The sequence below is a fragment of the Novosphingobium rosa NBRC 15208 genome, from assembly GCF_001598555.1.
Lineage (GTDB): Bacteria > Pseudomonadota > Alphaproteobacteria > Sphingomonadales > Sphingomonadaceae > Novosphingobium > Novosphingobium rosa.
The window spans coordinates 1-53,901 of sequence record NZ_BCZE01000014.1; the positions used below are offsets into that span (position 1 = coordinate 1).

Below are 53,901 nucleotides of genomic sequence, written 5' to 3' on the forward strand. Positions count from 1 at the left end.
CCCGCCGATGTGGCGGCGCAGGCTTCGGCGCAGGGCCAGCCTATCGAGCGGGTGGTGGCCTCCACCATCAACGGTCAGCGCCGGACCCTGCGCGTTTCCGACCTGCCGCTGGGTGGGGAGGGCGTGGCCGGATACGCCATCGACATCGAGGATATGGAGGAGCTGAGCCGCACCCTGCGCGCCTTCCGCGAGGCGCAGCGCTCGCTGCTCGATCTGCTGTCCTCCGGCGTGGCGCAGTTCGATTCGGTGCGCCAGCTGGTCTTTGCCAACCAGCCCTTCCAGCGCCTGTTCGGCTTGCACAGCGCCGATATGCAGGGCGGTCTGGGCTTCGAGCGCTGGCTCGATGTCGCCCGCGACATGGGCCGCGTGCCCGAAGCGCGTGACTATCCCGCGTGGCGCCGCGACCATGTCGGCTGGTTCGCCCAGAACGCTGCTCAGGATGAGGCGTGGCCGCTTTCGGATGGCACCCATCTGCGCATCGCCGCCCAGCCCATGCCCGATGGCGGCCTGCTGCTGATCGCCGAGGATCGCACCGAAACGCTGCGCATCTCGGCCATGCGCGACACGCTGCTGCGCACCCGCACCGCCACCTTCGACAGCCTGTTCGAGGCCGTGGCCGTCTTTGCCCCAGATGGCCGGATGCAGATCTGGAACCGCCGCTTCGCCGCCGCCTGGGGGCTGGAGGGCGATTTCCTCGATGACCATCCGCATATTTCGGTGTTGCTCGACCATGTCGGCGCGATGCTGACGCAGCCGGGGCAGGCGCGCGCTCTGGGCGATTGCGTGCGCGCCGCCACGCTGGAACGGCGCGAGACCGGCGGGCGGGTGGCGCTGCTCGATGGGCGCACGCTGGAATATGCCGGCATGCCGCTGCCCGATGGCAATGGCCTGCTGATCGCTCTCGACATCACCGATTCGCAAAAGGCCGAGGATGCGCTGCGCGAACGCAACGCCGCGCTGGTCGAGGCCGATCACCTGAAAACCCGCTTCCTCGCCAATATGAGCTATGAATTCCGCACGCCTTTGACGTCCATCGGCGGATTTGCCGAGATGCTGCAGATGGGCCTCGGCGGCGATCTCTCGGACAGCGGGCGCGAGTATGTCGAGGCCATCCTCACCTCGGTCACCCGCCTGTCGGGCCAGATCGAAACCGTGCTGGACCTCTCGCAAAGCGAGGCGGGCATGCTGCCGCTGGCGCGCGAAAGCGTTGATATTCTGCCCTTCCTCACTGCTCTGGTGAAGGAGCGTGAGGCACGCATCGAGGAAGGCCATATTGCGCTGAACCTGCGCGGCAACAGCGGGGCAGGGCGCATTCCTGCCGATCCGCGCCGTCTGGGCCGCGCGCTGGGCCATCTGGTGGACAATGCCATTGCCGCAACGCATGGGAAGCCGGGCGGCGGCCAGATTCTGATCGATCTCGCCCGCCACCGCGTCGGCGGCCATGAGGTGCTGCGCATCGCCATCAGCGACGATGGCGCGGGCATGGACGCCGCTAGCCTCGCCCGCGCGCTGGGCGGCCTGCGCATGGGGCCCGATGGTACAGCCATCGAGCGCCGTCAGGGCCTCGGCCTGCCGTTGGCCCGCCAGCTGATCGAGGCGCATGGTGGCACGCTGGAACTCACCAGCCAGCCGGGCAAGGGCACCATCGCCTTGGTCGACCTGCCGATGGAGGCGCAGGTATGACTGGGGCCATGACCACCATCGACCTGCCCGATACGCAAGCCACCGAAGCGCTCGGCCAACGCATCGCCGCCCTGCTGGAACCCGGCGATGTGGTTGCCCTCACCGGCGGTCTCGGCGCTGGAAAAACCACGCTGGCCCGCGCGATCCTTGCCGCTCTAGGCCATGAGGGCGAGGTGCCGTCACCCACTTTCACCATCGTGGAAACCTATGATCCGCCCGCCACGCGCCTGCCGGTGGTCCATGCCGATTTCTACCGCCTCAACGGTCCCGCCGAGGCCGAGGAGATCGGCCTCGACGATTATCGCTACAATGCCGCGCTGATCGCCGAATGGCCCGATCATGCCGGTGGCTTCGCGCATGAACCCGCCTGCCTCTCGATTGATCTGGAGGTTGGGGATGGCACGCGCAGGGCCCTTGTTCGCCCCGGCACCGATTGGCTAAGGCGCTGGGCATGAGCACGATTCTGCCCGATGGTCTGGAACCCTTTATCGCCGCTGCCGGTTGGGGCGGCGCGCATGTCTCGCCCTTGCCGGGCGATGCCTCGTTCCGCCGCTATTTCCGCCTTAATTTGGCCGGGCAGCGCGCCATGCTGATGCATGCGCCGCCCCCGCATGAGGATCCGGCGCCCTTCCTGGCCGTGGCCCACTGGCTGGAAAACAACGGCCTGCGCGCCCCCCATATCCTCGCCGAGGACGCGCAAAAGGGCTGGGTGCTGCTGGAGGATTTCGGCGATCACCGCATGCGCGACTGGCTGGACATTCATCCCGGCGACGAAACCGCGATCTATCAGGCGGCGATGGCGCCGCTGGTGGCGCTGGGCCGTCTGCCTGCCGGGCCGTTCCCGCCCTATGATATGGCGGTCTATCTGCGCGAAGTGGGCCTGCTGACCGAATGGTATGCGCCCGCCGCTAAGCTGACGGTCGATGTGTCCGGCTATGTTGCCGCATGGGAAGACGTGCTGGCCCCGCTGATCGAACTGCAGGGAGAAGGCATCACCGTGCTGCGCGATTATCATGCCGAGAACATCATGCTGCTCGAAGGCGGGTTGACTGCGCAGGGCCTGCTCGATTTTCAGGACGCGCTGGCGGGCCATCCGGCCTATGATCTGGTCAGCCTGCTGCAGGACGCACGCCGCGACGTCTCGCTGGAGACGGAAGCTGCCACCCTCGACCATTATCTGGCTCTCACCGGCCATGAGCGCGAGCCGTTTCTGGCCGATTACGCCGTGCTGGGAGCGCAGCGCAACGCCAAGATCGTGGGCATTTTCGTGCGCCTGTGGCAGCGCGACGGCAAGCCGCGCTACCTCTCGCTGATCCCGCGCATCTGGGCCTGGCTGGAGCGTGATCTCAAGCACCCCGCGCTGGCCCCCGTGGCCGCATGGTTCGACGCCAACATCCCCGCAGACCTGCGCAACGCAGGCGGCGGGAGCCTCGGCGCATGAACAAGCCTCTTCTCGCCAGTGACACCGCCATGGTGCTGGCCGCCGGCATCGGCAAGCGCATGCGCCCGCTGACCGCCACCCGCCCCAAGCCGATGGTCAAGGTTCTGGGCAAACCGCTGATCGACCATGCGCTTGATCGGTTGGCCGATGCCGGGATCACCAAAGCCGTCGTCAACGCCCATTATCTGGCCGACCAGCTGGAAGCCCATCTCTCGCACCGCAAGATGCCGGTGGTGAGCATGTCGGATGAACGCGGCGGCCTGCTGGAAACCGGCGGCGGCATGGTGAAGGCGATGAAGGCGGGCCTGCTGCCCGATCCCTTCTTCGCCCTCAACAGCGACAACATCTGGCTCGACGGGCCGATCAATGCCTTTGCCGAACTCAGCAATGTCTGGGATGCGGATAAGATGGACGCGCTGGTGCTGGTGGTGCGCCATCCGGTTGCCCATAATTATCAGGGCATTGGCGATTTCCATCTCGATGCGCTGGGCCGCGTCAGCCGCCGCACCCATGGCCGCGTGGCGCCCTATATCTATTCGGGCATCCAACTGGTCTCGCATCGCCTGCTGCGCGACGCGCCCGAGGGCGGTTTTTCCACCAATGTGCTGTGGAACCGCGCCATCGCCGAGGGCCGTCTCTTCGGCCACGTCCATACCGGCGAATGGATCGAGGTGGGCGAACCGGCCCATATCGCCCCGGCCGAGGCCCTGCTGACCCGCATGTGATGGCGGTGGTCGGCAAGCCCAACCTCTGGTCCATTCCTGCCCATCGCGGTTTTGCCGATGCTCTGGTGGCGGGGCTGCTGCCGCGTTACAGCGGCGATCCGCTGGGTCTGGCGCGGCTGACGCTGCTGCTGCCCAGCCAGCGCGCGATCCGCTCTGTCACGGAAGCCTTCGTGCGCGCGCTGGGTGAGCAGGATGCCTTGGGCGGCCTGCTGCTGCCGCGCATGGTGGTGCTGGGCGACCTCGATCTGGATGAGGCCCTGGGCGCCTTGCTCGATCCGCTGGACGGCCCCGATGTGCCGCCCGCCGCCGATCCCACCGCGCGCTGGCTGCGTCTGGCGGCTTTGATCCGCACCATCGAGGGCGATGAGGCTCCCAAGGGCGCCGCCCTGCTGCGCCGCGCCTGGGAGGCCGGGCAGACGATGGATCGTCTAGCGGTGGAGGGCATCGCGCCCGAAACACTGCTTTCGGATGAGATTGTGGGGCTTGTCGGCGAGCAGGCCGCGCATTGGCAGGACAGCACGCGAGGCTTCCTCAAGCTGATGGCCCACTGGCGCGCCGAGCTACAGGCGCAAGGCCGCGTCGATCCGCCCACGCGGCGCAATCTGCTGTTTGCCCATGCGGCGCAGGCGTGGAAGGCTTCTCCGCCCAAAAATCCCATTCTGGCGGCGGGCGTGACCAGCGCCTCGCCCGCTCTGGCCGATCTGCTGCGGGTGGTGAGCGAATTGCCCGAAGGCGGCGTGGTGTTGCCTGACCTCGATCTGACGCTCGACGATGCGGTGTGGGATGAGTTGGGGCAGGCGGGCCATCCGGAGGAACCCGGAGGGCCGCCTTTCGGGCGCTCGGACGCTGCCACCCATCCGCAATATCACCTCAAACTGCTGCTCAACCGCATGGGGGTGGCGCGGGGCGAGGTGCAGTTGTGGCAGCGCTCTGGCCCGGCTTCGGCGCCGCCAGAGCGGGCGCGGGCGATCTCCAACCTGTTTCTGCCACCTCAGGCTTCGGCGCGCTGGGTCGATCTGCCCGAGAAGCAGCGTCGCCTTGCCAATGTCCGCCTGATGGAAAGCGGCCACCCCGGCGAGGAAGCCCAGGCCATCGCCCTCCTGATGCGCGAGGCTTTGGAAATCCCCGAAAAGCGCGTGGCTCTGGTGACGCCGGACCGCGCTCTGGCCGGGCGCGTGGTAGCGCATCTGGCGCGCTGGGGCATTGGCGCGGACGATTCGGGTGGTCAGCCGCTGTCGCAGACGCTGGCGGGCCGCTTCCTGCTGCTGCTGGCCGAAGTGGCGGGCGAGCAGGCGACGCCCGTGCCGCTTATCGCGTTGTTGGGCCATCCGCTGGTGAAAGCCGGCGAAACGCGCCCACGCTGGCTGGAAAGCGTGCGTGCGCTCGATCTGCTGCTGCGTGGGCCGCGCCCCGATGCCGGGCTGGAACCCATTGCGGGCGTGATCGAGAACAAGGCCTCACCCCGCCGCAAGCCGGGCCTGAACGCTTGGTGGGGCGAGGCCGCTGCCATGCTCTGGCCCCTGATGGAGGCTGCGCGGGCCGAGGCCCTGCCGCTCTCCACCCTGCTCGATGCGCTGGTCACCTGCGGCGAGGCCCTGTGCGGCCAAGGCCTGTGGGGCGAGGCGGATGGACGCGCTCTGGCCTCTTTCGTGGAAGGGCTGCGCAACGCCAGCGATGGTACGGATCTGCCAATTCCGCCGCGCGATCTACCCGCCGTGCTGCGCGATGCGATGGACCGCATATCCGTCCGCCCGGCATGGGGCGGCCACCCCCGCGTGGCGATCTACGGCCTGCTGGAAGCCCGCATGGGCCGCGCCGATCTGGTGATCTGCGGCGGCCTGACCGAGGGCGTCTGGCCCGGCTCGCCCAAGCCCGACCCACTGCTGCCGCCCGCCGTTTTGCGCCAGCTTGGCGTGCCGGGCGCCGATTTCCGCATCGGCCTTGCCGCGCATGACCTTGCGGCCTGCCTCGGCGCGCCCGAGGTGGTGCTGAGCTGGGCGCGGCGTGACGAGGGCGCTCCGGTGATCCCCAGCCGCTTTGTGCTGCGCGTGATGGCCATGCTGGGCGAGAAGCTGGCCAAGGATCACCGCGAAACGCGCATTCCTGCCTGGGCCGGGGGGCTGGATGTGGGCCGCAAGGTGCCGCCGCATCCGCGCCCCCAACCCATGCCTTCGCGTGAGCAGCGGCTGGTCGATATTGCGGTGACGGCGCTCGACCGGCTGCGCGCAGATCCTTACCAGTTCTATGCGCAGGCCATTCTGGGGCTGCGCTCGATCGACGCGCTCGATGCCCAGCCCAGCCCGGCGTGGCGCGGCACGGCGGTGCATGACATTCTGGATGCCTGGCACAAGGCTGGAGCTGTGCCGGGTACGCTGGCGGCCACAGCGGGCGTGGTGCTGGATTCGATGCAGGCTCATCCGCTGGAGCGCAGCCTGTGGCGCCCGCGTCTGGTCGCCGCGCTGGAATGGATCGACAGCGAGGTGACCGCGCTGGTGGCGGAAGGCCGCCGCGTGATCGCCACCGAGATCAAGGGCGAGATGAAGGTCGATGGCATCCGCATCCATGGCCGCGCCGACCGCATCGACCGCAACCCCGATGGTTCTCTGGCGGTGGTGGATTACAAGACCGGCGCGCCGCCCAGCGGCAAGCAGGTGCAGGCGGGCTTTGCGCTGCAATTGGGGCTGATCGGCATGATCGCCGGGGATGGCGGTTTTGCGGGTGCGGAGGGCGAGGCCACGCGCTTCGAATATTGGTCGATGACGCGCCGCAGAAAGGGCGAGCCCGGTTTCGGCTGGCGCGATGAGCCTATTCTGGAAAAGCCCAAGCGCAGCGGCATCCCGCGCGAGGAATTTTTGCCCAAAACAGAAGAGTTTTTGCGTGAGGCCATCGCCCGCTGGCTGCTGGGCAGCGAGCCTTTCACCGCGCGGCTCAATCCCGATATCGCCGGCTACAATGATTACGACCAGCTGATGCGTCTGGATGAATGGCTCGGCCTGCTGGGCGATGAGGAGCCGAACGCATGAGCGAACCTGCCATCCACCCGCTGTTCGGCAATCAGGCGCTGGCGGTCAATCCGGCGCAGACGGTGTGGCTTTCGGCCAGCGCGGGCACGGGCAAGACCCAGGTGCTCTCGGCGCGCGTGCTGCGCCTGCTGCTGGAAAGCGATGTGCGGCCAGAGCAGATCCTGTGCCTCACCTTTACCAAGGCGGGCGCCACCGAAATGGCCGCGCGCATCAATGAAACGCTGGCGCGCTGGGTGAGGGCCGAGCCCGCAAGGCTGGCGCTGGAACTGCAGGCCATCGGCGCCGACATTGGCCCGGAAACGCAGGGCCGGGCGCGCACGCTGTTTGCCGCCGTGCTCGATTGCCCCGGCGGGGGCTTGCGCATCGATACGATCCACGCCTTCTCGCAATGGCTGCTGGCGGCTTTCCCGCAAGAGGCGGGCCTCACCCCCGGCACGCGGCCCATGGAGGAGCAGGAGACGGTGCTGCTCAGCCGTCAGGTGCTGGCCGATCTGCTGCTCGATGCGGAGAATGGCGGGGATGAGGCCTTGTCCGTCGCCTTGTCCGATTTGTCGCTGCGGATGGGCGGGGATGCGGCGCTGCGCTGGCTGATGGATTGCGCTCGGGCGCGCGATCTGTGGATCGGGCCGGGGGCATGGATGCCGCCTCTGGATGCGCGCGTGCGGCAACTGCTGGGTCTGCCCGCCGACGCAGATGACGCGCTGGTGGCGGCGTTATGCGCCGACGATGCCTTCGATGTGCGATCTTTGCGCGCCGCGATGATCGCCAACCAGCAATGGAAGGGCAAGACCGGCGAGAAAAACGCCAACACCATCGGCGACTGGTTGACCGCTGATGAAGCAGGCCGCGCCGTGCGGATCGACGATCTGTGGGGTGTGTTTTTCACCCAGAAGGGCGAACCGCGCGCCAGCGCCAGCCTCGACAAGATCGACCCCGATTACCCCGCCCATGTGCTGCGCGTGGGCGAAGGCATCGCCAGGGTGCGAGAGGCCGCCGCGCTGGTCGCCCTGGCCGAATGGCTCACCCCGGCGCTGGCTCTGGGCCGCGCTTATGCCCTGGCCTGGGACGGTGCCAAGGCCCGCGAGGGCCTGATCGATTTCGATGACCAGATCCGCAGCGCGGCGGCTCTGCTGGCCCGCGCCGATATGGCCGACTGGATCCGCTATAAGATGGACCGCCGTTTCGACCATCTGCTGGTCGATGAGGCGCAGGACACCAATGCCGCGCAATGGCGCATCATCGACGCGCTGACCGAAGAATTCTTCGCGGGAGAAGGCGCCAAGCCCGACAAGGCGCGCACGCTGTTCGTGGTGGGCGATTACAAGCAGGCGATCTTCGGCTTTCAGGGCACCAGCCCGGAAAACTTCGAGGAAGCGCGGGGTCGGGTGAAGCGCCGTATGCTGGGCGCGGCGGACAATGCCGAAGCTTTGCGTGATGGCCCCGAACCATCCCGCCTGACCGAACTGGGGCTGGAGCAATCCTTCCGCACCGCCGGCGCCGTGCTGGATTTTGTCGACCGCGCGATCGAGCATGTCGGCCATGCCGCCTTTGGCTTGGGCAGTGCGCCGGAAAAGCACAAGGGACAGGCCCGGCCTGGCCTGGTGACGCTGTGGCGCCCGGTCGGCCAGACCAGCGAAGACGATGTAGAGGGCGAAGAGGATGAGGGCGGCGAAGGCTGGCTCTCCCGTCCCGAGCGCGAGATGGCCGAGCGGATTGCCCGTCAGGTCAAGGACTGGCTGGATTCTCCGGGCGGCTTTCCGCTGGTGAAGGGCAAGGAACCGCGCCGCGCCCATGCCGGAGACGTGATGGTGCTGGTGCGCAAGCGCGGCGCTCTGGCGGCGCTGATCGTGGCGCGGCTGCATGCGGCGGGCGTGCCGGTGGCGGGCGTGGACCGCCTGCGTCTGGGCGCTCCCTTGGCGGTGAAGGATCTGGTGGCGGCGCTGCGCTTTGCCGCCCAGCCGCTCGACGATCTCAATCTGGCCAATCTGCTGGTGTCGCCGCTGGTCGGCTGGTCGCAGGAGCAGCTGCTGGCCCATGGCTACCGCGCCAAGGGCGTCCATCTGTGGGACCATCTGCGCGCCGCCACCGATGCCGAGCCGCGTGCTGTGCTGGCGCACTTGCTGGAACTGCTGGGCAAGGCGGAAATCCGCCCGGTGCAGGCGGTGTTGCACTGGATGCTGGTGGGCCCGTGGCAGGGGCGCAAGCGGCTGGTCGCCCGGCTGGGGCATGAGGCCAATGATCCCATCGATGAACTCATCAATGCCGCCCATGCCTATGCCGCCAGTTCCACGCCTAGCCTTGTGGGCTTCCTTAACTGGTTCGAGGCGGGCGATGGTGAGCTGAAGCGCGAGGCGGGCCGCGCCGATGGCCTTGTCCGCGTGATGACGGTGCATGGCTCGAAGGGGCTGCAGGCGCCCATCGTGATCCTGGCCGACGCCACCGGCAATCCCGAGGCGGGGCGCGGCGGCGCTCTATCCCTGACCGATCCGATGAGCCTGATCGGCAGCGATGAACCGCGCCGCGTGCCCATGCCGCCTTTGTCGCGCGAGGAGCGGCTGGGCCGTCTGGCGCAAGCCGCCGAAGTCGCCGCCAAGGCCGAGGGCGAGGAACATTGGCGTCTGCTCTACGTCGCCATGACCCGCGCCGAGGAAGCGCTGTTTATCGGTGGCGCGCTGGGCAAGCGTGACAAGGTGCCAGCGCCCGCCAGCTGGTATGCGCGCCTTGCCGAACTGTTCCCTGCAGACGCCTGGCAGGACGATACCATCTGGGGCGCCAGCGCCAGCCATGGTGGCATGCCGCCCAGTCCGGTTTGGCAGGCTGAAACCCGCAGTTTCGATATGGGCGAGGCGCTGCCCGGCTGGGCCTCACGCACCGCGCCCGATGAACCGACGCCGCCGCGTCCGCTGGCGCCTTCCGCGCTGGGCGAGGAAGGCGCGGTCGATCCTCCATTCCCGCCGGGCGCCGGGCGGGCTCAGGCGGCAAGGCGGGGTACGCTGATCCATGCGCTACTGGAACGCTTGCCGGATGTGGCGCCTGAGGTCCGCGCGGATGTGGCGGCGCGCTGGCTGCAGCGTCAGGCCGGCGATCTGGATGATTTGACGCGCGACAATCTGGCCAAAGCCGCGCTGGCGGTGGTGAATGATCCGCGCTGGGCTGATCTGTTCGCTCAGGAGGCGCTGGCCGAGGTGCCCATTGCCGCGCTGATCTCCACCGCCGCCGGGCCTCAGGCCGTGGCGGGTGTGATCGACCGGCTGGTGATCGCGCCCGACAGCATCAGGCTGGTGGATTACAAGACCGCGCGGCGACCTCCCATGGGGCTGGAGGATGTGCCCGTTGCCTCGTTGCGCCAGATGGCGGCCTATGTCGCCGCGCTGGAAAGCAGCTTTCCGGGCCGCCGCGTGGAGGCAGCCTTGCTCTACACCGAAGCCGCGCGCCTGATTGCTATCCCCCACGAGGTGATCGTTCAGCACAAAATTGCCTTGGGTCACAGGCAGCAAAGCTTCACCGCCTGAACGCTTGTCAAACCGGGCATGCTTCCTAGATACATGCCAACGCATTTGGAGTTTTGATTATGGCCACGATTACCGTCAGCGATTCGTCCTTCTCCACCGACGTGCTGGGCGCCGACAAGCCCGTGCTCGTGGATTTCTGGGCCGACTGGTGCGGCCCCTGCAAGATGATTGCGCCCGCGCTGGAAGAGATCAGCGAGGAACTCGCCGACCAGATCACCATCGCCAAGGTGGACATCATGGCCAACACCGACACCGCCAGCCAGTTCGGCGTGCAGTCGATCCCCTATCTGGTGCTGTTCAAGGACGGCAAGCCCGTCGCCCAGAAGCTGGGCGCGGCGCCCAAGGGCCAGCTCAAGGGCTGGATCGAGAGCGTTCTTTAAGTTCGGAAGAAAGTGAAGTGCGAGGGGGTTACCCCCTCGCGCTCTCATAACGTCTTCCGACGATAGGGCAGGGGCACCGCATCGTGGCGCTCCCGGCTCTCCACCTGCGCAGTGCAAAGCGCCGCAGGCAACCAATCCCAAATCGATAGAGTGGTGCCGGGCGTTTCCAGCCTGCGGCGAGGTTAGGCCTTTGGCCGAACCCATGGCGCAAGGTAGACATTAAAGGGAGCGCGAGGGCGATGGCCCTCGCATTTTCTCTTTTCTTAAATCCCTGCAATCCTGCCAGCCAGTTCTTCCCACAAGGCGGGAGAGGCAGCCCCGATCAGCCCCTTGCGATCATCATCGACACGATAGGGCGAGCCATCGAAGCGCGCCGCCTTGCCACCGGCCTCGTTGAGGAACAGCACCCCGGCGGCATGATCCCAGGCCAGCGTGCGCTCGAACAGCGAGACATCGTTCACGCCCAGAGCCAAACGCGGGTATTGCTCGGCAGCGCAGCGGGGCACATCGACCACGGTGTAATGCGGCGCGATATGCGTTTGGATCGCGGCGCGGCGGTCCGGGTCGGCGAAGATCAGCGAGAGGGCCGCGACCGGAGGCACCGTGCCGGTGGGCTTGGCCATCAAGCGCTCGCCGTTGAGAAAGGCGCCTTCGCCGCGGCGGGCGTGGCAGAAGCGGCCCGAGAGCACATCGTAGATCCAGCCGCCGATGGTCTCGCCGCCCTGGGCCAGCGCGATCAGGATGCCGAAGGGCGGGCGACCATGGGCGAAATTGTTGGTGCCATCCAGAGGGTCGATGATCCAGCACAGCTCCTCGCCAAGGCGGGCCATGATGGCGGGGTCGGCGTGGGCGGCTTCCTCGCCCACAATGGCGGCTTCGGGCAGGATCTTGGCGAGGCCTTCGGACAGGATCGCCTCGCTTTCCTTGTCGGCGATGGTGACGAGGTCGTCATGGGCCTTTTCCACGATCTCGCTGGCGGCCAGATGCTGGTAGCGCGGGCGGATGGCGCGCTCTGCGGCATCGGCCATCACGGTGTAGACGGCTTCGGTCAGCGGATCGTTGATGGGCTTGGTCATGGCGGCTTTCAGGTAAGCGGAATTGTGACGTATTTAAAGCCGGGGCGCAGCTTCAGCTTTTCGTACCAGGCGCGGACGTGTGGGGTCTCGATGCGGTCGAGCCCCAGCGTGAGCCAGGTGTGGGTGTAGGTGCCCATGGGAATGTCGGCGATGCCGAAGTCCTTGCCGGAAAGCCATTCCTGAGAGGCCAGGGTCTCTTCCAGAATGGCCATCATCGCGCTGGTGGCCTGCGCGCCTTTTTCAACCTTGGCCTTGTCGCGCTCACCTTCGGGCACGCGGACCATCTGGAGGAAGGCCTCGCGCTGGGCATCGGCGAACTGGAACTGCCAGTCCATCCAGCGGTCCGCTTTGGCGCGGGTTTGCGTATCGCCGCTCCACAGGTGGCGGGCGTGCTGGTCGGCGATGTAGCGCAGGATGGCGTTCGATTCCCAAAGGGTGAAATCGCCATCCTGTATGGTGGGGACCAGACGGTTGGGGTTCATCGCCAGATACTCGGGCGTGTAGCCGAACTGGCCACCTATATCGTGGCGTTCCCATTCAAGGCCCGCCTCGACAGTGGCCCAGACCACTTTCTTCACATTATGCGAGTTGAGGCGCCCCCAGATGGTGAACATGGCGCGTCAGCTCCGGTAATCGGCGTTGATCGAGATGTAGCCATGCGTCAGGTCGCAGGTCCACACGGTGGCCGTGCCTTCGCCCAGGCCAAGATCGACGGTGATGTCGATGTCCGTGCCGCGCAGATGCTCGGCGACGGGGGCTTCGTCGTAATCGGCCAGCGGCTGGCCGTCCTTGGCGGCCCAGATGCCGCCGAAGCCGATGGAAAGCTTGTCGCGGTCGGCGGGTTCGCCCGCCTTGCCCACGGCCATGACGATGCGGCCCCAATTGGCGTCCTGCCCGGCGATGGCGGTCTTCACCAGCGGTGAGTTGGCAATGGCGAGGCCCACCTTGCGGGCGCTGACATCGCTAACGGCGCCGCTGACGGTGACGGCGATGAACTTCTGCGCGCCCTCGCCATCCTTCACCACCAGATGGGAAAGCTGGCGGCAGATGTCCTTCAGCGCGGCGGCGAAGGCATCGGCGCCTTGGGTGTTTTCATCCTCGATGAGGTCGTTGCCCGCCTTGCCGGTGGCGAAGGCCATCACCGTGTCGCTGGTCGAGGTGTCGGAATCCACTGTGATGCAGTTGAAGGTTTCGTCGGCGGCCTGGCTCAGCAGCTTTTGCAGGAAGGCCGGGTGAATCGCGGCGTCGGTGAAGATATAGCCCAGCATGGTGGCCATATCGGGCGCGATCATGCCGCTGCCCTTGATGATGGCGCTGAAGTTCACCGTCTTGCCGCCCACGATGGCGCTGGCGGTGGCGCCCTTGGCAAAGGTGTCGGTGGTGCCGATGGTGTTGGCGGCATCTTCCCACGAGCAAGGCGCGGCCGTCAGGGCGGCGGCCACGCCTGCCTGCGCCTTGTCCTTGGGCAGGGGCACGCCGATCACGCCGGTGGAGGAGACGAAAACTTCCTCTTTCGCGCAGCCCAGATGCGCGGCGACCTGATCCATGATCTGCTCGACCGCCTCGCGCCCGCGATAGCCGGTGAAGGCATTGGAATTGCCGGCATTGACGATCAGCGCGCGGGCGGACCCTTGCGCCACGTTCTGCCGACCCAGCTCGACTTCGGAGGAGCAGCAGATGTTGCGGGTGAACACGCCCGCCACGGATGTGCCTTCCGCCAGTTCGACATAGGTGAGGTCGCAGCGGTCCCAGGCCTTGTACTGCGCGCGGGCGACGCGCGGTGTTGCCCCGGCAATCGCGGGCAGGGCAGGGAAGGGCGAGGCGAGCGGAGAGATGGCGTGACTCATGCGCAGCGGGGTAGCGCAGCGGTGTGACAGGTCAAGGGCGGATGGGCTGGTTGCGGGCAGGATCAAGCTCTTGTAATCTGACCACGGGATAGGAGACCGGGCGATGCTTTGGTTGATGATGATGGCGCAGGCGATGCCTTTGGCTGTTCCGGCGGAGCGTGCCATGCGGGCGGACCGTTCGGAGCCGGTGCCTCGCGCGGCATCACCAGTCACGGCGGGCGTGACCCCCGCCTTGGTCACTGTTCCTCTGGTTATGCCGCCCTCAACCCTGCCGCATGGGCCGGTGCCGGTGGTGCGTCAGGCAGGCTGGATCAGGGCCAGCGATTATCCGGCCGTTGCCCTGATGAAGCATGAGCAGGGTTCCACCGGCTTTGTCCTCTCGGTGAACAGCCGGGGTGAGGTGAGTGATTGTGTGGTTGCGGCTTCCAGCGGATCGCCCACGCTGGATCATGTGGCGTGTGGCCTGCTGTGGGAAAGGGCGGCCTTTACGCCCGCGCTCGACGGGCAGGGGAGGCCGGTGGCCGGAATCTATGTCAGCTGGGTCAACTGGATTCTTCTCGGCGTGGCGCGCCCGCCTTTGCCGGTGAGGGTGCCGCCGCGAGGCAGACCTTGCCCTGTGCCGGACGGGCAGGCGCCTGGGCCTGCTTCCTGCCGCAGCATTGCCCCGGCAGCGGCCATGACGAGCCCGCTTCCCACCCCGGCGAGCCCGCCTGTCCCGCTCAACAAGGGCCAGTGGATCACGCCCGAGGACTATCCATCGCAGGCGCTGCGCAAGGGTGAGGGGGGCACGGTCGGCTACCGGCTGGTGATCGCTGCCGATGGCCGGGTGGAGGGTTGCACCGTCACCGCGTCGAGTGGATCGGATGAGCTGGATGCGGCCACCTGCTCCTATCTGTCGCGCCGGGCCATCTTCACCCCGGCACGCGATGCGGCGAGCAGGCCGGTGAGGGCCGCCTATGCATCGCATATGGCATGGACCGTGACGAAGAACTAATCCGGGCAAGCAGGTCTGGACGCGCGCAATCGGCCTGCCTATATCACGGTCCCAACATGATCCGCATGCTGCTCACCTTTCTGGCTTTGATGTCCGGGCTGGCCGCCTCTGGCGCGCCGACGCTTGCCCAGGCGATGGAGCCGCGCGCGGTGGTGGCATCCGGGCGTTACATCACGCCGGGCGCCGCGCGCGTTTCGGACCATGTGGTGGCCCATGGCCGCGCCATGACGCGCCCCGCGCAGCCGGCCCTTGTGGCCGCGCGCCTCTTTACGCCAGCCCCCGCGCCCATGGTGGCCCCGGTGCTGGTTGGGATTGAGCGCGCCCGCGAGTAAGACGCGGCGCCTTTTCCCTTTCTCAAGCATTTATGCCGCAGACGCGCGCGTGAACATCCACGCCGCCGCGGCCATGACCGACCTTTCATTTCAGGAAAAATTGCATGTTTCAGGCCCTTGCCAAGTCTCTCTTCGGCTCGTCCAACGACCGTTATGTGAAGTCGCTCGACAAGACGGTGCAGAAGATCGCGGCCTTCGAAGGCGCCGTGCAGCAGCTGTCGGACGAGGAATTGCGCGGCCAGACCGACCGCTTCCGCGCCATGCTGGCCGAGGGCAAGACGCTTGACGATATCCTGCCCGAAGCCTTCGCCACCGTGCGCGAGGCCTCGACCCGCTGCATGGGCATGCGCCATTTCGATGTGCAGATGATCGGCGGCATGGTGCTGCACCGTGGCGAGATCGCCGAAATGCGCACCGGTGAGGGCAAGACGCTGGTTGCCACGCTGGCTGTTTATCTGAACGCGCTGGAGGGCAAGGGCGTCCACGTTGTGACCGTGAACGACTATCTGGCCAAGCGCGACGCTGAAACCATGGGCGTGCTTTACAACTTCCTGGGCCTGACCGTGGGCACCATCGTCCCCAATCTGGACGAAATGGAGCGCCGCGCCGCCTACAATTGCGACATCACCTACGCCACCAACAACGAACTCGGCTTCGACTATCTGCGCGACAATATGAAGCACTCGCGTGATCAGATGGTCCACCGCGCCTTCAACTACGCCATCGTCGATGAAGTCGATTCGATCCTGATCGACGAGGCGCGCACACCGCTCATCATCTCGGGCCCCACCGACGACAAGAGCGACCTCTATCTGGCCGTCGATGCCATCGTGAAGAACCTCAACCCCGAGGATTACGAGGCCGACGAAAAGACCAAGAACATCACCTTCACCGAGGACGGCATCGAGCGTGCCGAGCGTCTGCTGGAGGAAGCCGGTCTGCTGGAAGGCAGCAATCTCTACGACATCGAGAACACGCAGGTCGTCCATCACCTCGACCAGGCCCTGAAGGGCAATGTGATGTTCAAGCGCGACATCGACTACATCGTGAAGGACGGCAAGGTCATCATCATCGATGAGTTCACCGGCCGCATGATGGATGGGCGCCGCTGGTCCAACGGCCTGCATCAGGCGGTGGAGGCGAAGGAAGGCGTCCGCATCGAGCCGGAGAACCAGACCATGGCCTCGATCACCTTCCAGAACTATTTCCGCATGTATCCCAAGCTGTGCGGCATGACCGGCACGGCGGCCACCGAAGCGCCCGAATTCTTCGACATTTACAAGATGAATGTGGTGACCATCCCCACCAACGTGCCGGTGCAGCGCATCGACGAGGAGGATGAGTTCTACAAGAACACGAACGACAAATTCGCCGCCATCGCCCGCCTGATCCGCGAGAAGAACGAGATCGGCCAGCCGGTGCTGGTGGGCACGGTCTCGATCGAGAAGTCGGAACTGCTCAGCGAATTCCTCAAGGCCGAGGGGGTGAAGCACAATGTGCTCAACGCCCGTTTCCACGAAATGGAAGCCCATATCGTGGCGCAGGCCGGCAGCCTTGGCGCGGTGACCATCGCCACCAACATGGCGGGTCGCGGTACGGACATCAAGCTGGGCGGCAACCTTGAGTTCCGCATTGAGGACGAGCTGCGCGATCTGCCCGAGGGGCCGGAGCGCGAGGCGCGCATCGCCGCCATCAAGGCCGAGATCGATGCCGAGAAGGAGCAGGTGCTGACCGCCGGCGGCCTCTGCGTGATCGGCACCGAGCGCCACGAAAGTCGCCGCATCGACAACCAGCTGCGCGGCCGTTCGGGCCGTCAGGGTGACCCGGGGCTCTCGAAGTTCTACCTCTGCCTGGAGGACGATCTGCTGCGCATCTTTGGGCCGGACACGATGTTCTCGCGCATGATGAACAGCAATCTGGCCGATGGTGAGGCGATCGGCTCCAAGTGGCTGTCCAAGGCCATTGAGCAGGCGCAGAAGAAGGTCGAGGCGCGCAACTACGACATCCGCAAGCAGGTCGTGGAATACGACGATGTGATGAACGACCAGCGCAAGGTCATCTACGAGCAGCGCGCCGACATCATGGATGCCGAGGCGCTGGACGATGTGGTGCTGGATATGCGTCATGAGACGGTGAATGCGCTGGTCGCCACCGCTTGCCCGCATGGCTCTTACCCCGAGCAGTGGAACTTTGAGGGGCTGCGCGAGCAGGCCTTCGCCACGCTGGGCCTTGAGTTGCCGCTGGACGCATGGATGGAAGAGGACGGCATCGAGCCCCAGACCATTGAGGAGCGCGTGCAGACGCTGGTCGATGAGAAGATGGCGGCCAAGGTTGCCGCCAACGATCCGGCCATCTGGCAGCAGGTGGAAAAGAGCGTGCTGTTGGAGCGCCTCGACCATTACTGGAAGGAGCATCTGGCCACGCTGGACGCGCTGCGTCAGGTGGTGTTCCTGCGTGCCTATGCCCAGAAGACGCCGATCAACGAATACAAGCAGGAAGCCTTCGGCCTGTTCGAGCGCATGCTCGATACCATCCGCGAGGATGTGACGCGCATCCTGTGCACCGCCGAAATCCAGTTCGGCCAGCCTGCCGCGCCCGAGCTGCCGCAGCTGCCCGATTTCCTGACCAATCTGGATGATTTGGGTGCCGACGGCTTCGGTGGTGTGAGCCCGGCGCCTGCCGGTTCGCCCTTCTCGGCCGATGCGCTGCTGGCCAGCGGCTTTGGCGCGGGCGTGGCGGCGGGGTCGCTGTCGGCTGGCGAGCCGGGGCAGCCTCAGGGCGATCCCTATGCGCATATGGGTCTGAACCGTAATGCGCTGTGCCCTTGCGGCTCGGGGCAAAAGTACAAGCATTGCCACGGCGCGGTGGTCTGAGGCGAGGGCCGCCTCGCTCCGGGTTTGCCAACGAACCCTTTGGATTTGTTTCCATCGCATCGGCCGTCCGCTTCATCGCGGGCGGCCGAAATGCGTTGCGGATTATTTATCCTATTTAAATATTTCGTCTTTTAGGCTGGCAATCTATTGTTGTGGCCGTTCCGGCTGTTTTCAGGCTTGCCTTGCTGATGTTTCGGCATGAATATGTCGTGAATCTTATCGTGATTTCATAACTGATTTACCATTCTTGTGCGATTGAGAAGGCAAGACATTGACAGGTGGGGCAATCACTCGCGGGTTTCGCGATGGGGCCTTTCGAGATGTGATGGTGATGGCTTGATCGTATTCGTCGGCCATGGGGCTCGCCCTCATGGAGGTATGAACCGGCGGCTGAAGTGAAGGCGCTCCCCCGGGCGTTTGTGTGAGGTGACGAATTGGCGCAGGATCCTAACTCGATGCAGGAAGCGGCGGCGGGCGCTGTAGCTCAGCCTGCGCCGCAGTCGGGGGCGGAATTGCGCCGCGCGCCGCGCTATACGCTGCTGGTGCGGGCGGCCAAGCTGGTGCTGGACGGGCGCGAATATCTCTGCGTGCTGCGCGATGCCTCCAGCACGGGCGTGAAGGTCCGCATTTTCCATTCGCTGCCCAATTATGAGCATATCGCGCTCGAGACCGGCAGTGGTGAGCGCTATCCGATGGAAATGATGTGGTTCAAGGATGACCACGCCGGTTTCCGCTTCTTCGACGAGATCGACGTTCAGGCTTTGATCGAGGACCGGCGGGAGACCTATCCGCGCCGCCAGATCCGCCTGCGGCTGGAACGCCCCGCCACGATCCATTCGGGCAGCAAGAGCTGGCCGATCCTGCTGCGCGACATCTCGCAACAGGGCGCCTGCATCGAAACACCCGAACGTTTGCTGCTGCGCCAGTTGGTGAAGGTGGATATTCCCGGCTTCCCGCAGATCTATGCCAAGGTCTGCTGGCGGCAGGAGCCGCGCCATGGTCTGGCGCTTGAAACCAGCTTCACCATGGATGAGCTGGCGGTCAACATCATGAAGATGCATGAATATCCGCTGGTGGCCGCACCGGGCGGTGTGGTGCCGGGCGCGAACATCCGCGCGGTGATTTAAGGCGCGGGTCGACCGGGACATCGCCGTGGCGATTGCCCCAGGAGGCGGTCGCACTCGAACACTTTCCTTACCCCGTTTCCTGTCATTCCGCCGGAAGACGTCCCGCGAGCGTGAGAGGGTAACCCCCTCGCATTGTCTCTTTTCTTTTGCCCACAACAAAAGCCCGCCACCAGAATGACGGGCTGTGCATGCCTAAATTCTTGAAAAGAAAGGCGGGCAGGGGCGGCGATGGTCGCCTGCGGCCCTGCCCCGCACCTTGCTCATGGCCATATCCGCCTGCCTCTCCCCACCTGCGGATATGATGCCCCTGTGAGCGGTCTGTCAGCGAAGCAGAAGCATCGCCAGCAGCGCGCACCACAGCAAGGCGCTGATCGGCAGAGAATAGACAATTCCTCTGGCGATCTGATTGCGCTCTTCCGGCGCATCGTTCCAAATACCGGTCTTTCTGTTTGCGATGATCTGATCGCTTCCTGAAATCCACCGATCAAATGGTGTAAGCTTCAACTGAGTGTTCATCGCTGCGCCCCTCGAACTCAACGGCCTCTTGCAGAATTGAAGGATCTTAAAACGAGACCTTCAATCTCCCCCTGCCTTGAAGAACTGATACCATCTTGTTGGAGGCGAAACAATATCCTGTAAAAACAAACGTCTATTTGCGCAACTGCGAAAGGAATGAGCGGTTGCAGCACGTTTTTCGGTTTGTGAGGGGGATTTCGCCGTCGCTGGGGCTTGTTTTCATGGCATTTGCGAAAATTTTACGCAGTTGCACAATCGCTGATGCGGCGAGGCATATTGTTATCGGTTGCATTGCAGCAGCCCTCCGACAAATTGATTGTCACGAAATCGACAAAATTGCCCGAATCACCTCATACGGACCCCTTCCACGGATTGCCCTGAAGGCCGTCAGCGGCTAGCGCGTCGTCTTCACTGGCAACACAGGACCCCCGCCATGACCGACAGCCCCGCTCCGGAGCTTTTTCATCTGCCCTATGATGAATTTCTGGCCGATGTGCGCAAGGTAGCAGGGCAGGTCGCCGCCGATCCCTGGCAGCCCGATTTTGTGGTGGGCATCGGGCGCGGTGGCCTGGTGCCGGCGGTTTACATCTCGCATCAGCTGAACACGCCGATGCTGTCGGTCGATCATTCCTCGAAGGTGCCCGGTTTCGCCGAGGAGCTGCTGCGCAAGGTGGCCATGCGCAGCGCCTCGGGTGTGAAGCTGCTCTTTGTGGACGACATCAATGATAGCGGGCGGACCATCGCCACCATCCGCCGCATCCTTACCGACCATGGCGGCAATGCCGACAACTGGCGCTTTGCGGTGGGCATCAACAATGCGAGTTCGCAGGTGCAGGTCGATTTCTGGGCGCGTGATATCGACCGCGCGACCGATAAGCGCTGGTTCGTCTTCCCGTGGGAGGCCGTCGGCCAGACCAGCACCATTGAGGCCGAGGCCCGCAGCGTGCCGGAACGCCTCGCCTGATCCTCAAACATGCGCAGCGCAGGCGCGCATAACGAAGCGGGGCCGACCTGAGGCCGACCCCGCCGGGTTGCAAAAGGTTTCAGAGCTTAGTGGTGGCCGCCAAAGCCACCGCCATGGCCTCCGCCGAAGTTGCCGCCACCATGCGGGGCATAGCCACCACCGCCGAAGCCGCCATGATATCCGCCCGCGAACCCGCCATGCGGGGCGAAGCCGGGGCCGCCGCGACCGATGAAGGGATGGGCAAAGCGCTGGCCGTCATGGTTCCACCAGTAACCGTCGCGCCATGACCAGCCCATCCGGTAGTAATCGGCGGAGGGGTAGCAGTAACCCTCATAGCCGGGATAGGCTTCATAGCAGCTGGCCGGGCCGCCATAGGGCGCATAGCCGACAGGCGTGGCGTCATAGTCGTAATCGCCGCCCTGATCGGCCAGAGCCGCGCCAACGGCCAGACCCACCACACCGGCAGCCACCGCCGCACCGGCGCCACCGCCGCGATATCCATAACCACCGTGCCATGGTTGGGCGGCGGCGGGCGTGGCGGTCAGTCCCGTCAAGGCGGTGAGCGCCAGCGCGGAACCGAGCGAAATCTTTTTCAGGATGCTGTTCACGATCTTTCTCCGAAAGGCCGAGCGCGAGATCCATCGCGTCTTTATCGCCGCTGCGTGCCTTGTGACTTTCTTCTAAGCGAGTCCTTCTGAATAGCGGCGGAAGCGGACATGCAGTCTCAATTCAACATTGTATCCTGCGTGTAAAATCGGATACAATTTGGTGCGGCCTGCAGGGTGGAGTGTTGTTCCCCTCAGGCAAAACCATGAAATTGATGCGTCATCTTCCAGCTTCTGCATGCCGGGGCAGGCTCACGCTTATCGCGAATGCATTTTTTGCATGTTACCACTCTGCCTTTGCATCACGGGAAATTTGCCCCGCCCAGTCGTGGGGTTTATGCGACGGGCTCCCCCGATCCCCCGACTCCCGTACCATCAGGCCCCATCATGTCCCGTTCCTCGTTGCAAATTTTGCTGACCGTCACCTGCACCGCGCTGGCCTATTTCGCTGTAGGCTTGCCGCTGGCGGTGCTGCCCGGATGGGTGCATGGCGATCTGGGTTATAGCGCGGTGATCGCGGGCATCGCCATTTCGATGCAATATGTCGCGACCATCGTCAGCCGCCGGATCGTCGGGCCGATGGCCGATACCTCCGGGCCCAAGGTTTCGATCCTGGTCGGTTTCGCCTGCTGCCTTGCCAGCGGACTGGCCACCATGGGAGCGTCCTTGCTGCTGGGCATGCCAAGCATGGCGCTTTCGGCTGTGCTGCTTGGTCGCATCTTGCTGGGCTTTGGCGAAAGCATGCTGGGCACCGGAGCCATCGCCTGGGCCATCGGCCGCGTCGGTTCCGAGCAGACCGCACGGGTGATCTCCTGGAATGGCATCGCCACTTACGGCGGCATCGCGCTGGGCGCTCCGGCGGGCACCTGGCTCTATGCGTTGGGCAAGATGAATGCCGTGGGCGCGGCGCTGCTGGTCACCGGTCTGGTCGGGCTGCTCTTTGCCTGGCCGCAGGCGGCGAGCCCGGTGATCCGCGCCGAACGCCTCCCTTTCCGCGCCGTGCTGATGCGTGTGATGCCCTATGGGCTGGCGCTGGCGCTGGGGGCGATCGGCTTTGGCGTGATTTCGGCCTTTATTGCGTTGTATTACAGTTCGCATGGCTGGGGAGGGGCATGGGTGGCGCTGAGCTTTTTCGGCATCTGCTTCGTGCTGGCCCGCGTGCTGTTTGTGAACAGCATCGCACGCCATGGCGGGCTGAAGGTTTCGCTGGTGTTCTTCGCCATCGAGACTCTGGGCCAGTTTCTGATCTGGGGCGTACCACATGGCTGGGCCGCCGTGGCGGGCGCTGGCGCGGCGGGCTTCGGCTTCGCGCTGATCTTCCCGGCGCTGGGGTTGATCGTGGTCGATCTGGTGCCTGCGCAGAACCGGGGCTCGGCGATTGGCGCTTATTCGATGTTCACCGATGTGGCGCTCTGCGCGACCGGGCCGGTGGCCGGGCTGCTGGCCTCCAGCGTCAGCTATGCCGCGCCGTTCCTGTTCGGCGCGGTGGCTTCGCTGACAGCGGCGCTGATGATGGTCGTGCTGCTGCGCGGGGAGCATGATGAGGGCCGCCGCACGGTGGCGGGCTGAGATCAGGCGGGCGCAACGCTCCACACCTGACCGCCGAAGAGATCCCGCGCCAGCCAGGCGTTGCCCTGATGGTGGATGGCGGTGTCTTCCCACCAGTCGGGCGGGGGATAGGCGAGGGCTCCGCCAAACAGCGGCTTGCCCAGCCTGATGGCGACGGCGCAACACAGCGCCTCATCGCCATGGCGGCGCAGGAAAGCCACCACATGCTCCGCGCGGCGTCCCGTGACCTCCAGAGGCCGATAATCCCCCAGCGCCAGTGCATGGCCATGGCGGCGCAGGCTGAGCAATTGGGCGATCAGATCGAGTTTCGGGTCACCCTGTGGATCGGCCAGCAGCACGGCACGGCGGGCGAAATCCACCGGACGGCGGTTGTCGGGATCGACCATGCTGAAATCGCCCAACTCGCCGCCCTGATAGATGTCGGGCACGCCGGGCGCCAAATGATGCAGCGCGGTCTGGCCCAGGCTGGCCGCCAGCGCCGGAGCGGCCAGAGCGTCCAGAAACTGCCGGGCATCCGCAAGGAATGCTTCGCTGGCGAAGAGGGCGGAGGCCAGATCGCGGCAGCGGGCCTCACAGGCTTCATCGGGCGCTTCCCATGACGAGCGCAGCCGGGCCTCGCGCAGGGCCTTGCCTTGCCAGGCGTGCAATCGGTGGAGCAGCGCCTCGTCCAGCGCGCCTTCCCATGCGCCGACCATGGCCTGAAACAACAGGTAGAGATCGCCCTGATCGACCTTTTGCGCCAAGGGCGCAGCCAGCGCGATCCAGCGTTGAGCCGTCTCCTCCCACAGGCCGGGAATGGTGCTGAGCACCGAGAGCCGCGCCCGTGCATCGGCGCCGCGCTTGTGGTCATGGGTGGCGAGGGCCAGCATGGCGCCTGGGTGATGGCTGGCGCGTTGCGCCATGGCCTGATGGAACGCCTCGACCGATAGCGCGGGCTCGGCGGGATCGAAGCCGACATCGTTGGTCGAGAGCAGAGCGCCGTAACGGTAGAAGGCGGTGTCCTCCACGCCCTTGGCGGCGATGGGGGCGCTCAGTTGCTGGAAGCGGCGGACGGCGTCGGCTTTCAGGGCGGCATCGCCGGGGCCTTCGCCCGCCAGCCAGCCAAGGATCAGATCAGCCACCCAGCCTTCGCCGGGGGGCGCCGCCATGGCCTTGCGGGCGGCCCGGCGCCATGGGGCGTCTCCGGGCAGGGCGGTTTCGCCGGTGCCATAGGTGCGATAGGCGGGAAACACATGGAGCAGGCCTGCGACAGCCCGGCGCAGCATGCCGCGTGTCGGCGCTTGACCTGATGCCGTGGCCAACCTTTGCAGACTGTCGAGGCAGGCGTTCAACTGGCCCTCGAACTGCCATGAGAGCATATCGCGACGGCCTTGCAGCGCCTCCTGCGTGAAATCGGCTGAGCGCCCGCTAATCCGCGCCCAGAGCGTGGAGAGTTGAGCCATGCCCGCAGCATCATGCAGCAAGCCGCTGACCTCGCGCATGAAATCATAGCCAGTGGTGCCTTGCACCGGCCATTCGGGGGGAAGGTCTTCCCCGCAGGCAAGAATTTTCTCCACCACGATATAGGGTTCGCGGCCATTCCCCGCCGTGTGCAATGCGTCACGCAACTGGCGGCAATAGGCAGTGGGATCCGCCAGCCCGTCCACATGATCGACACGCACGCCATCGATCAGCCCGCGCGCGAAAAGATCGAGAAACAGCTGATGGGTGAAGGCGAAGACAGCCTGATCCTCCACCCGCACCCCGGCCAGATCGTTGATCGCGAAAAAGCGCCGCCAGTTGAGCGTGTCATTGGCCGTGCGCCAGTCGATCAGGCGGTAGTGCTGGCGTTGGATTAGGGCGAGGATTTCGGCGTGATTGTCCGCAGAGATGCTGTGAAGATCCGGATCGTCATCGCGCAGGGGGTAGATCGTGCCGCCTCCCACCTGCAGGCTGCGGGTTTCGCCTTGCTTCACCAGCCTGACCGCACCGGAGGCGATGCTGTCTTCCAACGAGCTGTCCAGCACCGGCAAGGCGATGGGCTGCTCCCAGTCGATATCGAATAGCTTCGCATGCGGGCTGGCGCGTCCTCTGGCCAGCACATCGATCCAGCAGGCGTTGTTGTCGCCCGACACGCCCATATGATTGGGCACGATATCCACGATCAGCCCCATCTGATGCGCGCGCAGCGCCTCCACCAGACGGATCAGTCCTGCCTCGTCGCCCAGTTCGGGATTGATCCGGCGCGGATCGATCACATCATAGCCATGAAGCGATCCCCGCGCGGCCATGGTGATCGGCGAGGCATAGAGGTGGCTCACCCCCAGCGCGGCCAGATAGGGCACGATTGTCTCGGCATCGGTAAAGGTAAAGCCGCCATGCAGTTGCAGGCGGTAGGTGGCGCGGGGGAGGGCGGACAAGGTCATGCGCGGCGGCTCCGGTTGATCAGGTCGAGGCGGGCGGCGATGGTGGGGCTGGCGGCCAGGTCATCGAAAGGCGCGGGCAGGCGGCGGCGCCAGTTGGGATGCTCTGTGCTGGTGCCCGGCAGATTGGGTTGTTCCTGCAATCCAAGCACATCCTCCAGTGGAATGATGGCAAGTCCGGAGCCGGCCTTGCCGATATGCTCCAGCGCGGCATCGACCACAGGCGTGGTGACCTCTGGTGCGGGGGGAGGCGGGATCTGCTCCATGGCGGACCAGAGGGCGGCGCGGTCGACCACCCTTTCGGTTTCGGCCATGGCCAGAGCGGGCGGGGTGCGGCGGCGCAGCGCCCGGTCCCAGGCCAGATCGCGCCCGTGCCACCAGCCCGCCACGGTGGGTGTATCATGCGTGCCGGTCATGGCCACGCTGAGGGGCGTGAAGCTGGCAGGCGGGCGGAAGTCGCCGTTTTTGTCACGCTCGAACCACAGCACGCGCATGCCGGCCATGCCTCTCTCCGTGATGGCCTGAGCGAAGCCGGAGGGATGCGTGCCAAGGTCTTCGGCGATGATGACGGCTCCGGCGCGATGAGCTTCCAGTGTGATGATCCGCAGCAAATCGGTGCGTGGATAGGAGAGATAGGCGCCCTGAGCCGCCGAAAAGCCCTCCGGCACCACCCAGAGTCTTTCCAGCCCGAAGGCATGATCGATCCGCAGGCCTCCGGCATGGGCCAGAGCCGCGCGCAGCATGGCGATGAAAGGGGCGAAGGCGGTGGCGCGCAGGCCCTGCGGCGAAAAACTGGTGAGGCCCCAGTTCTGCCCCAGCGGCCCCAATGGATCAGGCGGAGCGCCGATGGTCAGGCCGCGCAGCATGGCGCTGCCCATGGACCACGCGTCGCTGCCGCCCGGATCGACGCCGACAGCCAGATCGGCGATCAGCCCGATGCCCATGCCCTGCGAGCGGGCGGCGTGTTGGGCTTGGGTCAGGGCCTGCTGCGCTTGTCGCTGAATAAAGAGATGGAGGCCGATCTCTTCGCTATGGTTGGCGGCTGCCTTGCGGGCGGCCTCGCCATCGGGATCGTGGAAGGCTGCGGGCCATTGCTGCCATGGCAGGGCGGCGAACTGGCGCCGGAGGACGTTGAACAGTGCGTGACGATGCAGCGCGGGGCCTTGCTGCTGAGCCCATCCGGCCAGAGCGCTGCGCTCAGCTTCCGACAGTTGCGCATGCTCTGTCTGCATCCGGGCGAATTGGCGGGGGACGGCGGTGGCCCAGTCGATCAGCCCGTCCGATGCTGTATCCGCAACCGGCGCGGCCAGCGCTCCATTAAGAAACAGGCGGCTCGAGGGGCTGTAAGGGCTGACGTGCAGGCCATCGCCGGGGAACAGCGCATGGACCGGGCTGATCGCCACCGCATCGGCGCCGTGCCGGGTCAGAGCCGCGATCAGCCCAGGGAGATCGTCCAGCGTGCCATAGGCGCTGCCTGCCGATGCCCGCAAAGACGGCACCTGCACCGCCACGCCCCAGCGCTTGTGGTCTGTCGCGGTCAGCGGGGGGCAGCGGGGCGGGGTTATGGCCAGCGTCAGCTGATGCCCGGCGATTGTAAGCTGGTGATAGCCGGGCTGGTGGAGGGCGGGCAGACAGCCTTCTTTCACCGTCAGGCGGGAAAATTCGCCCTGTTCGGCCAGCAGATCAGCCTGGCGGGCTTCAGCGAGGGCCTGCGGCAGAGCAATCGGCTGGCCGATATCGCCGGTGATCAGACTCGGTGGCGCCAGATTCTGAGCGGCGATCTGCTGCAGGCTGTCGCGCTGCTGGGGCCCGGTGTGCGCTGGGTAACCCAGAGCGGCCAGCACGGCTATGAGCGTTTCGTCGCTCACGGTCTGGCCTTGCTGGCGGGCATCGCGCCAGTGCCGGGCCACGCCTGCGGCCTGCGCCAGATCGTCGAGCATGGTCATGCCGGGGCCAGCCATGCGGCGAAGCGCAGGCCTTCGCGCCAGAGCAAATGGTCTTGCGCGACGGGCAGGGCGGGGTTGTCGCCCAGATCGAGGGCCAGTGTCAGCGCCGTGCCATCGCCCAGACGCCATGCGGCGCGCACGGCTCTTTCGCCTGTGGCTTGCGCGCCCAGGGCGGCGGCGCCTTTCAGCCGGGGGGCGATCTGCGCGGCGCGCAGGGCTAGCAGATCGCGGTAGAGGGCTTGCCATGCTTTGCCATCGGGGCCGGGGACGGGCATGGAGGCTTCGAAGGTGCTGAGCGCATTGGGATCGGGGATGCGGGCGCGGCTGGCCTCAGCGGAGAAGGCCGGGAAATGGGCGAATTCGCGGCGGCGGCCTTCTCGGACGATGTCTGCGAGGTCATCGTGGAAGTCGGTGAAGAACAGGAAGGGGGAGCGCGATCCCCGCTCGTCGCCCATGAAGAACAGCGGGATCTGCGGGCAGAGCAGCAGCAGCGCGGTGGCGGCGCGCAGGCGCTCGTGATCGGTGAGCAGCGTCAGCCTTTCGCCCAGAGCGCGATTGCCGATCTGATCGTGGTTTTGCAGGAAGCTGACAAAGGCGCTGGGCGGCAAATCTCCGCTGGGCGTGCCACGCGTCTTGCCGTTCTGATGGGGGGAGGGCTCGCCCTGATAGATGAAGCCCTGCGAGAGGCAGCGGGCCAGTTTTTCTGCCGGTTTTTCCGCAAAATCTTGATAATAGCCTGCATGTTCTCCGGTCAGCAGGACATGCAGGACATTGTGAAAATCATCGTTCCACTGCGCCTCGTAAAGGCCCGGCGCCAGCAGCGCGGCATCATTATGCTCGTTTTCGAGGATCAGGTGGATGTGTCGGCCCGGCTGAACAGCGCTGCGGATTTCGCCAGCCAGCCTCTCCAGAAAAGCCCTGTTGCCGATGGCATGCACCGCATCGAAGCGCAGCCCGTCGAAGCGATAGGCCTCCAGCCATTGCAGCGCGTTTTCGAGGAAGAAAGCCGCCACCTCCGGCCTGTCCACCGCCACCGCGCCGCCCCATGGGGTCATGGTCTCGGCATGGAGGAATTCGGGCGCGTAGAGCGGGATATAATGCCCATCGGGCCCGAAGTGATTGTAGACCACATCGAGCAGCACCATCAGCCCCAGCCCATGCGCGGCATCGACCAACGCCTGAAGCTCTTGCGGGCTGCCCAGAGCCTCGGCGGGGGCGAAGGGCAGCACGCCATCATATCCCCAGTTGCGCGCACCCGAAACCGCCGCCACCGGCATCAGCTCGATGGCGGTCACGCCCAGCGCGGCGAGGCGAGGCAGATCGCGCATGACGCCGGCAAAGCCCCCACACAGCCCGGGATGAATCTCCTGAATGACCGCCTCTTCCCATGGGCGGCCTTGCCATTGGGCCACTCGCCATGCGTGGTTGGCAAGATCGGTCACCACGCTCCAGCCATGAACGCCATCGCTTTGCGCGCGGGAGGCGGGATCAGGCACCAGCGTGCCGTCTGCCAGCTGAAAGCGATAGCGGGCGCCGGGCGTGGCTGGGGTGTCCAGCGTGAACCAGCCGTCGGCTTGTTTCTGCATCGGCGCGGGCTCACTGCCCTCGATCACAAGGTGCAGCTGCGTCTGGTTGGGCGCCCAGAGCTGGAAGCGCACTGTGGTGTCGTTCAGGGCGAGTGGCCCCCAGCGCCGCATCAGGCGCATCCCTTCAGGCCGAGCGGGCGTGGAGCAAAAAGTCTCAAAGGCGTTTCCTTCACGCTGGGATTATGGCCTGCGTGAAGGAAATGCCGTGACGGCGGTTTGGATGCATCATGCTTGCCGCCAAGGATAAATTTCCTAGGCGGTGGGTTTGAGATAGCGGCTGTAGAGCCAGCCCACGCCGATCAGGCTGAAGCCTAGCGCCAGGAACGACCCGATCCGCGCCAGCCCCTCCAGCCCCGAGGCATCGAGCAGAAATACCTTGCCCACCGCCGCCAGCATCAGCACCAGCGAGGCGATGCGCCAGTCGCGCGAGGCGCTGTCGGCGCGGCGGCGGATGCCCCAGACCAGATAGGCCACCGCCAGAGACAGCGCCGTCAGCGACCAGAGAATGCTTTCGCCGGCGCCGATGGGCTGGGCGGCGGGCATGCTTCCGGCGAAAAGCTGGCGCAGCAGCGAGGCGGCGAGGAGCGGGATCAGCGCGATGCGCGCCCATTCCACGGGCCTTGCGGTCAGGCGCTCCCATGCGGGCATGATCCGGCCCGGCAGCGCCAGAGCGAGGAAGATCAGGCCATAGGCGGGCAGCAGCAGATTGGCGACGGGCAGCGGGCCCACCGCTTGCTCGGCCCAGAGCGGATTATGCAGCGCCACGGTATAGAGCAGGGCATGGGCCAGCCCCGCGCCGATCAGCGCCAGAGCCGCGACGGGGCGGCGGACAAAGCGCCACAGGGCGATGCCTCCGCCGATCAGCAGGGCTTGCCACAGGGTTCTTTCGGCCATGCCCAGCGCGATGAAGCCTTGAACATCCTTCAGCGCGAAGATTTGCTTGAACAGCACGTGCAGCGCCACCACCGCCAGCGCGCCGAGGGTTCCAGCCAGCGGCAGCCAGAGGTTTGCCGGCAGGCGCTGGCCGCGCTGACGCCAGAGGGCGAAGCCTGCCAGCAAGGCGGGCAGCAACAGCTGGCGCAGGGCCTCAAGCGGGGTGGGCAGGGTGCTGGCCAGCACGGGCTGGGCAGCCACCGAGAGCAGACCTGCCGTCAACCACAGGCCCAAAGGCTGTAGCGCCCAGAGTCCGCCGATGGCGCTGGTCATCAGCAGGGCGGGCAACAGATCGAAGGCTGAACGGCGGCGCATGATCTCGCTCAGGCCCAGCAGGGCCAACGCGCAAGCCGGGGCCAGCCATGGCGCGGGCAGCAACTGCGCCAGCGCGCCATAGGTCAGCAGCGCGGCGAGGCCTTGCAGCGCCATGCGCTCACGCGGAGCCATCAGCAGGCGAGCAAAGCCGACGGCCGATGCCGCGACCAGCCCCCAGCGGATCAGCGACGCGCCGGGCAGGGCGAAGCCGCTGTCCTGCACCAGACGGCGGAACTCGGCACCGGGCGAGCCGGTGATGCTCAGCGCGATCAGGCTGCTGCCAAGCCCCAGCAGGGCGATATGCGACAGGCGGCGGTTGCGCGCCCGGCTGGCCAGCGCCAGCGTGGCGAAGGCCACCACCGCCAGCGGCGCGGGAGCGGCCCATGCGGGCAGCGCGATCATGGCGGCGAAGGCGATCAGCACGGCTGAGGCGCCGGCCTGCATGGCGAAGGGATCGCCTTCGGGCGCGCGGGCGCTCGCCCATGTCAGGGTGGCGCCCAGAGCTGGCAAGACGGCGAAGCACAGCGCCAGCAGCGCCGTATGGCCGGTTGAGGGATCGAAATGCCAGCAGGTGATCACGAAACCGGCCAAGGCGATGGCGGCCAGCGAGGCTGCCTCGGGCAAACCGGCGGCGCGGCGCAGATGGTGGAGCGCCGGGCCGCCATGGATCAGCGTGATCCCGGCCAGCACCACGATGAAGATATCCTTGTGAGGATCGGGCCAGATGGCCAGCAGGCTCAGCGCGGTAAGCAGCGGCAGGATCAGCAGCGGGCGCAGTGCGGGGACGCGGGTGGTCAGCCAGACGAAACCGGCGGAAAGCAGGCCATAGAGGCCCCAGGTCAGCGGCGCGAAATCGCCTGTCGCTACCAGCGCCGCCAGTTGCAGCGCGGCGACGGTGGCGGAAGCACCGCGCAGCAGGGTGGTGTGGCGCTCGGTGGTCGCGAGCACGGGCAGGCCGAGGCCCAGCAGCAGGATCAGCGCGCCGATGCAGAGGGCTGACAGCGTGTCCAACCCGCCCATGGCGATCATCAGCAGGCTCCAGCCCGCGCCGCCCACGAGCGCGCTGACGCCCAGCCAGACCCAGCGCTGGCGGCGCGAAAGCATTGTCAGCGCGGTGACGACCAGCGCGATATAGGCGGCCAGCATTGGCGGATTGTATGAATGGGATTGCACTAGCGCCGGGGCGGCAAGGCCTCCGACCAGCCCAAGCAGGGCGCTGGGCGCGCCGAAGCGCAAGGCCAGCGCCATCGCTCCGCCGGTGACGCAGGCCAAAGCGGCAAAGGCGGCGATGGGGCCGATCAGACCGTAGAGATTGGCGGCTGCCAGCGTGGCGGCATAGAGGCTGCCGATGCCCGCGCCCGACAGTGCTTGTGGGATGCGCGGGTCGGCCGCGAGCGCGGGTTTGCGGTGGGTGATCTCCGCGCCTGCGATCAGGGTGAAGCCGAAGATGGCGCCCATCACCACGCGCACCACGGGCGAGAGCAGCCCGGCGTCGATGGAATAACGCACCAGCAGAGCCGCGGCGATCAGCAGGGTGATGCCGCCGGCCCAGATCGGCAGCTTGCGGCCAAAGAGATCCTCGAAACCGGCGCTCTGGCGGCGGGGTTTGGCGGCGGCGGGCACAGCCTGCTGTGGAAGGGGCACCGGTTCGGCGGGCGGAGGCGTGGTGGCTTCCGGCGCCTCGACGATCTCGGCGGGGTGTTCGAGCGGTGTGGCTACAGGCTCCTCGACGACGGGGGCGAGGTGCGGTTCCTCAACTGCCTTTTCGGGCAGCGGGTCCGGCTTGGCCAGCCATGGAGTGATGGTGGGCTTGGCGACAGTTTTCGGCGTGGCGACGAGCTTCGGCGCAGCGGGCGTGAGGGCACCTTCCGCTTTCAGCGCTTTTTCAACCGCCGCAAGGCGTTTGCGCGTATCATGCAGCAGGCCGCCAAGAACGATCACGCCGATCAGCAGAAGGAAGGTCATGCCGGTCTCCACCAGAGTCGAGGCAGCAGGCTAACGTGAAATTGAGCGCCGTGCAATTTAAATTGCACGATGTATAATTCAAGTGACGTTCACGCATCAACCTTGAGGATCGGGCCGGGAGGCTGCCATGAAAAGGCGCTCACCCGGCCCGGATTTCAGGTTTTATGCAGGCTCGTCCTCGTTTTCCGGTTCATCCGAAGATGTGCTGGCGGCGCTGAGCGCCAACTCGCCCAGCGTGACGTAATCCACCTTGCCGGTGCCCAGCACGGGCAGCTCGCTCATCACGCGGATGTCGCGCGGGATCATCAGCTCGGTGGCGCCATGCAGGCGGCCCCATTGCTGGAGATCCCGCGCCTGCGCGTCCGGGCAGGTGGTGAACAGCACCAGCACCTCGCCCTTCTTGGGATCGGGGCGGGTCACCACGGCATGGGCAAAGCCGGGCCAGCACTGGGCGGCATAGCCTTCCACCGCAGGCAGGCTGACCATCTCGCCACCGATCTTGGCGAAGCGCTTGGCGCGGCCCCGGATGGTGACGAAGCCGTCATCGTCCAGCGTGACGATGTCGCCCGTGTCGTGCCAGCCCTCGACCGGCGGTTGCAGCACGCCCGGCGCGCTGGCGAGCATATAGCCCGCCATCACATTGGGCCCGCGAACGTAGAGCCGCGCGCCCTCGGCAATGCCGGGGACGGGCTCCAGCCGGGCCTCAATGCCGGGCAGCAGGCGGCCCACGGTGCCCGCCTGGAAATGCATCGGCGTGTTGACCGCAATCACCGGCGCGCATTCGGTGGCGCCATAGCCCTCCATGATGCGCAGGCCGAATTTCTCGGCATAGGTCTTGCGGGTTTCGTCGCGCACTTTCTCGGCGCCTGCAAAGATGTAGCGCAGCGAATAGAAATCATAGCCATGCGCCATGCGGGCATAGCCCGAAAGGAAGGTGTCTGTGCCGAACATGATGGTGGCATTGGCATCATAGGCCAGCGCCGGCACGATGCGGTAATGCAGCGGGCTGGGATACATCACCGTGCGGATGCCATTGAGCAGCGGCAGCAGCGTGCCCCCCGTCAGGCCGAAGGAATGGAAAACCGGCAGGGCGTTCAGCACCACATCGTTGGCGTTGAAATCCACCCGTGCGGCCAGCTGCGCCAGATTGGAGAGCAGGTTGCGGTGGCTGAGCACTACGCCCTTGGGCACACCCTCCGAGCCGGAGGTGAAGAGGATCACCGCCGAGGCGTCCGGGCTGATCGCCAGTCTTTCGTGGCGTTTCGCGCTACCTTTTACCGTCAGCAGAGCCCAGAGTTTTTCGAAGCTGCCGATGGTGGCGGCCAGATCCTCCAGATAGGTGATGCGCAGGCCGTCGGCTTCCAGAGAGGCCACGATGTCTGTCAGTTTGGCCTGATCGACAAAGGCGCGCGCCGTCACGATGCTGCGGATGCCCGCCGTGCTGCAGGCCGATCGCATATTGGCCAGACCCACGGTAAAGTTCAGCATGGCAGGCACGCGACCGATGGCCTGCAAGGCAAAGAATCCTACCACCGCGCCATTCACATTGGGCAGCAGCACGCCGACAACCTCGCCCTGCGTGGTGGTGGTGGCAAGGCGCTTGCCCAGCAGGCGGGTGCCCACCAGCATGCGATCATAGGAGAGCGGCTCGCGCTTCACATCCTCCAGCACTTTCGCCGTGCCGCCGTGGATGGCGCGCGCCTCGCACAGGGCCGAGAACAGCGTGCGGTCGGTCTGCGAGGTGACGAAGATCATGCCGCTCATCTCGTCATAGAGGCGGCGTCCGGCGATGGCGCGGCGGGCGCGGGCGCTCATCTCGCCTTCGATGTGAAAGCGACGCGGGGGCAGCACGGTGATCGTCACCTTGGGGAACCAGCGCAGCCGCAGCTTGCCGCGCAGACGGCTGAAGGGCGTGTATTGCGGGCCATCAAGGCGGATCGGGATGATCGGGGCGTCGGCGCGGTCGGCCACCATGCCGGGGCCGTCGAACACCTTCATCAGCGCGCCGGTCACGGTGATGCGGCCTTCGGGGAAGATCACCAGCGTGTTGCCCTCGCGCACTGTCTTGACCATCGCCTTGGCGGCCATGGGGTTGGTGGGATCGACCGGGAAGGCCTTGAAGAGCGCGAGGAAGGGCTTGATCCACCATGCCCTGGCGATGGCGGTGTGGACGGCGAATGTGGGCTTGCCGGGCAGGAAAGCGCCAAGCAGCACGCCATCGAGGAAGGAGAGGTGGTTGACCACCACCACGGCGCGCTGACCCTCGCGCGGCATATGGTCGAGGCCCTTGACCTCGACGCGGTAGAGGGCGCGCAGGATCAGGCGGATCACATCCTTGAACAGGGTTTCGGGCAGCAGCCAGATGCTCACCACCGCGACGATCAGCGTGGCAAAGCCCAGCACGCCCACCAGATCGGGCACATCCACCCCGGCGGCGAGCAGCGCCGTTACCACCAGCACGGCAGCCACGGTGATGGCGGCATTGACGATGTTGTTGGCCGCGATCACCCGCGAACATTCACCCTCGGGGCTGTAGACCTGAATGATGGCATAGAGCGGCACGACAAACATGCCGCCGCAAAAGGCGATGACGGCCAGTGCGATGACAATCGCCGTCGAGCCGGGCGTGGCCATGAACTGGCTCAGCGAAGCATTGGTGACCTGAGGGGTGAAGCCGCGCGTCACCAGCCACAGGCCGATCATGCCCAGCGCCAGACCCAGCGCCGAGGCGGGCACATAACGCGCGGAAACCTCACCCTTTTGCAGCATGTTGACCGCCAGAGCGCCCGCCGCGACGGCCAGCGAGAAGACGATCAGGAAGGCCGTCGCCACCTCCTGCGTGGCGCCCAGCGTGTCCGAGACCAGCGGCGCGAATTCGGACACCAGCACCGCTCCCACCGCGAAGAACCAACTGGTGCCCAGAATGGCCAGCCACACGCCGCGGCCTTCATGCGCGATGGTCAGGATGTTCCAGGTGCCGCGGAACACGTTCCAGTCGATCCTGTCGCTGCGGCCCGAAGGCGGGGCGGAAGGGACGCCAAGGCTGACCACAAAACCCAGCGCGGCAAGGCCCATCAGCACCAGACCCGAGGTCCAGGGCGTGATCACCCCCGCCAACAACTGCCCGCCGAGGATGGCGAGGAAGGTGCCGCCCTCGATCAGGCCGGTGCCGCCCATGATCTCATCCGTGCCCAGATGCTGGGGCAGGATGGAGTATTTGACCGGGCCGAAGAGGGTGGAATGCAAGCCCATCGCAAACAGAGCAAGCAGCAGCAGCGCCACCGATTGCTGCCAGAAGCCCAGCAGACCCACCCCCATGATGAGGATCTCCGCCGCCTTGATCCAGCGGATGAGTTTCGCCTTGTCCATATGGTCGGCGATCTGGCCGGAGAGGGCCGAGAACAGGAAATAAGGCAGGATGAACAGGCCGGTGGCGATGGCGGCCAGCATCTTGGCCTTGGCGGGCTGCGCGGCGTAAAGCCCGAAATTCGCAAGGAAGAGCATCGCGAATTTGAGCAGATTGTCGTTAAACGCGCCCAGGAACTGCACGAGGAAGATCGGTCCGAACCGGCGCCTGGCGAGCAGCGAAAGTTGGGGGGATGACATCGTGACAGTTCCTTCAATCGCAAGAGGATGACGATTTGGGCGTGTTGTTCTTAAGAATTCGGTCGAAATGCAAACTTTATGCACGAATTTAGCGTGAAATCTGTGTGGATAGGGAAGGGCTGTGACTCGACCTCCCTGTCGCGAAACATCCTCTCGCATAAAAATATACATCGTTCAATAAAAATAATGATCGCTGTTCATTTGAGCGCTTGCCTCTCGCCCGCACCGCTGGCAGAGCAAGCCCCATGGGACGCAGATCGGATCACACGCGAAGCGAATTGCGCGAGATGATCGTGCATGAAGGCCATCGCCAGCTCTCGCAGGTGGGCTTTGCGCGTTTCTCCGCGCGCGAGGTGGCCAAGCGGATCGGCTATTCGATCGGCACGCTCTACAATGTTTTCGGCAGCTATGACGGGCTGATGCTGGCGATCAACGGGCGTACGCTCGATCTATGGCGCGATTATCTGCGCGCTGGGCTCGATGCGGCGCATGGCGACAGGTTGAAGGCTGCGATCACTGCCTATTTCGATTTCGCCACCCATCATCGCCACAGCTGGGCAGCGCTCTATGATTTCCGTCTGGCCGAGGGCGAGCCGACACCGGAAGATTACGCCAAAAAGGTGAAGGCAATCACCCAGATCGTGGTGGAAGTGGTGGCCGAAGCCTTGCCGCTCGAACGCCGCGATGAGGCTGACGGTCTGGCGCGTTCACTGCTGGCCACGGTGCATGGCCATTGCTTCTTCACCCTCAATGGCACCTTCCGCCTGCTGGGAGAGGAAGACCCGCTGGGCGCCGCTCTGGCCCGCGTGCATGAGGCCATCGGGCTGGAACAGGGATAGATCCCGGCCGCTCACGCCGAGGGAGGGGAAGTGAGCGACCGGGCGCCCGCCTTTCGGCAGGCTTTATTCGACAAAGGCTTCGGTGGCCTCGCGTTTGCCGCGCAGGAAGGCATCGGCCACCAGACGCAGCGGGGCAATGTCCACATCGCTGCGCCCTTCCGTCACCAGCGTGGCGAAGCGGGCATAGAGGCCGGGATATTCCTCATCCTCATGCACTTCGCCGCTGCCATCGGGCAGGCTTAGCACGGCGCCGCCCTTGGCTAGCTTCAGCGCGCCTTCGTCTGTCTCGACGATGATGTCCCAGCTTTGCGGGCCGGTCTGGCGCCAGTCGAGATCCATATGGATCGGCGCGCCGCTGGTGTCCGTGAAGGAGAGATCGGCGGCGATGGGAGCCTGACGGTTCTCGGGGATGGTCAGCGTGGCGCCTTTCAGGAAGAAGGGGCGCGGCAGGATATGCGTCGCGATGGAGAGCGCATTGATGCCCGGATCGAAGACGCCCAGCCCGTCGCTTTCCCAGATCCAGTCCTGACCGGGATGCCAGACGCGCACATCCTCGCGCCAGATGATCTTCGCCGATTTGATCTCGCGCGCGGCCAGCCATGCCTTCGCGGGAGCAACACCCGCCGCATAGCGCGAATGCCATGAGGCAAACAGCGAAGCACCGGCCTTGTCGGCCTGCTCGCTCAGCACTGCCACCTCGGCCAGCGTGGCGCCGGGGGGCTTTTCAAGGAAGGTGTGAACCCCCTTGCTCAGCGCCAGAGTGGCCAGATCGTAACGCACCTGAGGCGGGGTGCAGAGCGCCACCGCATCGACAGCCGTGTCACTCTCCAGCAGCTCTTCAAGGCTGCGGAAGTTGGGCACACCCTCAAGGGGCGTGCCGCGCGGGCTGACCGTGGCGGCCAGCGTGAAGGCATCGTTGCCCGCGATGGCGGGCAGATGCTGGTCGCGGGCGATCTTGCCGAGGCCCACGATGGCGATACGGATCGGGCTCATTTACAGGGCCTTGACCGCCACGTTCACGGCATCCGCGCGGCTCAGCCCATTGGCCAGCGGCAGGGTGAAGGGCGCGGCGGCAATCTCGAACACATCGCCTTCCTGCGTGGCGATATCGTCGCTGAAAGACAGCGTCGCGGTGCCGAAGAAATGGACGTGAATGTCGCCGGGATTGCGGAACAACTCATATTTGAAGTGATGATGCTCCAGATTGGCGATCGAGTGCGACATGTTCGCCTCGCCCGAGAGGAAGGGCTTTTCCCAGATCACCGCGCCATCGCGGCGGATCAGGCTGGTGCCGCGCACGTCTTCCGGGGTCTCGTCGATCAGCAGTTCGGCGCCCAGAGAGGCCTGACGCAGCTTGGAATGGGCCAGCCACAGGTAGTTGTGACGCTCGGTGATATGGTCCGAGAACTCATTGGCCAGCGCGAAGCCGAGGCGGAAGGGGGTGCCATCCGTGCCGATCAGATAAATACCGGCCAGTTCGGGCTCTTCGCCGCCGTCCTGAGCGAAGGCGGGCATGGTGAAGGCCTCGCCGGGGGCGACCAGACCGAAGCCATTGCCCTTGTAGAACCACTCGGGCTGCTGGCCCACGGCGCCAGCGGCGGGCTTGCCGCCTTCGAGGCCCTCAAGGAACATGCGCATGGAATCGGTCAGCTTTTCGCCCGCAGCGGCGGCGGCATGCATCTTGTTGCGGCCCTCGGCTGAACCCAGATGCGTCAGGCCGGTGCCGGTCATCAGCAGGTGAGCCGGATCGGCATGGTCGATGGGGGCGAGCAGATTACCGGCGGCCAGTTCCGCGGCGATGTCCACAGCGATCCCCTTGGTGGCGGCGCGGGCGGCGGCGGCCAGCGAAATCCCCTGCGCGATGGCGCTTTCAGCCAGTTCGCGGGTGGTGGCAACGCCGGTCAGGAAATGGGCTTCGCCGCCATCGGCAAAGATCACGGAACGCGCGCCGTTTTCGGCGCGATGCTGCAACAAACGAAGGGCCATGAACTATCTCCCGGCCCCGCCACGTGTCCTGGCGGGGCGTGTGTTTCAAATTAGAGGATGAGCGCGCCGTCGATCAGGCGAGGGGCGCCATCGCCCCTGGCCTCGTCGCGCAATTCGGCGGGCAGCAGCGCGCCCGAAAGGTTCTGATAGCTGACCGGGCGCAGGAAGCGGTCGATCGCCAGCGTGCCCACCGAGGTGCTGCGCGCGTCAGACGTTGCGGGGAAGGGGCCGCCATGCACCATGGCATGGGCCACCTCGACGCCGGTGGGCCAGCCATTGGCCAGAATGCGCCCGACCTTGCGTTCAAGGATCGGCAGCAGATCGGCGGCCAGCGCCTCATCGGCATCGTCGAGATGCAGCGTGGCGGTCAGCTGGCCTTCGAGGCCGCGCAGCACCGCGGCAAGTTCCCCGGCATCGGCGCAACGCACCAGAATGGAGGAGGCGCCGAAGACCTCATGCGCCATCGCCGGATTGGCGAGGAAGGCCTTGGCATCGGTCTGGAAAAGGATCGCGCCGCCGGTCAGGGCATTGCCTTCATCGCCCCTGGCCAGCGTCTCGACCTCGCCTTGGCTCGCCAGAGCAGCAACGCCCTTGCGATAGGCCTCGCCAATGCCCGGCGTCAGCATCACCTGAGCGGGGGCGGCGGAGACAGCCTGCGTGGCGGCCGCGACAAAAGCGTCCAGCCCTTCACCCTCAATGGCGAGCAGCAGGCCGGGATTGGTGCAGAACTGGCCCGCGCCCATCGTCAGCGAACCGGCAAAAGCACTGCCCAGCGCCGCGCCACGCGAGGCCAGCGCCGAGGGCAGCAGCAGCACGGGGTTGATGCTCGACATTTCGGCATAGACCGGGATCGGCACCTCGCGGGCCTGAGCCAGACGCGTCAGCGCCAGACCGCCGCCGCGCGAGCCGGTGAAGCCCACGGCGGCAATGCGCGGGTCTTGTACCAAAGCAGCGCCCAGTTCGTTGGAAGGACCGACCAGATGGCCGAACACACCCTCGGGCAGGCCATGGGCTTTCACCGCCGCCGCAATCGCCGAGGCGACCAGCGCGCCGGTTTCGGGGTGAGCGGGATGACCCTTGACCACCACCGGGCACCCGGCGGCCAGTGCCGAGGCGGTGTCGCCCCCCGCCGTCGAGAAGGCCAGCGGGAAGTTGGAGGCGCCGAACACCGCCACCGGGCCCACCGGGATCATGCGCAGGCGCAGATCGGGGCGGGGCAGCGGCTGGCGCTCGGGCAGGGCTGGATCGATGCGCAGACCCTGCCAGCCGCCCTGACGGACCACCTGTGCAAAGAGGCGCAACTGGCCCACGGTGCGGCCACGCTCGCCCTCAAGGCGGGGGCGGGGCAAGCCGCTTTCGGCCATGGCGGCCTCGATCAGCGCGTCTCCAGAATCGAGAATGTTCTGGGCGATGGTTTCGAGGAATGCCGCGCGCTCATCGCGCGAGGTGGCGCGATAGGTGTCGAAGGCCGCCTCAGCCGCAGAACAAGCCGTTGCCACATCCTGTGCGGCGTGAGTCGCGAGGTCGGGCCCCCGTGGCTCGCCCGTGGCGGCGGCAATGGAGCGGAATGCGGTCATGACGGTCTCCGGAAGGGGAAATGTTGGATATTAGTAGGAGTAAATATCAGGGCCGTCTAGCCCGCTTCTGCTTCAACCTGCACATCGGGCAGCGCATGGGTGGGGCGCGAACCCCACAGTGCGTAGAACAGCGTGTACAGTTCGCAGGCGGCGGTCAGCAGGAAGGAGTTCTGCAGGCCGTAGGTATCGGCCAGCCAGCCCTGCACCACCACCAGCGCGCCACCGGCGATCGCCATGATCAGCAGGCCCGAGCCTTCCTCGGTCAGCGGCCCAAGGCCCTTGATGCCCAGCGTGAAGATGGTGGGGAACATGATCGAGTGGAACAGCCCCACCAGAATCAGCGACCACATCGCCACGGGGCCGGTGGTGAAGACGGTGATCATCATCACGATGAAAGCGCCCACCGAGAAGGCCGCCAGCACCAGATCGGCGCGCATCTTCTGCATCACCGCCGAGCCGACGAAACGGCCCACCATCATGCCGCCCCACAGGAAGGAGAGATAGCGCCCGGCTTCCTCATGCGTGAGGTTGGCAATCGTGGGCTGGCTGACGAAATTGACGAAGAGATTGGCTACGCCGATCTCCGCGATCAGATAGATGAAGATCGCCGGCACGCCGAAGACCAGATTGCGGTGCTTCCACAAGGAATGGCCCGCGCGCTCCTCAGCGGCGAGGCGCTGGTTCGACTGGCCCATGGCGGGCAGGGGGAAGCGCAGCAGGATCACCGCGAGAACCACCAGCACCACCGCGACCAGGCCATAGGGCAGGATCACCGAATGGGCATCGGCCAGACGCTCGGCATGGGTGAGGGTGGCTTCGCCGGTGGCAGTGCCGCTCTTGGACCGGCCAAGGATCAGATAGGCGCCGAACATCGGAGCCAGCATGGTGCCCGCCGAATTGAGCGCCTGCACCAGATTGAGGCGCGAGGAGGCCGTCTCCGGCTTGCCCACCACCGCGACGTAGGGATTGGCCGCGACCTGAAGCAGGGTGATGCCGCAGGCGATGATGAACAGCATCGCCAGGGTCACGCCGTAGGAGGGGATGGAGGCGGCCAGCATCATGCCCAGCGCGCCCGCCGCCATGATGCACAGGCCCACCACCAGCGAATGCTTGTAGCCGATCTTCTCGATCAGCTTGGCCGAGGGGATGGAGGCCACGAAATAGGCGATGAACCAGACCGACTCGATCAATGTTGTCTGGGTATAGGTCAATTCGAAAACGCTGCGCAGATGCGGCAGCAGCGTGTTGTTGATGACCGTGATGAAGCCCCACATGAAGAACAGCGTCGCCAGCAGCGACAGGGCCGGGCCATAGCTTGTGCCTGAATCCGCTGGCGCTGCGGCCCGGACAGAGGCTGAGGAGACAGGTGGCGCCATGAAAAACCTCTCGAATGGTCTGGCCGGTCCAGTGGTTTGGCATCCCGGCTTGCGTTTTCTATATTTGTAGGACTATATGCACTTGGTGGTGCCGTCAATGGTCCCGGCCCCTTCGGACGCACCCTTCAAACATGGTCTGGCCGGGCGCATAAGGTGGGAGATAAAGCATGATGGCCTTGAAGGCGATCGGCTCGATTCAGCGGAGTATTCTGGTTTGCGCATTGCTCTCGACAACAGCTGGGGCCGCCATGGCCGCTGAAGCCAAACAGGAAAGCGCCGGCCATCTGGCCGATGGCACCGAGATCTTCGCGATCACGCTGAAGGCCGACAATGGCGTCTCGGCCCGCATCCTCTCCTATGGCGCGACGCTGCAGTCGCTGATCGGGCCGGACCGCAACGGCAAGAAGGCCGATGTGCTGCTGGGCTATGACGATCTGGCGGGCTTCGTCGATCACCCCAACTATTTCGGCGCCACCGTGGGCCGCTATGCCAACCGCATCGCGGGCGGGCGCTTCGTGCTGGACGGCAAGACCTATCAGCTGCCCCAGAACGATCACGGCCAGTCGCTGCATGGCGGCGACAAGGGCTTCGACAAGCTGCCCTGGCAGGTGGTTTCGGTGCAATCCGGCCCGGTGGCCAGGCTGGTGCTCAGCCATGTCAGCCCCGATGGCGATTCGGGTTATCCCGGCACCCTGAAGGCCACGGTGACCTACACGCTCGATGAAAAGGGCGATCTGGGCATCCTCTTCGAAGCCACCACCGACAAGCCGACCGTGGTCAACATGACCAACCATGCCATCTTCAATCTGGCGGGCGAGGGCAGCGCGGGCGGCGCGATGGATCACCGCCTGACGGTGCCCGCGTCCGCTTTCACCCCGGTGGATGCCACGCTGATCCCCACGGGTGAGAAGCGCCCCGTGGCAGGCTCCGTCTTCGATTTCCGCGCGCCGCGTCGCCTTGCCGATGGGTTGCGGGACGGCAAGGATCAGCAGATCGTCTTTGGCCGTGGTTACGATCACAACTTTGCGCTCGACAAGGGGCTGACCGCCACGCCGCAACTGGCCGCCCGCCTGGAAGATCCCGCTTCGGGCCGCGTGCTGGAACTGCTCACCACCGAGCCGGGCGTGCAGGTCTACACCGGCAACTTCCTCGACGGCACGCTGGTCGGCAAGCAGGGCCACCTCTATCGCATGGGCGACGGCATCGCGCTGGAACCCCAGAAGTTTCCGGATTCGCCCAACCATCCCGACTTCATTTCCACGCGCGTCGATCCGGGCAAGCCTTACCGGCACGCCATGATCTACCGCCTCACCGTTTCGCGCTGAACCCACCTTCGCGCCGACCCACCTCGCATATCGAGAAAACCATGACCGACAAGCAACCCACCAAGCTTCGCAGCCGCGCCTGGTTCGACAATCCCGACAACATCGACATGACCTCGCTCTATCTGGAGCGCTACCTCAACTTCGGCCTCAGCCTTGAGGAGCTGCGCAGCGGCAAGCCGATCATCGGCATCGCCCAGACCGGCAGCGACCTCTCGCCCTGCAACCGCCACCACCTCGTGCTGGCCGAGCGCATCCGCGAGGGCATCCGCGAACAGGGCGGCATTGCGCTGGAATTCCCGGTCCACCCCATTCAGGAAACCGGCAAGCGCCCCACCGCCGGGCTCGACCGCAATCTGGCCTATCTGGCGCTGGTCGAGGCGATGTATGGCTATCCGCTCGACGGCGTGGTGCTGACCACCGGCTGCGACAAGACCACCCCGGCCCTGCTGATGGCAGCGGCCACGGTGAACATTCCGGCCATCGCTTTGTCGGTGGGCCCGATGCTCAACGGCTGGCACAAGGGTGAGCGCACCGGCAGCGGCACCATCGTCTGGAAGGGCCGCCAGATGCTGGCCGCCGGCGAGATCGACGATGAGGGCTTCATCAAGCTGGTGGCCTCATCGGCGCCCAGCACCGGCTATTGCAACACCATGGGCACGGCCACCACGATGAACTCGCTGGCCGAGGCCTTGGGCATGATGCTGCCCGGCAGCGCCGCCATCCCCGCCCCCTATCGCGACCGCCAGGAATGCGCATGGCGCACCGGCAAGCGCATCGTCGATATGGTGCATGAGGATCTGAAACCCTCCGACATTCTGACGCTGGACGCTTTCCACAATGCCATCGTCGTCAATTCCGCGATCGGCGGCAGCACCAACGCGCCGATCCATCTGGCCGCCATCGCGCGCCATATCGGTGTCGACCTGCCGCTCACCGACTGGCAGGATCTGGGCCATAAGGTGCCGCTGCTGGTCAACCTGCAGCCCGCCGGCGAATATCTGGGCGAGGACTATTACCGTGCGGGCGGCGTCCCCGCCGTCGTCGCCCAGCTGATGGGGCAGGGCCTGATCCGCGAGGGCGCGATCACCGTCAACGGCCAGACCATGGGCGACAATTGCCGCGATGCCACCATCGAGGACGAGAAGGTGATCTTCCCCTTCGAAAAGCCCTTCAAGGAAGAGGCCGGTTTCCTCGTGCTGAGCGGCAATCTCTTCGATGCCGCGATCATGAAGACCAGCGTGATCTCCGACGAGTTCCGTGACCGCTATCTCTCCAACCCCAACGACCCCGAGGCCTTCGAAGGCCCCGCCGTGGTCTTCGACGGGCCGGAGGATTACCACCACCGCATCGACGATCCCGCCGTCGGCATCACGCCCGAAACGCTGATGTTCATGCGCGGCGCAGGCCCCATCGGCTACCCCGGCGCCGCCGAGGTGGTGAACATGCGGCCCCCCGCCTACCTCATCACCGAGGGCGTCGGCGCTTTGCCCTGCATCGGGGACGGGCGCCAGTCGGGCACCTCGGGCAGCCCCTCGATCCTCAACGCCTCGCCCGAGGCGGCGGCGATGGGCGGTCTGGCGCTGCTGGAAACCGGCGACCGGGTGCGCATCGACCTGCGCAAGGGCACCGTCAATGTGCTGATCTCCGATGAGGAGTTGGCTGCCCGTCGCGCGGCTCTGGCGGCCAAGGGTGGCTATCCCTATCCCGCCAGCCAGACGCCGTGGCAGGAAATCCAGCGCAATCTGGTGGGCCAGATGAACACCGGGGCCATTCTGGAAGGCGCTGAAAAGTACCAGCGCATCGCCCAGACCATGGGCCTGCCGCGCGACAACCACTAAGGCGTTGCGCCATTGAAGCGGCTGGCCTGAGTTTGATCGGGCCAGCCGTTTTGCGCATCAGGAGAGGATCAAGCCCATGAGCAAGGTGCAGACAAGCGTGCGAAACATCGCCCGCGAAACCCGCGATACGCTGGGCGAGGGCGCCCTGTGGGTCGCCCGCGACGGTGCCTTCTACTGGGTCGATATCCTCGCCCCCGCCTTGAACCGCCTGACGCTGGCCACCGGCGCGGTGGAACGCTTCCTCATGCCCGAACCCCTCGGCTGGGTGGTCGAGCATGCCGATGGCGGCTTCGTCGGCGGCTTCCGCAGCGGCATCGCGCGCATCACGCTCGACCCGCTGACCATCGGCCCCCGCTCCGGCCCCGAGCCCCATCTGCCCGGCAACCGCATGAACGATGGCAAGGCCGATGCCACCGGCGCCATCTGGTGCGGCACCATGGATATGGCCGAGGAGCAGGACAGCGGTTCGCTCTACCGCCTCTCGCCCGAAGGCGCGTGGCAGCAGATCGACAGCGATTACGGCGTGCCCAACGGCCCCGGCCTCTCGCCCTGCGGCCAGTGGCTCTATCACGCCGACAGCAGCAAGCGCCTGATCTACCGCTTCGCCCGCCATGAAAGCGACGCATCCTCGCGCGAACCCTTCATCCAGTTCACCGAGGTCGACGGCTATCCCGATGGCATGAACTGCGACGCCGAGGGCTTCCTCTGGGTCGCCCATTGGGACGGCGGCCGCATCAGCCGCTTCGATCCCGATGGCAAGCTGGAGCGCAGCATCGAACTGCCCGCCCGGCGCATCACCAACATGGCCTTTGCGGGCGAGGGGCTGGACCGGCTGTTCGTCACCTCCGCCGCTATCGGCCTGCCGGAGAGCGAGCATGACGGCGCGCTGTTCGAGGTGGAGACCGGGGGTGTTCGCGGCAATCCATCGCATGCCTATGCGGGGCCGGTAGGGTAAGGGATTAGAAGAAAAGAGACATGCGAGGGTGTTACACCCTCGCGCTCCCGGAACGTCTTCCGGCGATAGGGTGGGATATGCCGAACCCATCGCGCGCGATCTCTCCGCCGCGTTATTTTCCTACATACATCGGCAAAAGATCGCGCCTTGCCGTGCCCACCTTCGCAAGATGGCGCCAGCAGCATACGGCACAAAGGGGCCGATGCGGACACGCGCCCATGGCCGGGCGGGTGCTGAGGCACGCCTACGCTGCGAATGGCCGGATGAGGGCGCCCCCAAAAACTCCGGCTCGGCCCTGCAGCCTTCGGCGAGGGCGGGCACGGGCTCGCAGATGAGCCGCCTCTCGTTCATCCCGAAGCGTGGGGGAGGCGTCGCGGAAGTCCTCCGGCTTGTCACCGCCCGGTCCCGCGCCGCATCGGCCCTGTGTCTGGATCATGCCTGGCCTAGGCAGATCCGGGGAAGCTTTTAGAACCATATGGGTTAAAAGTCAAGAAGGGAGGAAGTTATGCCTCCGGCGGGCAAAGGGCCATCGCCCTTTGCAATCCCGTTACTGTCAAACTTGCGCTAAACTCAAAGCGCCGCAGGCTTTAAGACCTCTGGCGCAGCGCCATGGATTTTAAAGCCTGCGGCGCTCAGAGCCCGTGCGAAACCAAGAGGTTGTACGCAAGGTGGACATTAAAGGGAGCGCGAGGGCGATGGCCCTCGCATCTTATCCTTATTCCTTCATCCCCTGACCCATTTCTTCCTTCGTGTCTTCGAGCGCCAGATCGACGAGGAAGCGCATCGCCGCCGCCGCCGCATCACCATCGCCCGCGGCAATAGCGTCATAGACCTTGGCGTGATCGGGGATTGGATTGCGCGGCAAAGCGCGCGAACGCTGCTTGTACTGCGTCGTCCAATGCACTGCCGAGCCGATCGAGGCCGTCAGCACGATCAGCGCATCGTTGCGGGTGGCGCGCAGGATGGCGTCGTGGAAATCGCGGTCGGCGGCGCGCCCGGCTTCGGTGGCCAGCGTGTGGCGGCGCATGGCGGTGAGGGCGTCCTTCATGGCGCGCAGATCCTCGCGGTCGCGGCGCTCGGCGGCGAGGCGGGCGGCGCCCGGTTCCACGATGGCGCGCAACTCGAAGATGCCGCGCACGAAGGAGGGATCGGGTTCGCCGGAGAAGGCCCAGGCCAGCACGTCGGGGTCGAGCAGGTTCCAGCGGTTGCGCGGCAGCACGCGGGTGCCGGCCTTGGGGCGGCTTTCGACCAGACCTTTGGCCGCCAGCACCTGCATCGCCTCACGGAAGGCCCCGCGCGAGACGTCCAGCGCCTCGGAGAACTCCACCTCGCTCGAGAGCACCGTGCCCGGCGCATAGACGCCCGAGACGATATCGGTCCCCAGCTTGAAGGCGATGGCGCCATGCAGCCGCCGCCCGGTGCCACGCCGGGGCTTCGGGGCATCTGGCTGCGCGTCTTGCTGGGTGATGGGCGACGTATCGGATGATTGGTCGGACTTGCTCAATGGGGTTCTCTCGTGAGGTCGCTGATGCAGCCATAGCCAAAACAGCATTTGCGTTCGAGGAAATTCTCTTTTAAGTAGGAGTAATTGACGGATCAGGCGGATCGAGGGGCCAAACGCGCCGCATCCCCTGCCGATGCCCGATTTTCGCGCAAGATGCGAGGCGGGCGTGAGGGCAAGGCGGTGTTTCAGAATGATGATGAGGCGGTCCTGCCTGTCCATGCCCGGCATGGGTGAGGGGCTTGCTGCGCTTTGTCTCCCTTCGAACGGTGTTTCTGGTCCGCATAAAGATCGAACTATTGGGAGTCGATGATGGTGATGGTCAGGCGTATGATGGCGGCGGCGCTGCTGCTGTCGGTTTCGGCAGGGGCGGTGCAGGCGGCGGCCAAAGAGGCAGGGGCGCATGCTCCGGCAGCGCAACCCGCGACGGCCACTTTGGAGGCCGATCACCCCGGCGCCACCTATGACCGCCATATCTTCACCCAATTCGCCGAACATCTGGGCACCGGCATCTATGGCGGCCTCTGGGTCGGCACGGACTCGCAGATTCCCAACACGCGCGGGTTTCGCAACGATGTGGTGGGCGCGCTGCGGGCGCTCAAGGTGCCGATGGTGCGCTGGCCGGGCGGCTGCTTCGCCGACGAATACCACTGGCGCGAGGGTGTCGGCGATCCCGCGAAGCGCCCGGTCAAGGTCAACACCCATTGGGGCGGCGTGACCGAGCCCAACCGCGTCGGCACGCATGAATTCATGGATCTGGCCGAGCAGATCGGCGCGGAGCCCTATATCGCGGGCAATGTTGGCGATGGCACGCCGCGCGAAATGGCCGAATGGGTGGAATATATGACCGCCCCCGCCGGGTCGCTGGCCGATGAGCGCGCCGCCAATGGTCATAAAGCCCCCTGGGCGGTGCCCTATTTCGGCGTCGGCAATGAGCTGTGGGGTTGCGGCGGCAACATGCGCCCGGAGTTCGCGGCGGATGAAACGCGTCGTTACAGCACCTTCGTCAAGCTGCCCGAGGGCGCGCATACGCTGAAGGTCGCCTCGGGCGCGAATGTCGACGATTATGCCTGGACCGAAGCGATGATGAAGATCGCGGGGGACAAGGTCGACGGGCTTTCGCTGCATTATTACACCATTCCCGGGCAGTGGCCGCCGCGTGCCTCGGCCACCGAGTTCGACGAGAGCGGCTGGCAGGAAACCCTGTTCGAGGCCAACCGTCTGGACGATCTCATCACCCGCCACAGCGCGATCATGGACAAGTATGATCCCAAAAAGCGCGTCTTTCTGGCGGTGGATGAATGGGGCACCTGGTTCGCGCCGGAAAAGGGCACCAACCCCGGCTTCCTGCGCCAGCAGAACACCATGCGCGATGCGCTGGTGGCGGCGATCTCGCTCAACATCTTCGCCCATCATGCCGATCGCGTGCGGCTGAGCGCTGTCGCCCAGATGGTCAATGTGTTGCAGGCGATGATCCTGACCGATGGCGCGAAAATGGTGCTGACGCCGACCTATCATGTCTTCGCGCTCTATCGCCCGTGGCAGGACGCCACCGTGCTGCCGATCACGGTGAAGGGCCCGACCTATGGCGAGGGCAAGTGGGCGGTGCCGGGGATCAGCGCCTCGGCGGTGAAGGGCAAGGATGGCAAGGTGCATGTCGCGCTGGCCAATCTGGACCCCAACCATGCCGCGCCTTTGTCGGTGGTGTTGGAGGGTGTGAAGGCGGGCCGCGTGCAGGGCCAGATCATCACCGCCGCCGCGATGAATGCGCATAATGATTTCACCGCGCCCAACACCGTTGCGCCCGCGCCCTTCCGTGGCGCCAGCGTGACTGGCGGGGTGCTGAAGGTGACGCTGCCGGCCAAGTCGGTGGTGGTGCTGGATCTGGATTGAGGATTGAAACCATGCGGAAACTTCTTCTCACCGCTTCGGCGCTGCTGGCCGCCGTCGCCATGCCGGTGGTGGCCCAGACGCCCACGCTCAATGCGCAGCTGACCGGTGATCTGGTGCCCACCCATGATCCGGTGATCACGCGTGAGGGTGACACCTACTACGTCTTCGGCACCGGCATTCCGGGGGATGCGGGGCACTATCTGCTCAGCCGCACCTCGAAGGATCTGATCCACTGGACCTCCGGCAAGCCGCTGTTCGACCATATCCCAGACTGGGCGCAAAAGGCCGTGCCCGGCACCAAGGAGATGTGGGCGCCGGATATTTCCTACGTCAACGGGCGCTGGCGGCTCTATTATGCCGTCTCGACCTTTGGCGGCAATCGTTCGGCGATTGGCCTGTTCACCTCGCCCACGCTCGATCCTGCCAAGCCCGGCTATGGCTGGCGCGACGAGGGGCTGGTGCTGATGTCGCACAATTCGGACGATTATAACGCCATCGATCCCAATGCGGTGGTGGATGCGGAAGGGCGCCACTGGCTGACCTTCGGCAGCTTCTGGACCGGGATCAAGCTGGTCGAACTCGATGGCAAAACCGGCAAGCCGCTGCACCCTGAAGCCAAGCCTTTGTCCATCGCGCGCCGCCCGGCGCCTGCGGGCGCGCCTGCTCCGGTGGAAGCGCCCTTTATTCTCCGGCATGGCGGGGCTTATTGGCTCTTCGCCTCCTATGATTACTGCTGCAAGGGCGTGAACAGCACCTATTACACGGTGGTGTCGCGCGCGGACAAGATCACCGGGCCCTATCTGGGCAAGGATGGCAGCGCGATGATGCAGGGCGGCGGCACGATCTTCCTGCGCGCCGATCTGCCCGAGCAGGAGCGCTTCCGTGGCCCCGGCCATGCCGGTTTCATGCATGACAAGGACGGCACCGACATCGTGGCCTATCACGCCTATGACAAGGAGAACCACGGCGCCTCCACCCTGCGTCTGGCCCGCATCCATTGGGGTGCGGATGGCTGGCCGGTGGCGGAGCGCTGATGATGCAACGGCGTGAGATGATGGCGGGCGGCGCTTTGCTGGGGGCTGCTCTGGCCGGTGGTCCGTTGCTGGCGCGCGGGCCCCGGGATGGCATCGTCAATCCGGTGGTGAGGCAGCGCGCCGATGCGCAAGTCTTCCGCCACACCGACGGCTGGTATTACATGACCGCCTCGGTGCCGGAGTATGACCGGCTGGTGCTGCGCCGTTCGCGCACGCTGGGCGGGCTGGGCCGGGGCGAGGAGATCGTGGTGTGGCGTCGCCCCGCCAGCGGCAGGATGGCGGGCTACATCTGGGCCCCCGAACTGCACTGGATCGACGGCGGCTGGTCCTTCTATTTCGCGGCGGGCGATGGCGACGACAAGTTCCATATCCGCACCTATGTGCTGCGCGGGCAGGGCGCCGATCCCTTCCGCGCGCAATGGGCGCTGGCCGGGCAGTTGCAGACGCCGTGGGACACGTTCACGCTCGATTCCACCAGCTTCGTGCATCAGGGGCGGCACTGGCTGGCCTGGGCCCAGAAGGAGCCGGGGATCGAGACCAATTCGAACCTCTATCTCGCGCCTCTGGCCACGCCGACGACGTTGGCGCAGCCTCCGGTGCGCCTGTCTGTGCCGGAATTGCCGTGGGAAATTCGCGGCTTCAAGGTGAATGAGGCCCCCGCCGTGCTGATCCGCCATGGCAGGGTCTTCATGACCTATTCGGCCAGCGCCACCGATGCGCGTTACTGCATGGGCATGCTGACCGCGCCCGCCGATGCCGATCTGATGGATGCGAAAGTCTGGCGCAAATCGCCCGAGCCGGTCTTTGCTTCCAGTCCGACTCATCATGTCTTCGGGCCGGGCCATAACAGCTTCACGGTGGATGAGGCCGGGCGCGATATGCTGGTCTATCACGCCCGCGATTACGCGGCGATCAAAGGCGATCCGCTCTTCGATCCCAACCGCCATACCCGTATCCAGCCGATCCATTACCGCGCTGACGGAACCCCGGATTTCGGCGCTCCCGTGGCCAATGGCCCGCTGATCCGAGCGGATTGACGCCCATGGGGCCGGGCCGCGATGCGCGTGTTCCGGCCCCATGGCATGGCAAAATCATCACAGTGTAAAGCTGGCTTAACGTTGCGGAAGAATGGCCCTTGACGGGCGTGACCACCGGTGTCACATCGCGACTCAATAGTTAGACTAAAAGCCCTAAGAGGGGGCATGATTCATGGAGGGTGTCTCAATGAAATCTTTCCGCAACGCGGTCCTGTGCTCGGCGTCCTTTGGCGTGCTGGCGCTGGTGACGCCTGCTCACGCCCAGAGCGCTGACGCAGCTCCCGCCGCCCCGCAGTCCGCGGCGCAGGACGCTGCCGCCGATATCGTGGTGACCGGCGTGCGCGCCTCGATCGAGGGGGCGCTCAAGGTGCGCCGCACTTCGGTGCAGATCGTTGATTCCGTGGTCGCCGAGGATGTCGGCAAGCTGCCCGACAACAATGTGATCGAGGCGCTGCAGCGCGTCACCGGCATTCAGGTCACCAACCGCACCGGCGGCGAGGCGTCCGCCATCTCGATCCGTGGCCTGACCGATGCGCTGACCACGCTCAATGGCCGCAATGTCTTCACCTCGGACGGCCAGTCCTTCGCGCTGCAGGATCTCTCGTCGAACCTCATCAAGCAGGTCGATGTCTACAAGACCCGTGCGGCCGACCAGCTGGAGACCGGCCTGGCCGGCCAGATTGACGTGCAGACCCGCCGCCCCTTCGATTTCAAGGATTTCGCCTTCTCGGCCCAGGTGCGCGGCATCTACAATGAGCAGGCGAACAGTTACAATCCGAACGTCTCGGCGCTGATCTCCAAGCGCTGGACTACCGATATCGGTGACATCGGCATTCTGGTGAACGGCAGCTATAGTCGGACCAAATACCGCGACATGAGCGTGACAGCGGGCGCCTTCGTGCCCTTCGCCACCGAAAATCCGCCTGCCGGCTCGGGCCTGACCCCGCTGCAGCGCATCTTCCCGGGTGACAGCAACCAGAACTGGCAGCCCGGCCAGAATGCGGGCCTTTCCACCACGCCGGGCTCGACCATCCTGAGCAATGGCGTGACGACGCCCTATTACCTGTCGCGCGACGCCATCTTCTCGAACGATCTTTACGGCAAGCGCGAGCGTCCTGCGGTCAATGTCGCCCTGCAATGGGCGCCCAACGACCGTTCGACCTACACCGCCGAATTCTTCTACAACGGCTTCCGCGGCGAAACCTACAACGCCATGATGTTCAGCTTCGTGGACTATTGGGGCGCGCTCGACAGCGACGTGACCAAGGATTTCTCGCTCTATCCCGGCACCAACATCGTCAAGTCGCGCTATGCGGGGCAGGTCTATGGCTTCAACAGCGCCGATTACACCAAGAGCCAGACCGACAGCTTCCTCTATGGCCTGAACGCCAAGTGGGATGTGGGCAAGGCCGGCAAGATCGAGGCCGACGTCGCCTATCAGAACAGCAAGTACAAGACCGCCTTCATGGCGCTGCGCACCGATCGCACGGCGCAGGGCATCAATGTCGATTTCAACTCGGGCGGCGGCATCCCCTCCTACAGCTTCACCGACCAGAGCCAGCTGACCAATCCGGCCGCCTGGAATCTGGCGCAGCTCTATGACAATGGCGAGCGCAACAAGGGCGATGCCATCACCGCCACGCTGAAGGGCCACAATGAGTGGGACAGCGGCTTCCTGCGCCGCATCGAGCTGGGCTTCCGCTATGATGACCGCACCGCCAGCGATTACATCCGCCAGCAGAGCACGGATTCGCTGGGCCAGTCGCTGACCACGCTGGGCAGCGGCGCGCTCTTCACCACGCAGGGCTTCTTCGATGGCCGCGCCAATGTGCCGACCAGCTGGACCCTGCCGAGCGGCTACTGGGTCTATCAGAACCAGGACCAGATCCGTTCGCTCTATCATTCGGTCTTCCCGAACTTCAAGACCAGCGATCAGCTGAGCTACACCAATGTCTTCAATGTCGATGAGCGGACCTTCTCGCTCTATGGCATGGCCGATGGCGAGGTGAGCATCTTTGGCCGTCCGCTCAAGGTGCAGGGCGGCGTGCGCTACACCAGCGTGGACACCAAGCTGGACTTCACCGACCAGTACAGCTTCGCCAAGACCATCTCCAGCGTGGCCACCCAGCGCTTCCTGCCCAGCGCCACGCTGCGCTACGATCTGACCGACAAGCTCAAGCTGCGCTTCAACTATGGCCAGACCTTGCGCCGCCCCAACTTCGGCGATCTCAACCCGGCCTATAATCTGACGGGCGATCTCACCAATGTCGGCTATGGCAGCGGCACCTCGGGCAATGCGAAGCTCAAGCCCACCACCTCCACCAACTATGACCTTGCGCTGGAATGGTATTTCGCGCGCGGCAGCGCCTTTTACACCACGCTGTTCCGCCGCGATGTGCAGGGGCTGGTGGTCTCGCTGGCCAACCGCGTGACGGTGACGGGCACGGGGCTCAACACCACCAGCTTCGTGGTGACGCAGCCGCAGAATGCCTCGAACGGCAAGCTGCAGGGCGCGGAGGTGGGCTTCACCTTCTTCCCGCAGAAGCTGCCGGGCCTGCTCAAGGGCCTGGGCGTGCAGGGCAGCTTCACCGCGCTGGATTCGAGCCAGAACATCCCCATCGCCGACAGCGCGGGCAACATCGTGGGCCAGAGCACCAGCTCGTTCTTCGGCGTCTCGAAGTACAGCTTCAACGTGACCGGCGCCTATGAGCGTGGCCCCATCGGCGCGCGCCTGTCCTATGTCTGGCGCTCGGCCTTCCTGGCCAGCAACGAAGCGGCGCTGTTCGCCAATCCCATCGGCATCTGGCGCACGCCGGAAAGCAGCCTGGACGCTCAGCTGACCTTCAAGGTCACCAAGAATCTGGCGGCCACCTTCGATGCGGTGAACCTGCTCAATTCCGTGCAGCAGACCTATTACAAGTTCGGCGACAAGGGCAATGCGCAGCAGTACAACCTTGGCACCACGCTGCTGTCGCGCACCTTTGCCCTGGGGGTCCGTTATTCGTTCCAGTAATCGCCTGTTTCCCTCCGGCCTCGTTCTCCTTCGAGGCCGGATCAGGGCGGCAGCACTGGCCGCTGCCGCCCTGATTTGCTCGGCCCAGCTTGCGGCGGGTTCGCCTG

The 53,901-nt window shown here is 65.5% G+C and carries 36 protein-coding genes; 21 read left to right on the plus strand and 15 right to left on the minus strand.

The genetic code is table 11. The features are described 5' to 3' along the window. The 7 genes from SR3_RS06210 to trxA all read left to right on the plus strand — a co-directional run. On the plus strand, positions 1–1,683 hold a 1,683-nt coding region (locus SR3_RS06210), incomplete at its 5' end, for a sensor histidine kinase (protein WP_068082377.1). An 8-nt stretch (positions 1,684–1,691) separates the two neighbouring features. Then, the gene (gene tsaE / locus SR3_RS06215) at positions 1,692–2,138 is read left to right on the plus strand and encodes a tRNA (adenosine(37)-N6)-threonylcarbamoyltransferase complex ATPase subunit type 1 TsaE (RefSeq protein ID WP_068082378.1); all 447 of its coding nucleotides are present in this window, start codon (positions 1,692–1,694) and stop codon (positions 2,136–2,138) included. After that, on the plus strand, positions 2,135–3,124 hold the full coding sequence (locus SR3_RS06220) for an aminoglycoside phosphotransferase family protein (RefSeq protein WP_068082383.1): 990 nt from the start codon (positions 2,135–2,137) through the stop codon (positions 3,122–3,124). Before tsaE ends, SR3_RS06220 begins: the two co-directional genes overlap by 4 nt. Then, positions 3,121–3,849 carry a nucleotidyltransferase family protein gene (locus SR3_RS06225; protein ID WP_068082386.1) on the plus strand — a complete coding sequence of 243 codons (729 nt, stop codon included), beginning with the start codon at positions 3,121–3,123 and terminating at the stop codon, positions 3,847–3,849. Before SR3_RS06220 ends, SR3_RS06225 begins: the two co-directional genes overlap by 4 nt. Continuing rightward, a complete protein-coding gene (gene addB / locus SR3_RS06230) occupies positions 3,849–6,872 on the plus strand; it encodes a double-strand break repair protein AddB (protein WP_068082388.1) in 3,024 nt (1,007 codons plus the stop codon). The genes SR3_RS06225 and addB overlap by 1 nt, the downstream gene beginning before the upstream one ends. Next, positions 6,869–10,384: a double-strand break repair helicase AddA gene (addA, locus tag SR3_RS06235; protein ID WP_068082390.1), complete on the plus strand. Its 3,516-nt coding sequence runs from the start codon at positions 6,869–6,871 to the stop codon at positions 10,382–10,384. The genes addB and addA overlap by 4 nt, the downstream gene beginning before the upstream one ends. A 59-nt stretch (positions 10,385–10,443) precedes the next feature. Continuing rightward, positions 10,444–10,764: a thioredoxin gene (gene trxA / locus SR3_RS06240; RefSeq protein ID WP_068082393.1), complete on the plus strand. Its 321-nt coding sequence runs from the start codon at positions 10,444–10,446 to the stop codon at positions 10,762–10,764. Between the two features lie 263 nt (positions 10,765–11,027). Here trxA and SR3_RS06245 read toward each other — a convergent pair whose 3' ends face one another. From SR3_RS06245 to argJ, 3 genes are read right to left on the minus strand one after another with little or no spacing between them, the layout of a single operon-like run. Beyond that, a complete protein-coding gene (locus SR3_RS06245) occupies positions 11,028–11,840 on the minus strand; it encodes an inositol monophosphatase family protein (protein ID WP_068082396.1) in 813 nt (270 codons plus the stop codon). An 8-nt stretch (positions 11,841–11,848) separates the two neighbouring features. Further along, a complete protein-coding gene (locus SR3_RS06250; protein WP_068082399.1) occupies positions 11,849–12,454 on the minus strand; it encodes a glutathione S-transferase family protein in 606 nt (201 codons plus the stop codon). 6 nt (positions 12,455–12,460) lie between these two features. Then, complete coding sequence (gene argJ / locus SR3_RS06255; protein ID WP_068082474.1) at positions 12,461–13,687, minus strand: bifunctional glutamate N-acetyltransferase/amino-acid acetyltransferase ArgJ; 1,227 nt, start codon at positions 13,685–13,687, stop codon at positions 12,461–12,463. 103 nt (positions 13,688–13,790) lie between these two features. Here argJ and SR3_RS06260 point away from each other — a divergent pair, with 103 nt between their 5' ends. The 4 genes from SR3_RS06260 (at position 13,791) to SR3_RS06275 (ending at position 19,013) form a co-directional block, all read left to right on the plus strand. Next, positions 13,791–14,681: an energy transducer TonB gene (locus SR3_RS06260; RefSeq protein WP_084455047.1), complete on the plus strand. Its 891-nt coding sequence runs from the start codon at positions 13,791–13,793 to the stop codon at positions 14,679–14,681. 56 nt (positions 14,682–14,737) lie between these two features. After that, positions 14,738–15,013, plus strand: a complete 276-nt coding sequence (locus SR3_RS06265) for a hypothetical protein (RefSeq protein ID WP_157098665.1) — start codon at positions 14,738–14,740, stop codon at positions 15,011–15,013. Positions 15,014–15,117: 104 nt separating this feature from the next. Beyond that, on the plus strand, positions 15,118–17,886 hold the full coding sequence (secA, locus tag SR3_RS06270) for a preprotein translocase subunit SecA (protein WP_068082410.1): 2,769 nt from the start codon (positions 15,118–15,120) through the stop codon (positions 17,884–17,886). Positions 17,887–18,320: 434 nt separating this feature from the next. Beyond that, a complete protein-coding gene (locus SR3_RS06275; protein WP_157098666.1) occupies positions 18,321–19,013 on the plus strand; it encodes a PilZ domain-containing protein in 693 nt (230 codons plus the stop codon). 321 nt (positions 19,014–19,334) lie between these two features. Here the strand turns inward: SR3_RS06275 and SR3_RS06280 are convergent, their stop codons facing one another. Further along, positions 19,335–19,529, minus strand: a complete 195-nt coding sequence (locus SR3_RS06280) for a hypothetical protein (protein WP_068082418.1) — start codon at positions 19,527–19,529, stop codon at positions 19,335–19,337. A 433-nt stretch (positions 19,530–19,962) separates the two neighbouring features. Between SR3_RS06280 and SR3_RS06285 the strand changes: the two genes are divergently transcribed. After that, complete coding sequence (locus SR3_RS06285) at positions 19,963–20,493, plus strand: phosphoribosyltransferase (protein WP_068082421.1); 531 nt, start codon at positions 19,963–19,965, stop codon at positions 20,491–20,493. 86 nt (positions 20,494–20,579) lie between these two features. On the opposite strand, the gene SR3_RS32370 is transcribed toward SR3_RS06285, so the two are convergent. Further along, positions 20,580–21,101 (minus strand): hypothetical protein, encoded by a 522-nt coding sequence (locus SR3_RS32370; RefSeq protein ID WP_068082424.1) that lies wholly within the window; start codon positions 21,099–21,101, stop codon positions 20,580–20,582. Positions 21,102–21,485: 384 nt separating this feature from the next. Here SR3_RS32370 and SR3_RS06295 point away from each other — a divergent pair, with 384 nt between their 5' ends. After that, a complete protein-coding gene (locus tag SR3_RS06295; protein WP_068082427.1) occupies positions 21,486–22,667 on the plus strand; it encodes an MFS transporter in 1,182 nt (393 codons plus the stop codon). A gap of 2 nt (positions 22,668–22,669) precedes the next feature. Here SR3_RS06295 and treY read toward each other — a convergent pair whose 3' ends face one another. The 5 genes from treY to SR3_RS06320 form a co-directional block, all read right to left on the minus strand. Beyond that, positions 22,670–25,072, minus strand: coding sequence for a malto-oligosyltrehalose synthase (gene treY, locus SR3_RS06300; protein WP_068082431.1), 2,403 nt, complete (start codon positions 25,070–25,072; stop codon positions 22,670–22,672). Further along, positions 25,069–27,015, minus strand: coding sequence for a 4-alpha-glucanotransferase (malQ, locus tag SR3_RS06305; protein ID WP_068082481.1), 1,947 nt, complete (start codon positions 27,013–27,015; stop codon positions 25,069–25,071). The genes treY and malQ overlap by 4 nt, the downstream gene beginning before the upstream one ends. Continuing rightward, entirely contained in the window at positions 27,012–28,712 is a 1,701-nt protein-coding gene (gene treZ / locus SR3_RS06310) for a malto-oligosyltrehalose trehalohydrolase (RefSeq protein ID WP_157098667.1), read from the minus strand. The genes malQ and treZ overlap by 4 nt, the downstream gene beginning before the upstream one ends. 141 nt (positions 28,713–28,853) lie before the next feature. Next, positions 28,854–31,814, minus strand: coding sequence for a DUF2339 domain-containing protein (locus SR3_RS06315; RefSeq protein ID WP_068082433.1), 2,961 nt, complete (start codon positions 31,812–31,814; stop codon positions 28,854–28,856). Between the two features lie 162 nt (positions 31,815–31,976). After that, positions 31,977–35,420 (minus strand): acyl-[ACP]--phospholipid O-acyltransferase, encoded by a 3,444-nt coding sequence (locus SR3_RS06320; protein ID WP_245653799.1) that lies wholly within the window; start codon positions 35,418–35,420, stop codon positions 31,977–31,979. A gap of 245 nt (positions 35,421–35,665) precedes the next feature. Between SR3_RS06320 and SR3_RS06325 the strand changes: the two genes are divergently transcribed. Beyond that, positions 35,666–36,259: a TetR/AcrR family transcriptional regulator gene (locus SR3_RS06325; RefSeq protein ID WP_068082434.1), complete on the plus strand. Its 594-nt coding sequence runs from the start codon at positions 35,666–35,668 to the stop codon at positions 36,257–36,259. Positions 36,260–36,322: 63 nt separating this feature from the next. Here the strand turns inward: SR3_RS06325 and SR3_RS06330 are convergent, their stop codons facing one another. The 4 genes from SR3_RS06330 to SR3_RS06345 are packed head-to-tail and all read right to left on the minus strand — an operon-like array spanning position 36,323 to position 41,198. Then, on the minus strand, positions 36,323–37,252 hold the full coding sequence (locus SR3_RS06330; protein ID WP_068082436.1) for a Gfo/Idh/MocA family protein: 930 nt from the start codon (positions 37,250–37,252) through the stop codon (positions 36,323–36,325). Then, positions 37,253–38,245, minus strand: coding sequence for an AraD1 family protein (gene araD1, locus SR3_RS06335; protein WP_068082438.1), 993 nt, complete (start codon positions 38,243–38,245; stop codon positions 37,253–37,255). Between the two features lie 50 nt (positions 38,246–38,295). Further along, positions 38,296–39,822, minus strand: coding sequence for an aldehyde dehydrogenase (NADP(+)) (locus tag SR3_RS06340; protein WP_068082445.1), 1,527 nt, complete (start codon positions 39,820–39,822; stop codon positions 38,296–38,298). Positions 39,823–39,878: 56 nt separating this feature from the next. Then, complete coding sequence (locus SR3_RS06345) at positions 39,879–41,198, minus strand: sugar MFS transporter (RefSeq protein ID WP_068082449.1); 1,320 nt, start codon at positions 41,196–41,198, stop codon at positions 39,879–39,881. A 170-nt stretch (positions 41,199–41,368) separates the two neighbouring features. Between SR3_RS06345 and SR3_RS06350 the strand changes: the two genes are divergently transcribed. The 3 genes from SR3_RS06350 to SR3_RS06360 all read left to right on the plus strand — a co-directional run bounded on the left by SR3_RS06350 (position 41,369) and on the right by SR3_RS06360 (position 45,316). Further along, on the plus strand, positions 41,369–42,523 hold the full coding sequence (locus SR3_RS06350; protein ID WP_157098669.1) for an aldose epimerase family protein: 1,155 nt from the start codon (positions 41,369–41,371) through the stop codon (positions 42,521–42,523). Positions 42,524–42,564: 41 nt separating this feature from the next. After that, on the plus strand, positions 42,565–44,361 hold the full coding sequence (locus tag SR3_RS06355) for an IlvD/Edd family dehydratase (RefSeq protein WP_068082455.1): 1,797 nt from the start codon (positions 42,565–42,567) through the stop codon (positions 44,359–44,361). A gap of 76 nt (positions 44,362–44,437) precedes the next feature. Further along, positions 44,438–45,316: an SMP-30/gluconolactonase/LRE family protein gene (locus SR3_RS06360; RefSeq protein ID WP_068082457.1), complete on the plus strand. Its 879-nt coding sequence runs from the start codon at positions 44,438–44,440 to the stop codon at positions 45,314–45,316. Between the two features lie 715 nt (positions 45,317–46,031). Here the strand turns inward: SR3_RS06360 and SR3_RS06365 are convergent. Next, positions 46,032–46,784 carry a FadR/GntR family transcriptional regulator gene (locus tag SR3_RS06365; protein WP_245653801.1) on the minus strand — a complete coding sequence of 251 codons (753 nt, stop codon included), beginning with the start codon at positions 46,782–46,784 and terminating at the stop codon, positions 46,032–46,034. Between the two features lie 345 nt (positions 46,785–47,129). Between SR3_RS06365 and SR3_RS06370 the strand changes: the two genes are divergently transcribed. From SR3_RS06370 to SR3_RS06385, 4 genes are all read left to right on the plus strand, one after another. Further along, positions 47,130–48,710: an alpha-N-arabinofuranosidase gene (locus tag SR3_RS06370; protein ID WP_068082490.1), complete on the plus strand. Its 1,581-nt coding sequence runs from the start codon at positions 47,130–47,132 to the stop codon at positions 48,708–48,710. 11 nt (positions 48,711–48,721) lie between these two features. After that, on the plus strand, positions 48,722–49,744 hold the full coding sequence (locus SR3_RS06375; RefSeq protein WP_068082464.1) for an arabinan endo-1,5-alpha-L-arabinosidase: 1,023 nt from the start codon (positions 48,722–48,724) through the stop codon (positions 49,742–49,744). Continuing rightward, positions 49,744–50,781 carry a glycoside hydrolase family 43 protein gene (locus SR3_RS06380; protein WP_068082467.1) on the plus strand — a complete coding sequence of 346 codons (1,038 nt, stop codon included), beginning with the start codon at positions 49,744–49,746 and terminating at the stop codon, positions 50,779–50,781. Before SR3_RS06375 ends, SR3_RS06380 begins: the two co-directional genes overlap by 1 nt. A gap of 187 nt (positions 50,782–50,968) precedes the next feature. Beyond that, a complete protein-coding gene (locus tag SR3_RS06385; protein WP_068082470.1) occupies positions 50,969–53,794 on the plus strand; it encodes a TonB-dependent receptor in 2,826 nt (941 codons plus the stop codon). Positions 53,795–53,901 lie beyond the last annotated feature (107 nt).

What these genes read in the sequence shown, in the direction of transcription:
- SR3_RS06260 (WP_084455047.1), top strand. Translation starts at nt 13,791, where the DNA reads ATGCTTTGGTTGATGATGATGGCGCAGGCGATGCCTTTGGCTGTTCCG.
- SR3_RS06325 (WP_068082434.1), top strand. Translation starts at nt 35,666, where the DNA reads ATGGGACGCAGATCGGATCACACGCGAAGCGAATTGCGCGAGATGATC.
- SR3_RS06330 (WP_068082436.1), bottom strand. Translation starts at nt 37,252, where the DNA reads ATGAGCCCGATCCGTATCGCCATCGTGGGCCTCGGCAAGATCGCCCGC.
- SR3_RS06370 (WP_068082490.1), top strand. Translation starts at nt 47,130, where the DNA reads ATGGTGATGGTCAGGCGTATGATGGCGGCGGCGCTGCTGCTGTCGGTT.
- argJ (WP_068082474.1), bottom strand. Translation starts at nt 13,687, where the DNA reads ATGAGTCACGCCATCTCTCCGCTCGCCTCGCCCTTCCCTGCCCTGCCC.
- SR3_RS06385 (WP_068082470.1), top strand. Translation starts at nt 50,969, where the DNA reads ATGAAATCTTTCCGCAACGCGGTCCTGTGCTCGGCGTCCTTTGGCGTG.
- addB (WP_068082388.1), top strand. Translation starts at nt 3,849, where the DNA reads ATGGCGGTGGTCGGCAAGCCCAACCTCTGGTCCATTCCTGCCCATCGC.
- SR3_RS06315 (WP_068082433.1), bottom strand. Translation starts at nt 31,814, where the DNA reads ATGACCTTCCTTCTGCTGATCGGCGTGATCGTTCTTGGCGGCCTGCTG.
- malQ (WP_068082481.1), bottom strand. Translation starts at nt 27,015, where the DNA reads ATGACCATGCTCGACGATCTGGCGCAGGCCGCAGGCGTGGCCCGGCAC.
- SR3_RS06345 (WP_068082449.1), bottom strand. Translation starts at nt 41,198, where the DNA reads ATGGCGCCACCTGTCTCCTCAGCCTCTGTCCGGGCCGCAGCGCCAGCG.
- SR3_RS06340 (WP_068082445.1), bottom strand. Translation starts at nt 39,822, where the DNA reads ATGACCGCATTCCGCTCCATTGCCGCCGCCACGGGCGAGCCACGGGGG.
- SR3_RS06280 (WP_068082418.1), bottom strand. Translation starts at nt 19,529, where the DNA reads ATGAACACTCAGTTGAAGCTTACACCATTTGATCGGTGGATTTCAGGA.
- addA (WP_068082390.1), top strand. Translation starts at nt 6,869, where the DNA reads ATGAGCGAACCTGCCATCCACCCGCTGTTCGGCAATCAGGCGCTGGCG.
- SR3_RS06295 (WP_068082427.1), top strand. Translation starts at nt 21,486, where the DNA reads ATGTCCCGTTCCTCGTTGCAAATTTTGCTGACCGTCACCTGCACCGCG.
- SR3_RS06375 (WP_068082464.1), top strand. Translation starts at nt 48,722, where the DNA reads ATGCGGAAACTTCTTCTCACCGCTTCGGCGCTGCTGGCCGCCGTCGCC.
- SR3_RS06360 (WP_068082457.1), top strand. Translation starts at nt 44,438, where the DNA reads ATGAGCAAGGTGCAGACAAGCGTGCGAAACATCGCCCGCGAAACCCGC.
- SR3_RS06320 (WP_245653799.1), bottom strand. Translation starts at nt 35,420, where the DNA reads ATGTCATCCCCCCAACTTTCGCTGCTCGCCAGGCGCCGGTTCGGACCG.
- SR3_RS06285 (WP_068082421.1), top strand. Translation starts at nt 19,963, where the DNA reads ATGACCGACAGCCCCGCTCCGGAGCTTTTTCATCTGCCCTATGATGAA.
- SR3_RS06225 (WP_068082386.1), top strand. Translation starts at nt 3,121, where the DNA reads ATGAACAAGCCTCTTCTCGCCAGTGACACCGCCATGGTGCTGGCCGCC.
- SR3_RS06265 (WP_157098665.1), top strand. Translation starts at nt 14,738, where the DNA reads ATGATCCGCATGCTGCTCACCTTTCTGGCTTTGATGTCCGGGCTGGCC.
- araD1 (WP_068082438.1), bottom strand. Translation starts at nt 38,245, where the DNA reads ATGGCCCTTCGTTTGTTGCAGCATCGCGCCGAAAACGGCGCGCGTTCC.
- SR3_RS06350 (WP_157098669.1), top strand. Translation starts at nt 41,369, where the DNA reads ATGGCCTTGAAGGCGATCGGCTCGATTCAGCGGAGTATTCTGGTTTGC.
- treZ (WP_157098667.1), bottom strand. Translation starts at nt 28,712, where the DNA reads ATGCGGCGCTGGGGGCCACTCGCCCTGAACGACACCACAGTGCGCTTC.
- SR3_RS06355 (WP_068082455.1), top strand. Translation starts at nt 42,565, where the DNA reads ATGACCGACAAGCAACCCACCAAGCTTCGCAGCCGCGCCTGGTTCGAC.
- tsaE (WP_068082378.1), top strand. Translation starts at nt 1,692, where the DNA reads ATGACCACCATCGACCTGCCCGATACGCAAGCCACCGAAGCGCTCGGC.
- treY (WP_068082431.1), bottom strand. Translation starts at nt 25,072, where the DNA reads ATGACCTTGTCCGCCCTCCCCCGCGCCACCTACCGCCTGCAACTGCAT.
- secA (WP_068082410.1), top strand. Translation starts at nt 15,118, where the DNA reads ATGTTTCAGGCCCTTGCCAAGTCTCTCTTCGGCTCGTCCAACGACCGT.
- SR3_RS06380 (WP_068082467.1), top strand. Translation starts at nt 49,744, where the DNA reads ATGATGCAACGGCGTGAGATGATGGCGGGCGGCGCTTTGCTGGGGGCT.
- SR3_RS06245 (WP_068082396.1), bottom strand. Translation starts at nt 11,840, where the DNA reads ATGACCAAGCCCATCAACGATCCGCTGACCGAAGCCGTCTACACCGTG.
- trxA (WP_068082393.1), top strand. Translation starts at nt 10,444, where the DNA reads ATGGCCACGATTACCGTCAGCGATTCGTCCTTCTCCACCGACGTGCTG.
- SR3_RS06220 (WP_068082383.1), top strand. Translation starts at nt 2,135, where the DNA reads ATGAGCACGATTCTGCCCGATGGTCTGGAACCCTTTATCGCCGCTGCC.
- SR3_RS06250 (WP_068082399.1), bottom strand. Translation starts at nt 12,454, where the DNA reads ATGTTCACCATCTGGGGGCGCCTCAACTCGCATAATGTGAAGAAAGTG.